Here is a 57,671-nt window from a genome sequence, read left to right as displayed (position 1 = left end):
TGACTCAACCTGCTCATCATAACGTGTTTGCGGTGAATGCAATGTTGGAGTTTTCGGTAGGATTTCGCTAGGTAATAACGAACAGGTGATATGCTCGCCTGGGTACAAGATCGTTAATCGCTCGATTAGGTTCTTTAGTTCCCTGATGTTTCCAGGCCAAGCATACTGCTGTAATGCTACCATCACTTCCGGAGTCATAATCACTGGCTGACAGCTTTCATTTTTAGCCATGAGGCTTGAGAAATGCTCAACAAGGATAGGAATATCTGCGGCGCGCTCTTGCAGCGCTGGAATTTCAACAGGCACTACATTTAGTCGATAAAAAAGGTCTTGTCGAAAACGACCTTCTGATACTTGTATAGCAAGGTTTTGATTCGTTGCTGCAATGATGACCGCATTGGACTTACGCTCTTTTCCAGCCCCAACAGGGCGAAAGGTTCTTTGTTCTAAGAACGTCAGTAATTTTGCTTGAATATTAAGCGGCATTTCGCCAATTTCATCCAAAAATAATGTACCACCATCCGCCAGCGCAATTAGGCCATCTCGCGTAGACGTTGCCCCGGTATAAGCGCCTTTTTCAGCGCCAAAAAGCTCCGCTTCAATTAAGTGTTCGGGTAAGGCCGCGCAATTGACTTCGATAAAGGGCGCATTGCTGAAGCGTTGGTTGTGAATGCTCTTGGCCACCATGCTTTTTCCGGTGCCAGAGGGCCCTTGGATTAGGATGGTTCGGGCTGCACTGTTCGCCACTTGAGTGATCATTTTCTTCAGCAGGTTAGTTTTCGTCGACTGGCCAATGATCTGATTGTTAACCCCATCTTTATTTCTAAGAAAGGCGAGTTCTTTGGTGGCTCTTTGCTGCTCGGCGGTTCTTAGCATTAGCAGTTCAAGCTCATCGACGTCAAATGGCTTAGTAATGTAATCAATAGCGCCTTCTTTGACAGCTTTAACCGCTGTTCTGGTGTCCCCATGTGCAGAGATCATGATCACTGGTGTTGTTGGAGAAAGCTGTCTTAAATGGCTTAATACCTCAAGCCCAGACATATCTGGTAAGCCCAAATCGAGCAGAATTAAGTCGGGGTTTAATTGCTCAAACGCGGTGATCCCTTCTTGCCCTGTAAAAGCGGCTGTGAGTTCAATATCCTGATTATTCAAAGAGAACTTAATACTGCGTACTAAATTCTGTTCATCATCAATGACCAAAACACTTAGGTTACTCATAGGTGTCGTCTAATTTTGCTTGTATCGGAAATTTTAAAAATACAGTAGTGCCTTCACTGTCAGAGTGAATCTCTATCCGTCCATGGTTGGCTTGAATAAGAGCCTGACAAATGGCTAAACCAAGACCTGTGCCGGTGGATTTCGTGGTGTAAAAGGGTTCGAAAATCCGCTCTAGGTGTGTCGAGTCTATACCGGGACCATTATCAATAACGGTGATGATTAACTCTTCAGGCTCACGTTTAACATTAATGGTCACGTCTCCGCCCTGACCATTAAAAGACTGGATAGCGTTTAAGACAAGGTTTATTAATACCTGATGCAAGTGAGTAGGGTCAGCAAACAGTTCTAAGGTTTCTTCACACTCAATGTGTAAGCTTACTTTATGCTTATGTAACGTGGCATTAAGAAGGTTGGCTACCAGATTTAGCTCTTTGATAAGAACAACGTTTTCTTGCTTAGGAGGCGCTGGTCGAGCGAAGTTTAATAGGTTGTCAATCACTCGATTTACTCGTCCAAGTTCATCCGTAACCATAGAGAGCATTTCTTTTTTTTCATCACTAAACTCTCTTTTTAATAAAGCTTTGGTGGTAATGCCAACGATATTAAGCGGGTTGCGGATATCATGGGCCAGCCCTGCAGCTAAATTCCCGAGAGAGGCTCTTCGCTCCATCTCAACATTTGTTTGGATGACTTGATTGAGTTGCGAACGCATTTTCTCTATTGCAATGGTAAGACGTTCGACTTCAGTGCCTGGCTGTGGCGGAACGGGAGATTTAAGGTCGCCAGAAGCCACTCGTTCGATACCTGCAATTAATGTATCAACTTGGCGGTTTAGGCGTTTTGAAATGAACCAGTGGACGACTAAGAGGCAAGCGGCCGTCAACATGACTAAGCCAATCAACCAATATCTAAGGGTTGCGCTAGGCGGTGCAGCAAGCACTTCGTTTTGTCTAAGCTTGATTGACCAGCCTGGAAACAAGTCAAACGTTTGATCGTATTGGTCTATGCTCTGAGCTGGCTGACCTACGATGTCAAAGATGCGGTCACCTGGCACGCCTAAATAAGGAGTAAAAATTCCATCCGTGCCCAACGATTTTGGGATTGCAGCTAACGAGTTGAAACGCAGAATCAGTCCTAAATAGGGCGCTTTGTGATTGCCAGATAAACCGATAATTGGTTTTACAAGTAAGACTGAACTTGGTCGATCAAAGGTAAACTCTTCTGGTCCAAAAATATCCGCCTGTTCAAACTGTGTTTTGTAAGGCTGAACTGCGTGATATCTAGCTGAGGAATAGGCGTACTCTGGGAAACTCCAAAGAAACTGCTTTTCAGCATCAAAAAAGGCAATACCGTAAACATTATTAAGATCGGTCTGTAACCGCAAAAGCGCTTCCAGTTCCTCTGGAAGATTTTGTTTACCATCTTTTTGAAAAATTTCGGGAGAATCAAGCTCATCCGCAAGTACATCTAATTGGTACAAGCGCTCTCTTAGGTGCACGCGAAACTCATTTTGCACCGCGGCAACTTGAGTGTTAATCCTTCCGTCCGTGATTTTTGAAACCAACTGATCAAAGTAACGATCATAAAGACCAGCAAATATAAATAATGGAACTAAGGCCACGGCTAGAGACAAAAGTAAGTATCGGCTCGATAAGCGTTTGTGTTGAGTTTTAGAAGGCACTATTGGTTCCGTAATGTCAGGAAATCCATATTTGCATGTCGCTTTGGTTAGATGGGCAAGTACTAACGGATCTGATTAATTTATTATCAAACTGAAATTAAGAAAACAAAATATAACATTTACGAACCCCTTCGCATATTTCTAGCACGACGTAATTATTAGAATTATCAATGCTCTTACATTAGATTAAGTTTTCGTATTGACTGATGATATTAAATCAAATGCTAGGCGATTTTGATCTGAGGAATTTCTGTTCGGAAACAGGCTTCTTGTTATATGAAGGTCTGTTCCCAATGATTATGAGGATATGGTTATTTGTCAGGCTGCCCCAAATGATTGATGTATTGTCCATGATGCACTCTAAAAAAAACATTGCATTGGGTTAGATAAGGACCATCTTCATCTTGGTCAAAATAGGGGTTAAGCTCCAACACAACGCCAGTGGCGGCCGCTTCGCCATTCAGCACAGATTTAATATCGTTGTATGCTGTGATACGGCTGTTTAGTTTCTCTTTTTGGTCAGTCCATGGCATACGAGCAATAATGTTTGCTTGGCAGTTTGGCGCTCTGACCGGAAATGAATCTTTTTTAATCAAAATTTCAAATTGCCCACCATCAGCAATTAATTGCTCTGTTGGGATTGGTTCAGCATCAACCATGTTATCAGCGGTGAGTGTGTAGGGCACATGAAAGTACTCTTTACCCTTGTATTGATATGTTGAGTAGGGGGGCGTTTGCGCGCACGCGCTGAGTGAGAGTAAGACAACTAAACTTGCAGTAAAATGTAAGTAATGCATTTGAGCTTCTCCAACAGCATTTATCATTCTTTGGCTGTCTCTAAAGTTAGCGACACAAACTAACATTGTTCTTCTTATAAAACTGTCAGCAAAGTTTAAGGAAATAGGCTTTGCTCATGTGATGTTTAAGGTTGAATGCCATTTATTTCTTATTAGGCTTAACAGTATCAAAGCGATTGAGCCAATGCGTAGTGAGTTTGTGGCGTTGAAAAGACAAAACCCTTCGCAAATTCCTCCTACAAAGGTTAAGCTTCGCGCCTTTGTATCCTCCAATTGAGAACCCTAATGAATTTTGAATCCCTAGGATTAGACGCGCGCATTTTGAAAGCCTTAGCTGAGAAGGGTTATACCTCTCCTAGCCCAATCCAACAGCAGGCGATTCCTGTGGTGTTGTCTGGTCAGGATTTGATGGCGGCGGCGCAAACAGGGACGGGTAAAACAGCCGGTTTTACCTTGCCGATGCTGCAAAATTTATTAGCGGGACAGGGGGCGCGAAATAACCAAGTGCGTGCGTTGGTGTTAACTCCGACTCGTGAGTTGGCGCAGCAAGTGGCAGATAATGTGGCGTTGTACAGTAAGCATTTGCCGTTAAAAAGCGCGGTGGTCTATGGCGGTGTCAAGATTAACCCGCAAATGCAGAAGCTTCGTGGTGGCGCGGATGTATTAGTGGCGACCCCAGGTCGTTTGTTGGACCTGTACCAGCAAAATGCCTTGAAACTGGATCGTTTGGAAATCTTAGTGTTGGATGAAGCTGACCGTATGTTGGATATGGGCTTTATTCATGATTTGAAAAAGATCGTGGCGTTGATTCCGAAAAAGCGTCAAACCTTGCTGTTCTCAGCAACGTTCTCGGATCCGATCAAAGAGCTCGCAGAGCGCTTTGTTAATGATCCAGAAGAAGTTTCTGTGTCACCTGCTAATACAAAAGCCGCAACGATCAGTCATACTGTTTTTGAAGTGGATAAGCCGAATAAGACTAAACTTTTGATTCACCTTGTGAAGCAAGAAGGCTGGCGTCAGGTTTTAGTATTCTCTAAAACAAAACACGGCGCTAACCGCATTGCGCGTATGTTGAATGCGAAAGACATTACTGCGGCAGCGATTCATGGTGACAAGAGTCAAAATGCTCGTACCAAAGCTTTGGCCGACTTTAAATCGGGCGCGGTACAAGTGTTGGTGGCGACGGATATCGCAGCCCGTGGCATTGATATTAGCCAGCTGCCTTATGTGGTGAATTTTGATTTACCAAAAGTGCCGGAAGATTATGTTCACCGCATCGGTCGAACAGGTCGAGCTGGAGAAACAGGTCACGCGGTATCGTTTGTGACGGAAGAAGATATCAAAGAGTTGTTTGCTATTGAGCGTGTGATCGGTGAGTTAATCGAGCGTCAAGTCGATGCAGAGTTCCCACCAACGAATCGCTTACAAGAGTCGAAGCTAGATACTCGCCCAGTTAAGCCTAAGAAACCGAAAAAGCCTAAGAAGCCGAAAACGGATCAAGCTCAACAGTCAGCAGCGCAAGCAAAAGATGGTAATGCTAAGCCGCGTTCAAATAAACCTGCTCAGCGTAAGCCTAATCCACAAAGATCTCGTGGAGGTGAGGCTAAATCATCAAGTCATTCTAGTGGGTCTTCTCAGCGGTCAGAAGATAAAAAAGCGTCGTCAAACCGAACGCCACGTAAAAGAACCCGATCTAGTGATAATAAACAAGCATAAAAATAATGGGCCGTTAAGGCCCATTATTTTATTCGTACAGCGCTAACTGGCTTCTTTCAATGGATGATCTGCAGGGAGCATTTTATCCATCCAAATGGCGAGCTTATGTTTCATACCTGGTAAGTCTTCTTTGTCAGGCGGCAGTGCGACCACCAGTTTATCTAGCACTAGCAGTCGGTATAAAGACTCCACTTTTTGATTGGCTGAGGTCTGTGCCGAAAAAGCCGCGTAACCACGATTCTTGGCATAAGATTCACCTACTTGAATGGCTTTTTTTACTAACTGCGCTTCATTCTTCAGTTTTTTCATAAGCACCTCCGCGATGATGGTCTTTTCAGTCTAAAACAAACCTTTATCACATCACACTATTTAATCCGTTTTAAAACGTATACACCACAGAAAATGTACCGGCCCAGAAGCTTGATTTGTCTACGATTGGACTATCGCTAATGTTATTTCCCAAACTGGTACGCTGAATGTTTGTAATGGTTTTCCAATGATCAGAGATGGGAAAAATGTGTGTGATGCCCATTTGACCAATTACACCACCTTCACCTTCATAAGTTTCGAATCCAGACAGAGCAGACTCGCTAGCACTGATACCATGGTAATAGTTGACCAGATCTTTTGATTGGTAGGCTAAGCCGAGGGAAGGGATGAACAACCCCGCTTGCGTTTTATAAGGTTTGGACGCTTTGATTTTCGCTTCGTAGCCATTGTGCTTGTCACTGATGTCCGCTGCCAACGAGGAGGTGATATCAATAGATTGAAGCTTGGTTGACCAGCCTAGAGCTAATTCCGTGGCATCTTTGCGCTCATTTAGACCAGTGAGTTGACTGTTATCATCAATATCTAGGGGAGACCTTCTTAGAGTGACAAGTAAACTAATCTTATCTTTGTCGTTTATGGTGTGCTCTAATCCGATGCCCCGCGGAGAAGCTTTAAACATGCCATAGGACAGATTGACGTATGGAAAAGGGTCGCCGACGTTATCTTCGCCTATGATGTAAGACTCGGCCCAGATACCTGTAATACCGATACTAGAAGTTAGTTCATCGGCATAAGTGGTTGCAGCGAATGGCAAGACGATCAATGGTACGTACTTGTAAGCTTTCATGTTTCATCCTCGGATACATAGATAGAGTGATGAAAACTATGGTACGTGCTAAATGACTTAGAAAGGTGATAAAAATAAGGTCATTAGAACCCATTGATGTCATCAATGGGTTCTGGAGTTCGTCAATTTTTATAGCGGCTTCTTACCACGGACGACATGAAGTACTGCAGAAATAATCATCAATATTAGGAATACAAAGAACAGTACTTTTGCGATCCCCATACTTGCGCCTGCAATGCCAGTAAAACCTAGTGCGCCTGCTAGCAACGCTACAATCAAAAATAGAAAAGTCCAACCCAACATAATACGTTCTCCTTAATCGTTAATTTTCTAAATGACATAATCAGATTAGACAAGTTAGGCATGAAATAAGCGCAAGAAACGTGCGGTGAATAGGGAGTTATCGTCATCAATGTAAAGAATATGTATGTGGGCAAACCTTTGCAGAAAAGGGCGCTTCTTGTGTCAGTAGCTTGTCATGAAAAAGCAGAGAGATGCTCAGTGTTGTTGTAATCGGTTCGCCCATTTACCTTCGTGGTTTCTAAAGCATGCTTCCTCATTATCGAGGAATACGTGTGTCTTCGGAGTAGAAAGGCGTATATCTAACTGTTTAAATCGATTCGCAATATCAGAGATAAGGTTGCCAAAACCAGAGCTATTAGCGAATAGCTCTTGGGCTTCGTCCGTCTCAAAAATAACGATGACTTTTAGGCTTTGCGGAAAGGCATTGTAATCGACGGTGTGCGTTAGCCATGCAAAGCCTAAGTTCTGTTTCAAAAGTCCATCGCAGACTTCTGTCAGTGTCTGGCGAATCAGGTTGTCTCTTTTTTTATCGGTTTTACGCATGGTATTCCTTTAAACCGTTGTAGGGTCAAATTCATCCGAATGTTTCGTTTTTGCAAAATATATGAGAACCAGAGCTAAAGAGCCCAGTATGCTAAAACCCATTACCACAGGAATTAACGAATTATTGTACAGCTGACCAATCAAAGTGCCGATGCCCATCGATAAGATGGAAGAGACTGAACCGATCACCGCAGAAGCAATGCCGGCTACATGTCCCATAGGCTCCATAGCCAAAGCGTTGACGTTACCGAACAGTAAACCAAAACAAAAGAACAGCACAGCGGCATATACCAAAAACATCCATAGGGAAATGGTGACAAATGAATGCAGTGCCCAGAACACAATAGAGGTGATTACCACAGTAGTGATGGCGCACAGGGCGATGGGGCGCATGCCAAACGCTTCAACAATACGTGCATTCAGTAACGAAGAAAAACCAAGTACGAGTGCTAAGGCGCCAAAATACAAACTGAATAGGGTGCCTGTATTGAATTGCACTTGGAAAATTTGCTGTGAAGAATTTAGATAGCCAATAAAACTACCAAAGAAAAGCCCCATACAGAGCATATAGCACAGTGTCTGACGATTGCTGAGAACTTCTTTGAAACCATTCTTAAAGCCCTCAAAAGTAAAAGGAATACGGTCAGCCTTTGCCAACGTTTCCTTCAGACGCGTCGATATCCATATCAGCAAAATGACTGCGTACAAAAAGTACATAATAAAAATGCTGTGCCAGTCAGATAGCAGCATGATGGCTTGCCCTAGTGAAGGCGCGATGGCTGGTACTAATACAAATATCATCATTACAAATGACATGGTACGAGCCATTTTAGCGCCACTGAATTTATCTCGTACCAATGCAATAGCTGCAATATAAGGTCCCGAAACGCCTAAGCCTTGGATAAATCGGCCAATCATCAGTTCTGACAACGTGGGGGCAAAAAAACAAAATACAGTGCCAGCTAGATATAAGGCAAAGCCTGCAAAGAGAATGGGTTTTCGGCCTAGGGCATCAGAGAGTGGCCCAGCAATGAGTTGCCCAATGGCCATCCCTAAAAAAAGAAGGCTTATTAATAGCTGAGGCTGGTTTGAGTCCGTTGCTTTAAAATCATGGCCAATGAGCCCAAGAGCAGGTAGTAGGGCATCGATTGAGATAGCGACAATCGACATCAACAGAGCAACCAGAACGGTGAATTCTTTTACCCCCATATCAGATTGAGGAATATGTGAGGGCATACTGGTGATTCCTGAACAAAAGGTTAAATAAAGACGGATTATAGGGTTTTGTTCTCTTTAATGCGCACATGGAAATGTGCACTAAATAGGAAAGGAAGAATTTTGCTATTAAGACGAATTACAATATTTGAACTAATCTAATTAAGAAGTCGTTAAAACTTCGGTTGAGGTAGTTATGACAGTTGTTACTGAAGGTCAACGAAGCGAGCACGAAAAAATACGCCTTGAACATGAAGCGGCGAAGTTGTTCATGCGTTGCTATGAATCAAATACAAATAAGCCTATTAGACATATTTGGCACAATCAACCTATGAGGCCAGATGTTTCCTGTACTTTAGAAGGAGAAAAATTAGACCTAGAGATAGCCCATTTGTATGGTTCTGAAGCCGAAGCAATGGCCATTTTAGGGCGTGAATTATCCGAGCAAACGCAAGCTGAATTGCACTCATTGGATCAAGAGGCCGATGAGCGCTTGTTGAAAGCCCTTAATAGAATCCTTTTAAATAAAGCCGGAAAACGTTACCACACCAACAAAGTGTGGTTAGTGATTCGTAATACCCACCCTCAGTGGAGCAAAGACGAGATTAAAAAGCTATTTGGTCATATTACTGTGCCTGAAGGTCACCCGTTTGAAAAAATCTGGATGGTCGCAGATATGGAAGCAAAGACCGGAATAGTGCGTTTGTATCCTTCGTAACAAGCCACTAAGCCACTGATATATTGTACAGCATTACCAAACAACACAGTGTCAAAACTGCACAAAGCCCTTGCCAGAATTTCAATGGATTCCTAGCAATTAAAGGTGGTTTTGATTTTTTGAGAAATGCTTTATTAGGGTGTCGTAAATCGTGTGCAAACTCGTCTGCCTCTTGATAGCGTTTTTCCGGAGATATGTGAATCGCTTTTAAAATGGCTTCGTTGGCCCATTGCGGTACATTAGTACGTTTTTCAAATTGATTAATCGAAATGGCATTCAACCGAGCCTGCTGTTTTTCTGTTCGAGTTTTAATTACATCTAAGCCATACGGTAATTTACCGGTTAGCATTTCGTAGGCTATCACGCCAAGGGAGTATACATCTGCCGCAGCATTTGGGCTTTGTCCTAAGAAATACTCGGGGGCAGTGTATTGAGCCGTTCCTAAAATATGGAAGTGTTCAATAGCATTTTCAATCTCAGATAACCCCGCCACACTAACAGAGCCAAAATCGATGATTTTTACCGTACCGTTTACATCAATCATAATGTTTTCAGGCTTTAAATCTTGATGCAGCATCTCATGTCGGTGAAATGCTCGTAGGCCACGAGATACTTGCTCGACGATGTTGCGGACTTCATCAAGGCTTGGATGGGGGTGATCCTCCATCCACTGTTTTAAGGTAATTCCGTCGACAAACTCCATTGCTGTATAAATGAAATTTGGGCGTCGCGCTTGGGCCAAGGGTTTCAATACATGTGCACTATTGATTCTTCTCGCTATCCATTCTTCTAAAAGAAATCGCTCTAAATAGCTGGGGTTATCACGAAGATCCATAGATGGCGTTTTAAGAACAACCGTTTGTGCTGTGACTTGATCCTCAGCGATAAAAATGTGGCTGCGTGGACTAACGTGAATCTTACGGATAATTTTATACCCATCGAACTCCATACGTGCTTCCAGTTCCGGTGGAAAAGGCAAAGAGGTTAATTGGCCTAATACTTCCTGATCATCCATTTTAGGGAGTTCGATAACCTTGACGAGTTGAATGGTGAGATTGTCTTGGCTCCCTTTTTCCATGGCCAACTCGACTAAGCCTTTGGCGGCAAGGTCTAAGTTCTGTTCATGTTTTGACAGCGCATTTAACACATCTCGATGATTTATAAATTCATAGACACCATCGGTTGCTAGAAGAAATACATCTCCAACATGAAGGGCAAAGCTGCGATAGTCGAACTCTAAATGTTCCTCCATCCCCAAAGCTCTCGTAAGGTAACTTTTTTGTGAGTTCACTTGAAATCGATGATCTTTTGTCAGAGCTTCCATATGATCAGAGTAAAGTTTGTATATACGAGTATCACCCGTATGGAAAATATGGCCAGTGACTGACTTCATGACCATCGCGCTGAATGTACAGACATAGCCGCGATTCATATTCCCAGAAAAGTGGCTATGAAGGGTTTGGGAGTACAACCAAGCATTCAATGCTGTAAGGACGCGTTGAGCAGAGGTCTTTACAGACCATGCTTCTGATGTGCTGTAATAATCGGATAGAAAACCTTGAACGGCGGCAGCGCTGGCAAATTGACTAACATCACTTGAGCTGATGCCATCAGCAATCGCTAAGGCAACCCCCTTGCTATGTAATACCGTGTCATTCGGAACTTTGAATCCATGAAAATCTTGATTAAAAGGTTTCTTGCCAGCACATGAAAATTGACCAATCTGTACACAGAGAGAAGTACTCATGAATGATGAATCCTATATAAAAAAAGGTGCTCATAAATGAGCACCAAATGCTGGAAAACCAGTAGGAGTGTAAACAAAAAAGATTAGAACGACGTTTTTACTTCAGCGGCAATATCCGCTTTTGCCGCCACTTTGCGTGTAGCACTTTGTTTTACATGTGTGTAGTAAAGAGGCAATGCGACAAATAAGAACCCGCCAGCAAGGTTGCCTAGAGCCGTTGGTAGTTCATTCCAGATGATGTAATCCATAACCGTGAAATCACCACCCATGATCATAGAGAATGGGAATAGGAACATGTTAACAATAGAGTGCTCGAAGCCCATAAAGAAGAACAGCATGATTGGCATCCACATCGCAGCCATTTTGCCTGTTGCCGAGGTAGAGATCATCGCACCTACCACACCCATAGACACCATCCAGTTACATAGCATGCCGCGAATGAAAATGGTCAGCCAACCATCGACACCATGAGCAGCGTAACCAACCGTACGTGATTCACCAATGGTAGAGACTTTCTCTGCAATGACACCGCCATCTGTGTTGTAGCCATAAGTCAAAATAAAGGAAATCATAAATGCTACTGTCAGGGCACCCGTAAGGTTGCCAATGAAGACTAGCCCCCAGTTACGCATCAGTTGGCTCATATCACAGCCGGGACGTTTATCTATGATCGCCAATGGAACCAAAGTAAATACCCCCGTAAGCAAATCAAATTTCATCAAATACAGCATGATGAAACCGACAGGGAATAGGCAAGCCCCTAAAATAGGTGAGCCACTCTTAACCGCAACAGTGATCGCAAACACTGCTGCTAGCGCTAGAATGGCGCCAGCCATGATTGCTCGAATTAAGGTGTCCTTAGTCGACATGTAGATCTTTTCTTCACCGGCGTCGACCATTTTTGTAACAAACTCAGAAGGCATTAGGTATGACATACTTTTCTCCTCAATGGGGATAAGGCTTAAAGACGGTCTTTCATGCTTATTTTTATTAAAGAAAGTCACATCTTGAGCAAAAAAAAAGCGCCCACAGATCGACAAAAAAGTTGTCATCTGTGGACGCCATTGTCCAAATCATCGGCAAAGCCGACTTTAGCTTTACTTGATTAGAATATAAGCAAAGCGCATGCCAGTATTCTAAAGCCTAAATTTCATAGCTGATACAAGGATAAAGTTGTTTTTACTGCATGGATGGGTTTCTGTTGGTGCGACATACACTTTTTTTGCACTATTTTTGAGCAAGTTATTGAGAGTTCAGCATCTCAGAAACACTGAGAATGTTCTCTGCGATATCAATGATTCGTTTGTTTCCTTTCATCGCCGCTTCTCTTAACTGTTTGTATGCTTCTTCTTCTGAGGCATTTTGAGTCTTCATCAAAATGCCTTTTGCTTTCTCAATAATCTTACGCTCATTTAACGTTTGCTTGACGGCGGCTAGCTCATCACTCACTTTGCGTAAATGTTCTGCTTGGCGCTGTACGAGTTCGTGAATTGAATGGGCGAGATTGACAGAGAGACCATTTCTTATTTCAACATTGTGAATAGCATTGCTGTTATCCATTGCCGTCAAAGGTGACATTGGAGGTGCTTCATAGTTAGCAAGCTCGACCAATTTCTCCTCATGAAGACGGAGTTCTTCGTTTGCCTGGGTAACTTTATCATTGCAAAGACAGGTGAGCTCATTCGTAATTTGCTCAGCTATCTTTTGCATCTCGTCAATTCGTGCTGTTGCGGCTTGATACCAAACTTCGCCAATAGAAGTTGGCAATGTGTCTCCTATTTGAAAACGTGAAATAAGTTGCCTCATTCGTTCAAGTTCTTGGGCGGCATTCGCCTGTTCTAACTGTCGCCACAGGGCAGTTGAGGTTGCTGAACCAAAATCGTTAAAGATATCAAAGCAACCAAACTGTGCGTCTTTTAAAGCCCTGATTTGATCTTTGGTTTGTTTACTAAAAGTTCCCTTTGTAAAACCAATGACTCCCCAAGCACGTTCTTGACCAGCGTATTCTTTGCCTTGCAAGAAATTAAACAAACCAATGAGTACTCTGGTGATATCCGGATCATTGGAAACGTCAGCAGCCTCAAAAATAACAGCCAAAAGTCCTGCAATTAAATGGTTAAAAAATTTGGTGTTATCAACCGGAGATACGGTTTTTTCATTAATTTTTTTGCGAAAAACAGGAAGTTCTTCTAGTGAGTGAAGAACGTAAGCGAGACTATTGTATAAGCGAATAGTAGAGCTGCCTCGACGTTCTAAGTCCAGATTGACAAGTGATTCGCAGAAGGTCTGCTGCACACCTGAAATATATCGAATCTCATTATTGCGCTCTTGGCTTAGTCGCTCGCCATCCGATACTAGGTAAGAGTTAGATAAGCCTCGTTCTTTTTGTAATTCATGAATTAAATCAGAGACTTTCACGACTAACGAACTGTTGATCATGAGTTGAGTCAGTGCGTTGATTTCAGATTGCTTTGCGGCGCGGAGAAAGTCTTCAGTGCTAGGAATGATATTCATATATTTGGATACTGCTCTCAATTTATCTAACGAAAAAACTCAAGCAAGCTTTATTCCACATCCTAAGATCAGGCTTATATGGTAATCAAATTTCCAACCAAAACTTTCAGTGATGTGGAGATGATACTTTTTTGTTTAAAAAACAAACACTTTAAAACTATAAATTGTAGTGATACTGTAATAATTCGTTTTTTAATTGAACGTTTAATATAAAAAGGGACAGTATGAATACGATTAAGAAAGCATTAGTTGCTGGTGGTCTATGTGTTGCATCATATAGTGCCGTCGCCGCAGAAGTGAAAAACGTCATACTTATGATTGGGGATGGTATGGGGCCTCAGCAAGTTGGTATGCTGGAAACCTATGCTCAAAAAGCACCAAATTCGATTTATCATGGAAAACCGACAGCCTTGCATCGTTTCGCGCAGGAAGGTGTTGTAGGCTCTTCACTGACTTACCCAACCGACGCAATAGTGGTAGATTCTGCCTGCTCAGCAACACAGCTAGCGACGGGTGTAGCGACGGGTTCTGAGGTTATTGGTATTGACGCAGACGGTAATGTCGTGGAAACGGTATTGGAGAAAGCCAAACGTTTGGGTAAAGCAACTGGCTTAGTGTCTGATACGCGTTTAACACACGCTACTCCCGCTGCATTTGCAGCCCATCAGCCACATCGTTCTTATGAAAATGAAATAGCCGTTGACATGCTGAACACGGGTCCAGATGTTATGCTGTCGGGAGGCTTACGCTATTGGATACCTGAATCTACTAATGAAAAGGGTGAAGTATATCAGCAGCTTACAGAGCTTACGGGCGGCGATGTTTACTTAAAATCAAAGCGTAAGGACGAGCGTAATTTATTGCTTGAAGCGCAAGAGAAAGGTTACGGCCTGGCATTCAACAAAGATCAACTTGAAGCGTCTGATTCAGGCAAACTACTTGGTTTATTTGCTTACTCAGGCATGATGGATGGTATCCGCTACAGCCAATCAAAGTCTGACGAATCGCGCACTCAGCCATCGTTGAAGGAAATGACTTTAAAGGCACTGTCCGTGCTAGAAAAAGATGAAGATGGATTCTTCTTGATGATCGAAGGTGGCCAGATCGACTGGGCCGCTCATTCAAATGATGCAGGTACTATGTTGCATGAACTGTTGAAGTTTGATGAAGCAATTCAGGTGGTCTATGACTGGGCGAAAGATCGAGACGATACGATTGTTGTCGTCACAGCTGACCATGAAACAGGCTCATTTGGATTTAGTTACTCTTCTAATGATCTCCCTGCACCACAAAAGAAAGATGGTGTAGCGTTCCAAGCAGCGGATTATGCGCCAAAGTTCAATTTCGGCAGCTTTGATATTCTTGATGGTTTGTACAACCAGAAGAAGAGCTATTACGATATCTTAGCGGAGTTCGAAGCGTTACCTGAATCAGAGCATACGGCTGCTAACTTGCAAAAAGTCGTCAATCAGAATTCTGAGTTTGATATCACGTTGGCACAAGCTGAGGAAGTGTTACAGGATAAGCCTAATCCTTATCACACGCATGACCATAGCTATTTAAGTGCTGAAACAATTCCTGCTATTCATGACTTTGATGCTTTCTTCCCATACAACGACCGAGGTAATTTATTGGGTCGTGTTCAGGCGACAGCGCAAAATACAGTGTGGGGAACGGGGACTCATACCAGTACGCCTGTGAATGTATTTGCTTGGGGGCCAGCGGCACAGATTCTGCCAGTGTCTTCTATCCAGCACCATTCAAAAATTGGCCAATTCTTGATGGACGCTGTTCAATAGCAGTAAGTCAGATCAGGGCCTGATATCCGCTCTATCAGGCCCTTTTAAAGCTTAAGCGTCTCTTTGATGGACACATTGCCCCATCGCATAGGTGGCTTGAATGGCTCGATCATCGGCCAGAATCATCAAGGCAAATAGGGTATCTTTGATGTCTTTGGCACGCTCTAAGCGTTTACTGAGTAATGGCGTGGCATGTTTATCTATTATGACGAAATCAGCTTCACTGCCTATAGCTAAGTTACCCACTTTGCCATCCAATCTAAGTGCCTTCGCACCACCTAATGTCGCTAAGTAAAAGGACTTAATCGGATCAAGATTTTGTCCCTGCATTTGGATCACTTTATAGGCTTCGTTCAGTGTGTTAAACATCGAAAAGCTGGTACCGCCTCCGACATCTGTTCCCATACCCACGTTCACTTTATGCAATTCGGCTTTTTCTAAGTTGAAAAGCCCACTGCCAAGGAAGAGGTTTGAAGTGGGGCAAAAGGCGATGGCAGAGCCCGTTTCGCTAAGGCGGTTGTATTCTTGATCGCACAGATGAATACCATGGGCGAAAACCGATCGTTCACTTAGTAACTGGTGTTGGTCGTAAACATCTAAATAGTTTTTAGAATCAGGAAACAACTCTTGTACCCAGCTACACTCTTGTCGGTTTTCGGAAAGGTGTGTGTGCATATAAAGGTCATCGTACTCAGATAACAGCTTGCCGGCGGCAGCAAGTTGCTCTGATGTAGATGTAGGCGCAAAACGCGGTGTCACCGCATAGTGTAAGCGACCGTGATTATGCCAACGTTCGATCAGCTCTTTAGAGTCTTCGTAAGCGGTTTCCGGTGTGTCGGTTAAATAGTCAGGGGCATGGCGATCCATCATGACTTTACCGCAGATCATACGTAGGTTAAGAGGGAGTGCCGCTTCAAAGAATGCGTCAACCGATTGCTTATGAACCGTACCAAAGACTAGGGCTGTAGTCGTACCGTTGCGTAACAATTCGGCTAGAAAACGTTCAGCAACATCACTTGCGTATTGTTTGTCGGCAAATTTACTTTCTTCAGGGAAAGTGTAGTTATTCAGCCAATCTAACAATTGTTCGCCATAAGAGGCGATCATGTCGCTTTGTGGATAGTGAATGTGGGTGTCTACAAAGCCTGGAACAATCAGTGCTTCAGGGTGGTGTTCAACTTCGATCGTCGAGTCCAAAAGGGTAATCTGCTCTTCCGCATTACCTAACGCTTGAATGATACCGTCTTTTTCCACGAGCAATCCGTCTTCGAAATATTCAAAGGCTTGATCAGTGCCGACTTCGGCTGGGTTTGCGGTGCAATGCAGGATGGCGGAGCGCCATGCTTTAATCGTTGCCATGTTGTCTCACTAGTTGAAATAAAGGGAAAAAATTCGTCGGGCAAAGACTTTGATCGATTGTTTAGTTTTAGTCAATGAGCGAGCATCTTTTTGCTCGCTCGTTTGGAGGTAATTAGGTTGGCAGTGTGTCAATAAATATTGCCCGGAAGTCATTCACATTAGTCATCGTGGGGCCTGTCACGACGGATTGACCAATCTTTTCAAAAAATGTGTGGGCGTCATTATTCATAAGAAAAGCGCTAGCATCTAAACCTTTCTTATCAGCGTCGTTTAAGGAGTGCTCTGTGATGATCGCACCTGCAATGTCAGCGGCTCCGTCCACACCGTCGGTATCACAAGCAATAGCAGAGATGCCGCTTTGACCTTGGAGCTGTATGGCCAGAGAAAGTAGGAACTCGACATTTCGACCACCGACTCCGTCGCCCGATAGGGTAACAGTGGTCTCACCACCGGATAAGAGTAAGCAAGGTGGCTTAATGGGTTGACTAAAGGTTCTAACTTGACGGGTGATACCGGCCATCACTTTTGCGACTTCTTTAGCCTCGCCTTCAATACTATCCCCTAAAATCAGGCTATTAATACCAAGCTCTTGAGCCCTTTTTGCCGCGGCTTCTAATGCCATTTGTGGTGTGGCTATCAGCTTGGTTGTTGCCAAAGCAAGGCGTTCATCATTCGGCTTAACGCTTTCATAAGCGCCTTTTAGTAATTGCTCACGAATACGATCGTTTATGGCTATCTGGTATTTATCTAAAATAGCCAAAGCGTCCAAACAAGTTGTGCTATCAGCGATGGTCGGACCGGATGCTATGGCAGACAGATCGTCGCCCGGAACATCTGAAATCAAAAGCGTGGTGACTTTTGCCGGGTAACATGCAGCCGCTAGACGCCCCCCTTTGATTTTAGAGAGGTGTCTGCGCACAGTATTGATTTCAACAATGTTCGCTCCGCATCTTAGCAATGCATTATTAACGTCTTGCTTTTCCTTTAATGTCATATCTTCATAGGGAAGAGGCAGTAATGCGGAACCACCGCCCGAAATTAACACGACCACTTGGTCTTGATCGGTCAGGTTGCTGACTAAATCAAGCATGGCTTGTGCTGCGTTTAGGCCATTTTCATCAGGGATTGGGTGAGCTGCTTCGACGATGTTAATTTGCTCACAAGTGACTGCGTATCCGTATCGTGTGACCACGAGACCGCTAAGTTCACCTTTCCAGTTTCGCTCAAAGGATTGAGCCATGGCAGCAGACGCTTTTCCTGCGCCGATAACGATGGTTCTACCCGAGACGGGGCTAGGCATATGTTTTGGAACGCATCGATTAGGTTGGGCCACATCCAATGCGGCTTCGAACAACGAGTGCAATAGTTGGGTATGCGCTGTAGTTGAGCTGGTCATCCTGATACTCCCTAATTATTGTTAGGTGGGTTTAACACGAATCATCGTGTTAAACCCTATGCAGTATCTGTACCACGCTTTTTAAAGAAAGTGAGTGTTAGATGTAAGAAGCAGGCAATGGATACACCGACTGTATTCGCAATGAAGTCTTTCCAATCTGCAATTCTATTGACATAAGGTTGAATTAACTCAATCATCCCGCCGCATATCACAATCAGGCAAGCGAAGGCATAAAAGCGTTTAGACGGCCCCCATGCACAAAGCCCAGCCCAAAAAGAAAAGCCCAAAATATGATGTAGCTTGTCCGAGCCAGGTGGTGAACCAAGAGAAGAGGCAGGCATTAATGTCCCCAACAGAACAATCAGGGCGCCCAATGCGAACCCAAGCCATTGGGTTCGCGAATCAAACAACCAAGACCACTTCATCATGCTTAGCGCAGCACACGAGATTTGATGGTGCGGCCCTTAATCTTCTTGGTAGCAAGGGCTTTGACGACTTGGCGTGCTTGTTGTTTTTCAATTGCGACATAGGCTTGGAAGTCGAAAATATCAATTTTACCTACTGCACTTTTTTCAAGACCAAGTCCTGCAGTTAGCGCACCAAGAATATCCCCAGCTCGCAGCTTATTCTTCTTACCAGCATCAAAGGCAATGGTAGCGACATCTGGCTGTAGTGAAAAATTGCCTGGGCAGATGCCCATTTGCAGGAATTCTGGCTCAATATCAAAGCGCGCGGCAATGTCTGCCAATTTGTAGTCTTCACGCTCAGTAATGAAGCTAACAGCAATACCTTGTGCACCAGCACGGCCAGTTCGGCCAATTCGGTGCGTGTGCACATCGATGTCTCGTGTAGTGTCGTAGTTTATGACGAGGTCAATTTCTTTCACATCGATACCACGAGCTGCCACGTCCGTCGCCACTAGTACTGAACAGCTTCGGTTTGAGAAACGCACCAACACTTGATCACGTTGTTTCTGCTCAAAATCACCATGTATCGCAAGGGAACTAATATCGTGGTCGGTCAACCAAGCTGCGACGTCATCACATTCCGCCTTGGTGTTACAGAAAACAATGACCTGAGATGGCTCAAAGTGCGCCAACGTATCCAGCAAACGATTTGGTTTGTCGCTGTTGTTAGCTCTCACAAAATATTGATCAATATTGGGCTTTGAACTTTCCTCTGCTTCAATCTTGATAAAGCGCGGTTGGCGAAGGAATTCATCTCGGATGCTGGCAATGTTGTCGCTGTAAGTGGCTGAGAACAATAAGGTCTGTCGGCTTTTAGGTGTTAGAGCAACGATGTCGCGAATGCTATCAATAAAGCCCATGTCCAGCATACGGTCCGCTTCATCTAAAACAAGTGTGCTAATGCCAGAGATGTCTAAATTGCCTTTACGCAAATGCTCCATGATACGACCAGGAGTGCCCACAACAACGTGAGCACCGTGTTCAAGGGACGCAATTTGAAGACCAAATGGCATGCCACCACAAAGAGTTAGTACTTTGATGTTTTCTAAGTAGCGTGCAACTTTACGAATCTCTTTAGCGACTTGATCAGCGAGCTCACGAGTAGGGCAAAGCACCAAACTTTGGCAACCAAAGTAGCGTGGGTTAAGTCGTAAAATTAAGCCAATGGCAAACGCCAGTGTTTTACCACTACCTGTTTGTGCTTGTGCCATGACATCTTTGCCATCAATGACGTCTGGTAAAGCTTGCTGTTGGATCGGAGTGAAATCTTGGATGCCCATGTCTGCAAGCAGTTTTGTTAGCTTTGCAGGCAGGATGCCCGCAGGCGAAATATTGGTCGGAGCGTTCAAATGCGTACCTAAATGATAAAAATTTTTCGCAGTCTAGCAAATTTTGCGAAGCGTCACTATTTATAGCAGGTAAGACAGACTGAAATTTATGGTTAAACATTGTGAACTACATTGCGCATTTACACATCGCTAAAGTGACCAGCACTTCTTATGCGGGCAATTTGCTCGGCGATTTCCCTTGGTTACCGAATAATGAACAACAGGATTTGGTCACCGGGTGGCGCTTACATCAAGCTGTTGACACGTTTGTGGATGCGCATCCGCAGTCACTAGCGTTTAAAAGCCTGCCACGTGAAGGGCGCAGACGATTTGCTGGCATTGTTCAGGATGTGGTCATGGATTATTGGTTGGTTCGTTCATGGGGGAACTTTGAGCAAGTGTCTTTTGAACGGTTTGCAGACACAGCGGTTTCAGCTTTAAGGGAAGATAAAGGGAATTGCCCTCAAAGATTACAGGCCATGATCAGCTCACTCGAACAAAGAAATTGGCTATCTGATTTAGGGACACAGCAGGGGGTTGAAAGAGCGTTACGCTCTATTCAGCGCAGGTGGACTTTGGGGCATTATTTAGAGCCTTTTATTCAAGAGCTGCCATTGTTGTTAGACCAGAGCCGAAAGCCCTTTGAAATTCTTTACCCAGACGTTTTGGATTATGTGCAGACCTTGGATTTCTTTGAGGGAGTGGACCAAACAAAAGAAAGGCCGCAGTGATGGCGTCACTACGGCCAAAGGGGCGATAGCCCGATCGAGAGAACACCCAGAGAGAGCGTTAAGTGGTTGAACACCTAAGGTTTCTGGATGTTTGGCAGTATAGGCAGGAGGGCTTTTTTCTGCGTTGACACATGTCAGTTTATAGTGGTTCCTGCATTTATCCGTCGTTTTTGATCTAAGATCCGCTAAATCACAGTCTATTTGTGCAACAACGCAGAGTTTTTACGTAGGTGAACTAAACTTTGTGGTAGACTGCGCGCCAATTTTTTTGAATCAAACTGAGAGGTGTAATCGTGAGCGTTCAATGGTTCCCTGGGCACATGAATAAAGCTCGACGTGAAATCGAGAAAGTCATGACCCAAGTCGATTTGGTCATTGAGGTGTTGGATGCCCGTATTCCGGACTCAAGTCAAAACCCTATGCTGACCACTTTGCGTGGAGATGTGCCTGTATTACGCCTGCTCAATAAAAAAGATCTAGCGGACCGTGAGCGTGTCAATCGCTGGTTAGAGCATTGGCGTGACGCTGACGATATCACTGCTTACCCTTTTAGTACGACTGATAAGGCGGATTTAGCAAAACTGTCAAATTGGGTACAAGCTCTTGTCCCGCATCGAGGTACTGCAGAGAAGCCTATCCGAGCGATGATTGCTGGTATCCCAAATGTGGGCAAATCAAGTTTGATGAATGCTTTGTTAGGTAAACGTGTGGCTAAAGTGGGCAATGAGCCAGCAGTCACCAAAGCACAGCAAAAGCTGCGCGTACACGATGGTTTTCAACTGTTGGATACGCCTGGGATTCTATGGCCCAAAATCGAGAACCCTGATGCCAGTTATCGTTTGGCAGTGACTGGTGCGGTGCGAGATACCGCCATTGATTATGAAGATGTCGCCTTAGTTGGCTTGAGCTTTTTCTTAGCGGATTACAATGATGCGCTCGTTACCCGCTACAAGTTAAAAGCGATTCCGACAGATGCTGCTGAAACGTTAAAGATTATTGGTTCTAAGCGCGGGGCGTTACGCGCTGGCGGAAAAGTCGACATGCACAAAGCCGCTGAAGTTTTCTTATCAGATGTACGTAGTGGTGCCATTGGTCCCTACGTGATGGAAACCCCAGAGATGGTGGCAGATGAGTGGGTCAAAGTAGAGCAAGTTAAAGCTGCCAAGGAAGCCGCTCGACAAGCGCGACTTGCTGCAGCTGTGCCCCAACGTCAGCAGCAACAGAATGTGGCATATCGCCAAGAAAATAGTGATAGCCCTGTTAGTGATACCCTTGATAGTGATAGTAAAGAGTGAGGTTCTGCTCTATGGATTATGAAATAGCATTTGATCAAGAAGAAGGCTCATACCGAGTATTTGCGGACATTGAGTTTTCAGCCATTGCGGAATGGGTTAGTGAGCACCTAACCAACAAAGAAACGGTTCAGCGTGTTTGGCAAGCTGTATCATTGGCGGAAAAAGAAGACGAAACAACCGAATTCCAGCACGGAATTTTTCAAGTCGTGATCAGCCCTGAAGGCGTTGTGGTAAAACGTCGCGTAGACATGAGCCAAGCAGAAGACGAGATTAAAGCCATGTTTGACACTCAAAGTAACTTTTTTCAAGCCTCTAATGATGGCATTGAATCGGAGTGCGGCTTAGATGATCTTATTGATTTGATTGAAAATTGGCACGAATTTCAGCAATAAGTTGTTCCTAGGTTAGCCAAGGTTTACACTAACCCTGTTTTTAATGATGTCCTTTAGGAGCCAGTATGCTCATCGAATTGGAAAAAGCCCGAACACGTAAGAATGTAGTACGTATCTTCCGTGAGGAAATTGACGGACCAGATAATTGGACAGATGGCTTTATCATCGCGGCAAATGAAGAAATGGTGCTCATGCAGCTCATTGATGATGGTGTTCATCTAAATGGCTATCAGATCCTGTTTCTAGAAGATATTAGCGACTTTATGCACCCCGCGCCGTTTAATGATTTCCAAAAGCGTGTGCTTGAAATCCGTGGAGAAGACATTGAAGATCCAGAAGTGGACTTGGATGATCTTGCGGTACTTCTAATGGACATTAGTGAAGAGTTTGGTTTAGTGACCATCCACCGTGAAGAGGTGGATTCTGATGGTTGTGAAATCGGTCGTGTGCTTCGAGCAGATGCCACCACTTTTGAACTGGAAGAAATCGGTTCAGATGCCCGCTGGTTTGATGAAACATACGAATACGACCTATATGACATTACTCGTATTGAGTTTGGTAGTGCGTATGAAGATGCATTGCTACTTGCTAACGAAGACATGGGCGAAGATGCTTACGAACTTGTTGAGTTTGATGAAGACGAAGACAATCGTTAAGTCCAACACGTATCATCTTAAAAGGGGAAAGTTTACTTTCCCCTTTTTTATTGCTCATTGAACTGTTTTAAATGTTGTAACGTATAAGTAACAAACGAATCCTAGGACGAACATATGAAATCGATTTCTCGCTGGTTGGGTATTTTTGCCCTATTAGCCATTTCTGGGTGTGCTGTATATGCCACTCAAAATCTGGATGAAGCTTACGGAAAAGCCAACAGCGCGAATCGGTTGCCTCAAGAAGAGAAGTTGCCCGTTAACTTCTACCAAGACCAAGTTAAGCCCATTTTAGAAAACCGCTGTATCAACTGTCATGCCTGCTACGACGCCCCTTGCCAAATTAAACTCACTGCCGCAGATGGTATTGAACGTGGCGGTAGTAAGGATAAAGTCTATGAGGGTGATCGTTTGCTGGCCGTGGAGCCAACTCGATTATTTGAAGATGCCCGAACAGCCCAAGAATGGCGTGATAAGGGTTTTTACCCCATTTTAAACGAACGATCGCAAAGTCCAGCGGCAAATCTGCAAGGTAGTGTCTTATATCGAGCCATTGCCCTGCGTCGAGAACAAGGCGAGTTCCAACATACTGTACTGCCATCGGACGATTACGATTTTTCATTGGACCGTGATCAAGAGTGTCCAGCAGTGGAAGAATATTCTAATTTCGAAGCCTCCCACCCGACTTGGGGGATGCCGTACGGTTTACCTGAACTAACGGATCAAGAGTATGACATTTTGACTCGATGGTTGGTAAAAGGGGCGCCTATGTCTGCGCCAGTGAATGTTCCGCCTGAAATAACTGAGCAGGTGTCGAAATGGGAAGCGGTGTTTAATGGAGATGATCTCAAGTCCCGATTGATCAATCGCTATGTTTACGAGCATATCTACCTTTACAGCTTGTATTTCGATGACGATGCTCAGTTCACTTATAAATTAGTCAGATCAAGCACGCCACCGGGTGAGCCAATTCAGCGTATTAGTACTCGTCGTCCATATGATGCGCCAGGGGTTGAGCGCGTCTTTTATCGACTATGGTTAGACCCTGAGAGCCGTGTCCAGAAGACTTTCATCCCTATGAAAATGGATGAAGAACGATTGCAGCGCTGGAGCGCTTGGTTATACGACTTGTCGTTTGATGTCACAGAGTTACCAAGTTATGCACCAGAAGTGGCCAGTAACCCATTTCAGTCTTTTGCACAGCTGCCGGCAAACAGCCGCTACCGCTTCTTACTTGATCACGCGCAAAATACCATCATGGCGTTTATAAAAGGTCCGGTGTGTCGTGGCCAGGTTGCCGTAAACGTGATCAATGAGCAGTTTTGGGTGTACTTTGTTAACCCAGATTTAGAGATACATAATATCGGTAGTTCATTCCTAAAAGAAAATGCTTCTTCATTGGCGTTACCTGCATCACAAAGTAGTAATGCTCTGCCTTTAACGTCATGGGTATCGTATTCAGAGAAGCAAAAGAGTTACTTATCATCCAAAGCCAAATTGATTGAAAAACTTGGTACTAAAGGCCTTACCATGTCTACTAATATGATTTGGGATGGTGAAGGTCGTAATGAAAACGCAGCCCTAACAGTGATGCGTCACTTCGACAACGCTACGGTTGAAAAGGGCATGATAGGTCCTTCTCCCAAAACAGCTTGGGTAATCGATTACCCATTATTAGAACGCATTCATTACTTGCTTGTTGCAGGTTTTGATGTGTTTGGTAACGTTGGTCACCAGCTAGTAACACGTTTATATATGGACTTCTTGCGTATGGAAGGTGAGATGAACTTCTTACTGTTGCTGCCAAAAGATCAACGGCAGACGGTCAGAGAGTACTGGTATCGCAATACAGATCAGACTATTAAAGATTATATCTTCAGTGATCTCCTCAAAGTGAATATTGAGTCGAGCATTGACTATAAGACCGATGATCCAAAAGAAGAGCTGTTTGATCACATTCGTCAGCATATTGCGAAGGTGTTGAACCATGATCATGAGCTTTCACAAAGCTCATTAGCGGTGAAGACTCAAGATGCCTTGTTGTCATTGCAAGCACTTCAAGGACAAGCTGTTGCGCCATTTCCTGAAGTGTCTTTGATATTGATCGAGCAATCGAATGGTGATGCTGAGTTGGTCACCTTGGTGCATAACCGAGGACATTACAATATCACCAGTCTGCTGGATGAAGAGTCAACCGTGGCCCCTAACGAAGATTCTTTTGTTGTCGCCTATGGTGTCGTCGGGGATTACCCTAATGTCTTAATAAAAGTCTCTGAAGATGAAGTAGAGACATTTGTTGAAACCGTTAGCGGTATCCGTGATGACCGTGGCTATACCGCTTTGCTAGATCAGTATGGTGTAAGGCGAACCAGCCCTGAGTTTTGGCCGACCAGCGATAAAATTGCGCGTATGAACCAATCTATGAAGCCACTGAGCAGCGGCATCTTAGATTACAATCGACTACAAAACCGCTAGTTAAGCACCATAGCCTTGCAGTAAGGCTTGCCATGCGGCATCACTGAATTGGAACTGGGCAAGTTTGCCCTGTTCCTTCAGGAAGGAGCGTTTTAAACGTTCTAAATTCTCTTTCTTCCAGCTTTTCTGGTCGCTACGAATGGAGCACTTGTCGAAATCTATTACCCAAACCTGAAACGACGTATCGATCATGATGTTATGGCAGTTTAAGTCGCTGTGATACACATTATGTTGGTGGAATTCTGCAATAGTGCGTCCAATACGATGCCAAACAGCATCTTCTAGAGACGTTTGTTGGAGGCATTCGTAGAGGTCTTTGGCATTGGGGATTACTTGTGTCATCAACCAAGCCTGATAAAACAAACCATTGCGACGAATCATACCGGCTACAGGTTTCGGGGCTGGCAGACCTAGCTGTTGCAATCTTTCAAGTAATGCCAGTTCTTTGTAAGCACGCGTTTGCTCGATAGGTTGAGTGAAAAAGTGAAACGTATTGAACTTTGCGATGAATCCGCCACGTCGGTAACGGCGAAGTACAGTTTGACCCACTGGGGTGTCTAGAAACCAGACAGTACCTCTCCCCACAGCAGTATGGGTTAGCCTGTCTTGAGATTGCCAATATTCAGGGGTAAACCATTCCTTGGTGACTCCCGGGTTGCCTGGGCTGATGAATAGAATGTCGCTACTTGCGGTTGGATGAATGCTTGGCATGTAAATAATCTAAAAAAATGAATGAGATGGCAGGTTTTACGGGCCATTTTAACGGCGCGTATTTTATAATAGTTGATCTATTTAAACAGCCCCAGGGGAGCAAATGGATCAGACTATTCAACGTATTGCCGTGATTCGCTTATCGGCTATTGGCGATGTGTGCCATGCCATGGCGGTTATTAGTGCAATACAAAAGAAGTACCCCAACGCAGAAATAACATGGATTACAGGACCACTCGAAGCGCAATTGGTTCGTTTGCTACCAAATATTAGCGTCAAAGTGTTTGATAAGCGCACAGGGGTAAAAGGGATGCTGGCACTGCGAAAACAGCTGTCTGGCAGTTCCTTTGATGTGTTGCTTCACTTGCAGTGGTCAATGCGTGCTAGTTTATTAAGTAGGGTGGTGCGGGCCAAAAGACGTATTGGTTTTAATAAAGCCTTCTCACGTGAAAAGCAGCATTGGTTTGTAAACGAGTATGGCGCGACGCCTAAGTCGGAACACGTTCTAGATTCCTTTCTTTCTATTAGTTCGGTGTTGGGTATTACAGAGGTTGAGTTACCACTAACTTTGTCCTTGCCTAAAAAGCCTGCAACGCTCCCTAACGATTATGTTGTGATTAATCCATGTGCCTCAAAAGCTGAGCGTAATTGGACCGTTTCAGGATACAAGGCGGTGATTCAATGGTGTTCTGAGCAGGGCAAAACCGTCGTTCTAACCGGTGGCCCAAGTTCTTTGGAGCGGGAAATAGCACAACAACTTGAGTCAGATGGCGTGATCAATTTAGTAGGGCAAACCAGTCTGCCGCAAATGCTCTCGGTGCTGGCGGGGGCTAAGTGGGTGTTGAGTCCTGATACCGGACCTGCACACATGGCGACACTGGTCGGAACACCTGTGATTGGTTTATATGCACACTCTAATCCAAGGCGTACAGGGCCTTATGTGGACTTAGATCGTGTGGTCAGTGTTTATGATGAATGTGCTAAGAAAGAGTACGGCAAGCCAGTAGCAGAACTGCCTTGGGCAGCTCGAGTACATGACCCTAAGGCCATGGAGCATATTGCAACCGAGCAAGTGATTGCTCAGCTGCAGGCGATGGCTAGTTGATATTTTGTTCAGCAAGCTTTAGATCAAGGGTTGCTTTTAAAAGCTTGTAGAGGTTGATCGAAGCGTCAATTTCTTCTTTGCGGTTAGTTAAGCTCTCAATATTTAGACCAAGAGGAATGCCCAAAGGCAGAGCAATCTCAATAATCTGCTCCAAAGCAGAGCGACAAATCTTAATGGACTCATCAAGTGGCGACTCGGCATCAAGAATACGGTGCTTAGTCGCATCAGGCACAGAAATGCCTAACCATTCCATAAAGCTCAATGTTTTTTCACTGCCACAAGGAGTGAAAGTCAAAATCACACGCTTAGGTGCTTCTCCCTTGTCGCGACAAGAGCGAGCGTATTGGCTCAGCATGTCGACAGTCGCTTGTGGGTTGTAAACGGCTTGCGAAACAAAGAAATCACAGCCTGCGATGGATTTGTTCATTAAACGTAAGTGCTCATCACCTTTCACTGCATGGCGTTCGGCGATGGTTACGCCACCCAAGTTAAAGTCATGGGCATTCTTTTGTAGTGTTTCATAAGCTTGGTTTAGTGGTAGAACAATTTGTCCCTCAGAAGAAGGCGCACCTACCAAGACGATGTCGCGTACACCATAGTCTTCCCAAGCAGAGTTCAGCCATTTATCGAATTCTTGTGCACTGCGTGAAGAGACGCTTTTGTAGGTGATCACAGGTTTGATTGCCAACGTGTTCAGGCGTTTTGACCATTCTAATGGGTCATGAGTCTCCATGTATGGGAATGGACGCGGTTTCGAAATACGGCTACTTTCGTCTTGTATATCGTAAACAATTAGGCCGTCGACTTCGATTTGGCCTAGTCGGTCAAGTAATTTTTGACCAATGTCATTTAGCTTTTGGTCATCGTCGATCGTGTTTTTCGGCGGTGTTGTGCCGATAAAATAGACCCCACGATTTGGGTCGGCAAATTTACGTGCTAATTCAGTAGTCATTTGGGGGCTCGTTTTATAATCTCTATGGAAGCTTAGCTTCTTGTAATCATCTTATGCTGCATAGTTTAACAGTGAATCGAATTCAAGATCTGCTATCAGCGTGTGAATAATTTTGAAGTTAAATTGAATGGCGCTAATTTGCTGTATGAGGAAAGCCCATGCCGAGTATTAATTTAGACCCCATCACCCTAGAGGAAGGTTACCCGCCTGTGGAACGTTGGCACCCTGATTTTTGTGGCGATATGGATTTACTCATCAAAGCGAATGGTGAATGGATTCATGAAGGAAGTGCGATTAAGCGTGAAAAAATGGTGACGCTGTTTAGTCGCATTCTTTGGCGTGAAGGGAATGAGTACTTTTTGGTAACGCCTGCTGAAAAGGTGCGCATACAAGTGGAGGATGTGCCATTTCAAATTGTCCGAGCAGAGCAGATAGCCAATACTGCAGGTGAATTCGTTTGGCGCTTTTATACGAAAACAAATGATGTCCTGACGCTGGGGGAAGATTGCCATATAGAATTGAGAGCATATCAAGGTGATTGGCTGCCTTATGTTTCAGTACGCCATGATATGTGGGCAAACTTTCATCGTAATGTTTACTATCAGTTAGTTGAAGAAGCTGAGCAGGTGGAACATGCTCAAGGTATTACTTTGCGGCTGAAGAGTGCAGGGCAATTCCATACGATTGGAACTTTTCACGAAATATAAACGATTTCTGTGTTCGTCGTTTGATGGGCTACGTTATAATGAGCCTTTGAAATATATCTTTGTAAGGTGAAGCGATTGTTATTTTCTGAGTTTGATTTAGATAGCCGATTAATGAAGTCTTTTGGTCACTTTGGCTACGAGCACGCAACGGAAATTCAGGAGCGTGCGATACCTGAAGCGATGGCTGGTAAAGATTTATTGGCGTCTTCCAAGACAGGCTCAGGGAAAACGTTGGCGTATTTGTTGCCAGCCGTTCACCGTTTATACACTCGCAAAGCTTTAGCTAAACGTGACCCTCGCGTTCTGATATTAGTACCGACGCGCGAGTTGGCAAAACAAGTGTACGCTACTCTTAGAACGCTAATTGCGGGGACACGTTTCAGCTCGATTTTGGTGCTGGGCGGAGAGAACTTTAACGATCAGCATAAAAACTTCCAAAAAGACCCACATTTTGTCGTCGCAACACCGGGTCGTATGGCGGATCACCTAAAACAGCGCAACGTGTTTTTAGAAGGCCTAGAAATGTTGATCCTAGATGAAGCGGATCGCATGCTAGATTTAGGCTTTGCAGCGGATTTACGCGCTATCAATAACGCTGCGAATCACCGCCGTCGTCAAACGTTATTTTTCTCTGCGACACTTGATAACACCGATGTGAATGAAATTGCGCAAGAGCTACTGCATGAGCCAGTGCGAGTGGCAATTGGTCACAGCCAAGATGAACACCAAGATATCAAACAATATGTTTACTTATGTGATCACTTGGATCATAAGCAGGCACTACTAGAGCACTTCATTCGTTCCCTCACAATTAAGCAAGCAATTATCTTCACGGCGACCAAAAGTGATACAGTGCGTTTGGCGGAACTTATTGGCAGTTGGGATGTGCGAACGGGGAGTTTGAATGGCGATATGAGCCAAAGCGCCCGTAGTAAAGTGATGGATGACTTTGCGCGTGGCAAATTTGACGTGTTGGTAAGTACTGATCTGGCATCACGTGGACTAGATATTGCAAGTGTTTCTCATGTGTTTAACTTCGATATTCCAAAGCCTGCAGAGGAGTTCGTACACCGTACCGGTCGTACGGGCCGAGCTGGGTTTAAAGGCGAAGCTATTTCATTGGTAGGGCCTAAAGATTGGTTTAATTTTAAGGACGTTGAAGAGTTTTTAAAACGCACCTTTGTGCTATCGAAAGTAGAAGGCTTGGAGCCAACGTTTACCGGTATCGCGAGTAAGCGAGCGCCACAGAAACAAGCGAAACCAAAAAACAAGCCAAAACCAAAGGCCAATAAAGTCCAAAAGAAACCTGTCGCTCGTAAGAAGGTTGTCTTTCAAGATCAAACACAACAAGGGTTCGAGCCATTTCGTTTGCCTAAGAAAAAAACACAACAGGATGTATAGTGGTTTTTGGATCACTATACTGCAAAGCCTCGCAAGAGGCTGCTTGACTCGGAGAGCACATTATTAATAGATTGCCGCCTTTAAATTCGTTGAAGTGTTTTGAATCGGCCGCTCGTCATGGCAGCTTTAACAAAGCTGCTCAAGAGCTTAACGTGACCCCTTCAGCGATTAGCCATCAGATCAAAGGGCTGGAAAGCTTTTTAGGGATTGAGCTATTTCGTCGCACGAAAAGAAAAGTTGTGTTGACCGAGGCAGGTGAGACGTACTTAAAACCGATCAAGCAAATTTTCCAAAAGTTAGAGCAAGCGACCGCCGATCTTAAGAGCGCTCAGCATGCAGGATCTTTGCGGCTTGCAGTCGCTCCTTCGTTCTTAACTCGCTGGTTGATGCCTCGCATGGAGCGTTTCCAAAGTCGTTATCCTGACATCGAGATCGAAATCCGATCATCGATGGGCTTTATTGACTTCTCTCTGGGGGAGATCGATATGGCGGTATACTTCGGTAACGGTGAATGGAGTGATGTTGAAGCTCATTATCTAAGGCCCATTCGTCTTGCGCCGGTATGTTCTCCCAGAATGATCAAGCCTGATCAACCGATTAAACAGCCCGAAGACATGCGTTTTTATCCGTTATTACACGTTAGTAAACGTAATGATGAATGGAACGATTGGTTAGTGCAGAATGACCTGGACCCAAAGGTCTTTCGACGTGGTCTGATGTTCTCAAGTGGTTCTCTTACCGCTGGGGCCGCCGCTCAAGGGCTAGGCATTGCGCTGGCTGATATTAGCTTAGTTTCCCCAGAGATCGATTCAGGTCAATTGCAAGTTCTATTTGATAAACAACTGGATACCAATCGCTCGTTCTATTTGGTATTTGAGAAAAAACGTGCGCTGACGCCAGCTATGGCAGCGTTCAAAGAATGGATTATTGAAGAAATGAACGACAGCTAATTTATAGCTGTTTTATGTTGGCTAGATAACTGGCCGTGTTTGACCACAGTGAGTGTTTTATGTCTCTACAAGTAAATAGTTATTTTGATGACGCCGTTAAATCCATTGCCCTAAACAATGCAGAGGGGACGTCTACCGTAGGTGTAATGAACATCGGTGATTACGAGTTCGGTACTTCTCAGCGCGAATACATGACGGTTGTTTCGGGTTCTTTGACGGTTCTATTGCCTGGCGAATCTGAGTGGAAAACATTTGTTAAAGGTGAAACCTTTATCGTTGAAGCAAATCAAAAATTCGGCGTAAAAGTGTCAGAAACAACAGCTTACCTTTGCCGCTACGAATAAGTTCTATTTTTCTCGATAAATAGAATTTAGAAATCAAAAAAAGAGGCGTTCCCATGTGAGAGCGCCTCTTTTTTTATCGGGTGAAAGTGCTAACCACCGACTACATTCACAAGCAGTGTAACTTTGTCGCCAGGTTGGACATACTTTTGGCTACCCACTTTTGGGTTCCATTTACGGATATCACTGACGCGGACATTAAACTTATTCGCAACAACCGCTAATGAATCGCCGGAACGAATGGTATATACCACTCGTTTAACAACGGATCGAGAACTGCTTTTTGAGCTACTTGTTTCTGGTTTCATCCATACTACAAGCTTTTTGCCTGGGAACAACGGATCTGCTAATCCCATACTGTTCCAGCGCGCTAGCGTTTTCGTGTCAGTGTTGTATTTCTTAGCGATGCTCCACAAGCTGTCACCACTTTCTACTGTGTAATTTACTTTTACTCGACTGCTACTTGGAGAGCGAGATTGTTTCGCTAATAATCGTTGATGAGAACTAAGTGTGTAGTTAGCAGCACTTTGACCTGCAACAGGGATCATGAGTTGCTGACCAACGCGTATTAAACTGGAGGAAATCTTATTGATATCCTGCAAGACAGCCACAGTAGTATTATGGTCGCGTGCAACGGCTCCTAAATTGTCGCCTGCTTGAACCGTATATCTAATCCATGTAACACGTTCTTTAGGGGGCAATGTTGCAAGTTTCGTTCTAAATGTATCAGCCGAATCAATAGGAACTAGCAGTTTGTGAGGGCCATCAGGAGAAGTCGCCCATTGATTAAACGCTGGATTCAATAAATAGATTTCATCAATACTCACTTCTGCCATATCCGCGGCTTGAGCGAGATCCATTTGACCACCAATGTTTACTTCTTCGAAATATGGTTGATTGGCAATAAAATGCGTTTCATAGTTGTAGCGCTCAGGGTTTTTCATGATGGTGGCCAGAGCCATTAGCTTAGGTACATAAGCTCGAGTTTCTGCTGGCAGGTCTAAAGACCAAAAATCTGTAGGTTTCCCTGCTTTCTTGTTCTTGCGAATGGCACGCATAACGGTGCCCTCACCAGAGTTGTAGGATGCGAGTGCATGAAGCCAATCTCCATCAAACATGTTATGCAGGCGTTTCAGGTAAGCGATGGCGGCTTGAGTTGATAACTGGATATCTCGTCGACCATCGATCCACCACGTTTGCTCTAGGCCGTAGATATGTCCCGTAGAAGGGATAAACTGCCATGGTCCTGAGGCACGACCATGACTGTAGCCAAATGGGTCAAAACCACTTTCAACAATAGGAAGAAGCGCAATTTCTAATGGCAGGCCTTCTTTCTCTAACTCTTCAACAATGTAATATAAATAGCGTTCACCGCGTTTTGACACTCTGTCCAGATAAGACAAATGAGTGCTAAACCAGCGAATTTGCGATTTCAAACGCGGCTGGTCAACATCTAAATTGAATTGGTAGCCAGCACGAATACGATCCCATAGGTCTTCTGGTGGAAGGTCCGCAGGGTCAATGTCTTGTTTTACCTTGGCAATTACTTTTGCGTCATCAGGGCGAACAGGCTTGACTGTATCAATAAAGTCGACCTCGTTTGCGTCGGCTTCAGGGGCGCCAATGGCTTCATTCTCAGCGTCAATTTCGGCAATATCTGCTGGCTTTTGTGTCATGGACTGACACCCGGTCAGGATACTGCCCGCTAATAGGGCGATGAGTAAGTTTTTTGTCATTCTGCTCACATTAAGTTTTCATTTTGCCAGCATTCTAAGGATTGCTTTGGTTAGGTCAACTAAAAGCCATCTTTTGCTCTTCGGATTTGTGCAAAGCTATTAATTGTGTCCATTGCCATTGGTTCATTTAATAGCGCAGCAGCTCCCGCTACAACCTCTTCACGATCAAAACGCATAAACGGGTTAGTTTGCTGCTCTAAAGCGATGGTTGAAGGCAGAGTCGGGGTTTCGTTGTCACGTAACGCAGTTGCCGTTTTATCAGCCTCTATTAGAGCTGAGTTGTTAGGGTCAATTGCTAGGGCAAAACGATAATTAGATAGGGTGTATTCATGTGTTCCATAAACCAATGTTTCTGGCGGTAATGAGCGTAACTTCATCATAGACGACAACATTTGAGCTGGACTTCCTTCAAACAATCGACCACAACCACCGCGGAAAAGCGTGTCACCACAAAGCAAAAGCTGCTTTGAAGTGGAAGGCTCTGCAAAATAACACAAGTGGTCCAATGTGTGCCCTGGTGTTTCTAGAACTAAAAACGCTGTTCCATGAACCAATATTTCTTCGCCTTGTCTGATTGGTTTTGACACCAGGTGTGGAGCAAGTGACTCTGGTCCATAAACTGGGCATTCAAAATGTTGCACAAGTTCCTGGATGCCGCCTGTGTGATCCTTGTGGTGATGGGTAACTAGTATCCCTTCAAGTGTAACCTTTTGGGAGTGGCAGTAATCTAGTACAACCTTTGCATCACCTGGGTCGACTGCCCATATGCTTTTTTTCGCTGTATCGAGAGTGATCCAAATGTAATTGTCATTGAATGCGGCTAAGGGAAAAAATGTCATACGCCCAACGTTATGTTTTAATAATGAAAGAAAGACCCCATGATAAATCCATGACTGTCTGACCGTTTAAGAAGAGAGCATTGTATGTTGGATAACCAATCAAGACAATTATTCCAAGATTGGTACGAAACCGAGCTAGGCCAGCGTTTACTTAATGAAGAGCATGATTTTGTTGAGCAAGCTCTTGATAACATGGTGGGCTACTATCTAGTTCAACAGTCTCCATTACGTCATTTGACGTTTCATAATCATCGTATACGTGAAACGATATCCCTTTCTCCAGTGTTGGAATTGGGGGCCAGTCAACGAACGGTTGTCGCTCGAATGAGTGAATTGCCTCTTGAATCTGATGGAATTGATGCAGTGGTATTGCACCACACTTTAGATTTGTCAGAGAACCCACATAGAGACTTGCATGAAGTCGCACGAACATTACTACCCAGTGGAAAACTGATTATTATCGGTTTTAATCCAATCGGCTATTGGGGCGTTAGACGATATTTCAGTAAGCGAGTAAGGGCACCTTGGGCTGCACGTTTTATTTCTCATCGAAGATTAGATGATTGGTTAAAAGTCGCAGGATTAACGCTCGAAAACATTGAGTTTATTGATTACGATATGCCGCTTAAATCCAATAACTGGCGTCAGCGTTTGGACTGGATCGGTCGTTCGACCAGAGCACTTAAACTTCCTTTAGGTGGAGTGTATATCATGACTGCAACCAAGCAGACTCGTCGATACATTCCACTGAAGCCTCGCTGGAAAACGGCCAAGGTTCGTGTTCCGCCTCTGACAAAGCCAACGATAAAAGAGATCAAGTAGTCACATGAAAGAAGTAACGCTATACACCGACGGTGCTTGCAAAGGTAATCCTGGCATAGGCGGTTGGGGCGCGTGGTTAACATTTGGTCAACATGAAAAGCGATTGTGTGGTGGAGAACACGACACAACCAATAATCGCATGGAGTTGTTGGGAGCAATTGAAGGTTTAAAGGCATTGCGAGAGCCCTGTAAAGTGGATCTATATACAGACTCTTCTTATGTTCAGAAAGGGATCACTGAGTGGTTAGCTGGATGGAAGCGCAAGGGCTGGAAAACCGCTTCAAAGCAGCCGGTTAAGAATCAGGATCTATGGCAGCAGTTGGATGAGATGTGCCAAAAGCATCAGGTAGAATGGCATTGGGTGAAAGGGCATGCCGGCATTGAGGGTAATGAAATTGCCGACCAATTAGCTAACCAAGGTATTGAAGAGTTGAGAGCGCGCACATGAGACAAGTTGTACTTGATACGGAAACAACTGGTATTGACCCGAAACAAGGCCACCGAATCATCGAGATTGGTTGTGTTGAGATGGTGGGGCGTAAGCTCACTAATCGACATTTTCACGTTTACATCAACCCTGAACGTGAAGTGGAAGAAGAAGCTTTCAATGTCCACGGCATCAGTAACGAGTTCTTGGCAGACAAACCTAAGTTTGCTGACGTAGCAAAAGAGTTTCTAGAGTTTATCGAGGGTGCGGAGTTAATTATCCATAATGCGCCCTTCGATGTGGGCTTCATTGATCATGAATTCTCTATGCTGGGTGGCTTTCCAAATGTGGCCGATGTCTGCAAGGTGTTTGATAGCTTAGTGTACGCACGTCGAAAACACCCCGGGCAGAAGAATAACCTAGATGCTTTGTGTCGCCGTTATGGTATTGATAACTCACATCGTGAACTGCATGGCGCTTTGCTTGACTCTGAGATCTTAGCAGATGTGTATTTGCTCATGACAGGTGGGCAAATAAGTATGGGGGGATTCGGCGGTGATGGTGATGAAGGTGACGAAGATCGTTATGCTATTAGAAGGCTTTCTTCAGACAGACCGCGATTAAACGTGCTTAAGGCAAGTGATTCGGAATTAGAAGCCCATAATGAGCGTCTCGATTTGATTGATAAAAAGTCAGGTCTCTCTTTATGGCGAAAATTAGAAAACCCTGAACTGAGCCAAAACGAACCCTAAGTTCTACTGCTTTATAAAAACGGCAAGCTTTTTAGCTTGCCGTTTTTTTTTGTATTCCAAAATGTTAGGAAGTGCCTAATAGACTCACACACACACCACCAACAATGGATAAGACAATAGTGTAGGGCAATGCCATCCAAACCATTTTGCCATAAGAAAGGCGCAGCAAAGGGGCAATGGCTGATGTCAGTAGAAACAAAAACGCAGCCTGTCCATTGGGCGTGGCCACACTTGGTAAGTTGGTCCCTGTATTCACTGCAATAGCGAGTAAGTCAAAGTGATCTCGATCTATGATACCTGCATCAAAAGCCGCCTTGATTTCACCTATGTAAACTGTAGCAACAAATACGTTATCACTGATGGCTGACAGTAAACCGTTAGCAATAAAGAACATAATGGGTTGTATGTCATGAGGCAAATGCAGAACCATATCAATAAATGGTTGAAATAGATGCTGAGCATGAATGACTGAAACAACACTGAAAAAAACCACTAAGAGTGCAGTAAAAGGTAGTGCCTCTTCAAATGCGTGACCTATTCGATGTTCTTCCGTAATGCCGTTAAATGACGTTAATAAGACAATAATCATGAGGCCTACTAGACCAACTTCGGCAACGTGAAATGCAAGAGAAAGTACCAAAATGATCGCAACTAGTCCTTGAACAATCAGTTGTGCTCGATGTTTTGCTGTACTCTTTGCGGACTCTTCATCGGCGAAGTTCTTTAAAATATTTCGAACGTTTTCCGGCAGTTTAGCGCCGTAATCAAACCATTGAGTTTTTTCTAACACGATGACCGTTACCAAACCTGCTGCTAGTACTGGCATGGAAACCGGCGCAACACGAATGAAAAACTCGATGAAATCCCAGCCAACGACATGTGCGATTAATAAGTTTTGCGGTTCACCCACAAGAGTACACACACCACCTAATGCTGTGCCGACAGCACCGTGCATTAAAAGACTGCGAAGAAACGCGCGAAACTTGCCTAAATCTTCTTGATTCACCGGCAATATTAAATCATCACCACTGTGATCATGTGAGGTATTGCTGGATTGGTCAGAAGCCACTTTGTGGTAGACCGAGTAGAAACCGACACTAACACTTATTAAAACGGCTGTTACCGTTAACGCATCTAAAAAAGCAGAAAGAACGGCAGCAGCGAAGCTGAAAACTAATGAAATAAGTACTTTAGAGCGAATTTTTATCAGCAGCCGATTGAAGATAAAGAGCAACATATCCTTCATGAAGTAGATGCCCGCTACCATGAACATCAACAACAGAATGACCTCAATATTTCCTTCTACCTCATGGTAAACACCTTCACTGCTGGTGAGGCCAAGCAAAATAGCTTCAATGGCAAGTAAACCTCCAGGCTGAAGGGGGTAGCACTTGAGGGCCATGGCTAACGTAAAAATAAATTCAACGATTAAAAGCCAACCGGTTATAAATGGCCCCAAAGACATTAAGACAATCGGGTTTAAAATTAAAAATGCGATAATGGCCTGTTTATACCAAAGCGGGGAAGACCCTAAAAAGTTATTGCCAAAAGCTTGGGATAGCGTGGCTTTCATCCAAGTGTGCTCCTTTATTTTTGTCGTTAGCGTGTTTCACTGTGGAAATATTAAGCAAATGTAATGGAAAGAGCGATAGGAAAAATCAACGAAGAGGTAATTATCTATTGTGATATGAGGAACTGACTCTATTATGTTTCCTGAAAAGTAAGAACAATACACAAAGTTAGGAGTTTAACTTGGAGTTTTTAGCAGATTATGCTGGTTTTTTGATTCGTTTATTGAGCATTGCATTGATCATTTTGCTGATCTTATCAGTGGTTGCCAGTGGTAAAAATAAACAGCGTAAAGGTGGCAGTCTTTCGGTTAGCAAATTAAATGAAGGCTATCAGGCCATGAAGACAGAGCTTAGCAAACAGCTGTTTGATAAGAAGGCTCTTAAGCAACAACAAAAAATCCTTAAAAAGCAAAAGAAAGACGAGAAGAAAGTCGATCAGGCAGAGAAAAAGCGTGTTTACGTTATAGACTTTGATGGTGATATGAAAGCTTCCGCTGTTCATTCCATGCGTGAGGAAATTACTGCAATTTTAAGTGTCGCGACTGCTAAGGATGAGGTGGTTGTGCGCCTAGAAAGTCCTGGTGGTGTGGTGCATGGTTATGGTTTGGCTGCTTCGCAATTACAACGTATTAAGGATAAAGGTATCCCACTGACGGTCACAGTGGACAAAGTCGCAGCCAGCGGCGGTTACATGATGGCTTGTGTGGCGGACAAGATCGTGGCTGCTCCGTTTGCGATCTTGGGCTCTATTGGTGTGGTCGCACAAGTCCCGAACATTCACCGTTTATTGGAGCGTAATACCATCGATGTTGAGCTTCATACAGCAGGTAAGTACAAGCGCACATTGACTATGCTTGGCGAAAATACCGATGAAGGGCGAGAAAAGTTTAAACAAGATCTGGAAGATACTCATGAGTTGTTTAAGCGCTTTGTTTCAACAAATCGTCCAGTGTTAGACATCGAGTCCATTGCCACGGGGGAAACATGGTATGGATCAGAGGCTATTGAAAACAAGCTTGCTGATTCAGTGATGACCAGTGACGCGTACCTAGAACAGTTCTATGCAGATTATGACGTGTTACAGGTGTCATACAGGGAAACAAAAGGGCTAACCGAGAGAATTGGCTTAGGTGTGTTCTCCGCGTTAGAGCAGAAAGCAACAGGTTGGATTTCCAACATAATGAATCATAGAGGCTTCTAAAAAAATGCCCAGCATCAGCTGGGCATTTTTTTAACGAACAACGTTTAGAGCTATTTTGTTTTCTTTATTTCACCGCTCTTAAGACGAGCGTTGTAAGAAATCAATTCGCGCTTAACGATAGGCATCAAGAAGTACAGACCGATGATGTTAACAACAGCCATAGCGAAGATCGCTGCATCAGAGAAGTCGATAACTGGACCTAAGTTAGCCGCTGCACCAATAACAACAAATACACAGAACAGCAGTTTAAATGCTAGTTCAGTATTTTTGCCTTCCCCGAATAAGTAAGTCCAAGCTTTAAGACCGTAGTAAGACCAGCTCAACATGGTTGAGAAAGCGAACAGTACCACAGCGATCACTAGCAGGTATGGGAACCAACCTACAGCGGAGCCAAATGCTGCTGAGGTCAAGGCAACGCCAGATGCATCACCGATCGTTTGAATATGGCCATTATCGCCTACTAGGTATACGCCTTGTTGTGCATCAAACATAAGTTGATTCGTGATGATGATAACAAGGGCCGTCATTGTACAAATGACAACGGTATCAATGAACGGTTCAAGTAAAGAAACAAAACCTTCCGTGATTGGCTCTTTTGTTTGCACTGCAGAGTGGGCAATCGCCGCAGAACCGACACCTGCCTCGTTAGAGAACGCGGCACGTTTAAAGCCTTGGATCAATGCGCCAACCATACCGCCGGCAACACCTAGACCTGTGAATGCACCTTCGAAGATTTGGCCAAATGCCCAGCCAATTTTGTCTGCATTCAGCGCTAGGATGACGATAGCTGTACCAACGTAAAGTACAGCCATGAAAGGCACCACTTTTTCGGTAACGTTTGCAATAGATTTAATGCCACCTACGATTACAGCGAATACAATACCAGCAAAAATAAGACCTGTTACCCAGCCTGGGTAGTCACCAAACACGCCAGAAAGTTGAGCATGTGCTTGGTTTGCTTGGAACATGTTGCCGCCACCTAGAGCGCCTAGAATACAGAATACAGCAAATAGGGCTGCTAGAATTTTGCCTCCAGGGATGCCGCGCTCAGCGAAGCCTTTGGTGATGTAGTACATCGGACCACCCGATACACTGCCATCTTTGTATTCATTACGGTATTTTACTGCAAGGGTACACTCGGTAAACTTAGATGCCATACCTAGAAGACCCGCAAGGATCATCCAGAAGATTGCACCTGGACCACCAATACCAATCGCTACAGCAACACCTGCGATGTTACCAAGACCAACCGTACCAGAAAGGGCCGTGGTTAAAGCTTGGAAATGACTCACCTCACCCGCGTCATTAGGGTTGGAGTAATCACCTTTCACTAGTGAAATAGAGTGGCCAATTGATCGGAATTGAACAAAGCCGAAGTACAGCGTAAATACACTGGCACCAACAACTAGCCAAAGAACAATCCAAGGGAAAGAGGTTCCTGGAATTGGAGCGAAGATTAGGCTAACAAACCAGCCTGTAGACGAAGCAAAAATTGCGTTAACGGTTTGGTCTAAGCCTTCGCTTGCAAATAAAGCGGAGCTGCCAAGGGTAAGCAGCGCAAACAAAGCCGCTTGAATATAATTCTTAAACATTAGAGAAAACCTTTTATTAGCTTACAACTGTCACTGGGACATTCGCACTCATCACAAGTTGAGCGGTTACACTACCGAATACGCGAGCGCTCAAACCGTGATCAGCAGAGCGAGCAACAAAAATCTGCTCTGCATTTGCTTCAACGGCAGCGTTATTTAAGGCTGTTGCAGCTTTACCGTGAACTACTTTACCTTCAGCGGTAAGACCTTCGGCAGCTAATTCTTTCAAAAGAGGCTCAATCACACGTTCTGTGGCGATTTTGATTTCCTCTTGTTTTTGCTTGTTTCGGCGAGCGTTTTCTTCGTGTGTCTGGAACTTGTAGGGGGACCATTCCACTACACATACAAGTAGTAGGGCACAGCCATCACCTACTAGTGAAGCTTGGCGTTTCGCGAAGGCAAGAGCACGATGACTCGCATCGCTACCATCAACACCAACAACATAAGTCGCTGTCATAGGAGGTTCCTTATTATAGTTAGTAAAAATTGTGGATATAGGGAGGCCAAATCTAGCATAAATTTTAGAGTTAGTTACCACTTTTTGAAAAAATATGTCGTATTTATATAAACAATAAAAATGTATCCAATATATTCGTCTGGTATCTGTTTAAAAAGCAGTCGATTTGACTATTTTGCTTTGGGCGATATTAGGATTCAGGTTTTTTGACTTAATGGTTCGTATCTCTTTAACTGAAATGAAAATACTCGCTTAAGTTCACGCTGATATCGTTAGGGTATTCATCATGACCATTACTTGATTATTGCTATGAAGTTAGACATGTGAATCAGTGATTGAAGGTATTAATCGAGTGCTGCGGTAAGTATTTCGCTTTGCAGTTGAGCTGTTACTTGTTTGGCGGGTATAGGCTTGCTAAAAAAGAACCCCTGCATAATCGTACAGCCCATTTCTTTTAACTCATCCGCATGTTCTTGTGTTTCAACACCTTCGGCGACAAGCTTTAAGTTAAGGCCATTTGCCATTTGAATAATGGCAGCAATAATCGTTTGATCGGTTTTGCTTCGTAACATGTTGCGAACAAAACTCTGATCAATCTTCAGTACATCCAGTGGGAAGCCGTTGATATAGGCGAGACTCGAATACCCAGTACCGAAGTCATCAAGCGCTACTTTAATACCTAGATCACGAATTCTCTCAATCAATGCTCGGGCATAATTGATATCTTTTGCCAGAACGCTTTCGGTAAGCTCAAGCTCTAACATGTTTGGAGATATTCCTGATGTTTCGAGGATGCGCACGAGTGAATTTAGAAACTGAGGGTCTTCAAATTGTATGATAGATACATTTACAGCCATGACGATTTCTATTCCCATTTCGCGCCATAAAACAGCTTGTTCACAGGACTTCGTTAGAACGTATTCGCCAAGCGGGATGATCAATCCAGACTCTTCACAAAGCGGTATAAAATCACTGGGGGGAATTAATTCACCATCGCTATTACGCCAACGAACAAGTGCTTCGACGCCAATAATGTGACCAGTATGGATGTTGATTTTAGGTTGATAGTGCACTTCAAATTGCTGGTGGTCAGTGTCCGAATGGAGTGATTGCTCAAGCTGCTGTTTCAAAATAAGCTTTTTTTCCAACTTCTGATTGTAAAACTTAAATTGATTCTTACCGGCTGCCTTTGCTGAAAAAAGTGCGGATTCCGAGTGCCGATAGAGTTCATCAAGGTCTAGACTGTCCTCAGGGTACACTGAGACGCCAACACTTACGGTAATTTTGAAGGTTTTGCCATGAGCTTCCCATTTGCTTTGGAAAATCGACATAAGCTTGTTGATAAACCGTGTCACTTGAATACTGCTGGATAAATTGGAAAGTAAAATAAGAAACTCATCCCCACCTGGGCGAAATAGGTTGCCTTCTAGTTTTAATTTCTTCTTCAATTCGTAAGCCACTTGTTGCAGCACCATATCCCCAACTTCATGGCCGACCACTTCGTTGACCGCTTTAAAGTCATCCAAATCTACCATCACCATTGCTAGTTTCTGATTTGTCGTCTCATGTAGTTTGATAGATTGCTGTGCTCGGTCTCGCAGTAGCAAACGGTTGGGTAAGTTAGTTAATGAGTCGTGTTGTGCTAAATGCGTCATTTTAATTGCCATAGCACGAGCTTCACTGACATCATGGAAAACAATAATGGCCCCTGATATTTGTCCATCATGACTTAGGATTGGCGCAGCTGAGTCTTCAACTGCGATTGCATTGGATACCGTTGTACCTAGGGCGCAGTTAAGAGCCATACCAACGACTCGTTCTTCTGCGAGTGCGACTCGAATAGGGTTCTGCATACATTCCCCCGATTCGCTATCGATCAATGGCATCACGGTTTCGATCGGCTCTCCTATCGCTTTATCCAAGCTCCATCCGGTCATATTTTCAGCGATCGGATTTAGAAAAGTGATGATGCCATGGGTGTCCGTGGCAATGACGGCATCGCCTATTGAGTTAAGAGTGATGCGAATACGCTCTTTTTCATCAATCAAAGACTGTTCGGCTTTTTTGCGACTGGTAATGTCATGAATTAACATCAGGTAGCCGTTTTCAAGTGTGCCCTCTGTATGAGGAACAATTTTAAGTTGTCCAAAACGAGAGAACTCATCATCACGACAGACGATATCGATAGATTGTTCTTCAGCTTGAGTAGAGCCTGATATGAGTTGACTTGCTTCTTCAAAGGCAGGACCTGGCAACACTGCAGAGAGATGTTTTCCAATCATTTGCGCGGCAGGTACGCCAAACCACAAACCCTCTACATCATTACAAAAGACGTTGCGTCCATGAACGTCCCAGTAAGCAACAAATGCAGGTAGTGACTTGATCAGAAGGGCCATTTCATGGTTATTTTTTTTGATGTGTAAGTGTTGCTGTCGAAGAGTTAGCTGATTTTTTACTCGAGCACGGGTAACCGCTATATTGATCGGCTTTTGTATGTAATCTACGCCGCCTAGTTCAAGTGTTTTAAGTTCGTGCTCTTGCCCGTCATGACCCGTAACAAATAGGATAGAAACATCTTGTAATTCAGGTATGGCTTTGATCGTTCGAAATACCTCATATCCATCAAGGTCTGGCATTTCGATATCTAATAGGATGACATCCGGTACTTTGGTTTTCGCCACAGAAATCGCATCTTTACCATTGGTTGCAAAAAATACGTCTCCTAAATCCTTGGTAGCCTCATGCAGCAATTTCAGAATGGCTGGAGAGTCATCAACGATCAGTAAAGAGGGTGTTTTTTTAGCGTTACCAAACATACAGCCTTCCTTGAAAATGAGCGAATCTAAAAAAGCAGTCCTTAGGAACCCATCATACAAGTCAGTGTTGCGATAAGAAAAACGACCTTAGTCACTGTTCTTACATGGGGCTCATTTGAGCTGCCAAGTGCTTAATGTTTTCACTATCTAAATTTTTAGACTACATTTTAAATTTGTCCATGCTAACCATAAGAAAGTTAACAAATTTTACAAATACATAGGGAATGCGGTTCATGAAGATTTACCATAAGTGGTTTTTGGTTTCTTTAATAGTGATCCTATTTATCTGTATCAGTACTTATTGGATGTACTCGCTACAATATTCGCGTTTAATTTCGCAAAGAGATCAGGCACTGCAGGCGGATCTAATTGAACAAAACCAGATTTTCAGTACAGAAATTAATGAGTTAGTGAATGACCTTCAATTTATGTTATCGGTTCCGCCCATTCAGGGAATCATTAGAGCTGGTGAGAATGCGGGTATTGACCCAAAGGATCAAAGTTCGGACGTAATTTGGAAGCAGCGTTTAGGGGATATATTTAAAAGTTATGCTGCATCCCATGAGCATGTTTACCAAATTCGTTATATAGGCTTGGCAAATAATGGCCTTGAGTTAGTTCGGGTTGATAAATCGGCGTCAGGCATTTTTAAGACCCCTGAAACAAAGCTCCAAGAAAAAGGGGATAGAGATTATTACCACGATATAACCAATCCAAGTTTCAGTGGGATTTACATTTCCAGCATCACATTAAACCGTGAATTTGGCGAGATACAAGTTCCCCATATTCCCACTATGAGGGTAGCCATTCAGGTTTATTCTGATTCCGGAGAGCTATTTGGTTTTATTATTGTCAATGCTGATGTGAGTTCAATATTTGAACGTATGCGTTATGCCGTAGGTTTAGGTTCTGAGTTATTCATTACCAATGAAGATGATCAATTTATTTCACATCCGGATCCGACTAAAACATTTTTATTTGAGCAAGACTTAAACAGTGCTTGGGCAGTTGAATCAAGTGAGAGTGTTGGTGGCTTTAATGTTGTGCAGATTATGACGCCACAAGGTATGAAAATGGGCCTTCTTGAAAATGAAGAAATTCCATTAGTTAAAGGTAAGAATTCGATTACAGTCCGGCTTTTTCATCCTATTGATAGCCTCAAAATAGAAGCAGCGTTGAATACTGTCTATTCTTTAATGATGTTTCTCATAGGAGCATTGATATTTGTATTGTTCTTTCTTGGTTATCGAAAAAACGTTCAGAATCAAAATGCACTCAATATAGAAAAAGCCCAAACCAGTGCCATCGTCGATGGCAGTCAAGATGCTATTTTAACTATCTCTATGGACGGTCGTATTAAGGAGTGGAATCCTAGCGCAAGCAAGATGTTCGGTTATACAAAAGAAGAGGTCGTTGGAGAATATACTCATGATGTGTTTAGAAATGATTCGACCAAAGCGGAAGAGGAGCAAATCCGGCAAGATTTGTTACTAGGTAAAAAAGTCAATATCTTGGAAACCGTTCGTAGAACTAGGTCTGGGGTGGATTTATCGGTTTCAATTTCGGCTTCACCTATTAGGAATGAAGAAAATCAGATAGTTGGTGTTTCCAAGAATATTCGGGATATTACAGAGCAGAAAGCCTTAGAGCACCAGCTTGAGGAATTCAATCACCAGTTAGAGCAACAAATTGAAGAGCGTACAAAAGAACTACAAAACACCTATGCTCTTCAGGCCGGTATCTTAAATAATGCAGCTCATGCTGTGATTGCGACGGACCCTGATGGGGTCATTACAGTGTTTAATCCTGCCGCTGAGAAAATGCTGGGATATTCCGCTTCAGAAATGATTGGTAAGTTAACACCAAAAGAGTTTCATCTTGAATCAGAGGTGGCTGAAAGGGCCAAGCTTTTTGCAAATGAGTTGGGTGAAGTGATTGAACCAGGCTTTGACGTTTTTGTTATCAAATCACTCAGAGGCATGAAAAATGAGCATCAATGGACGTATGTTACCAAGTCTGGAGAGCCGGTATCGGTATATTTATCGGTGACGGCCATGTACGACGAGCAACACTCGTTAGTGGGGTTCCTTGGTATGGCGACGGATATTTCTGAACTGGTGGCAAGTCGGCAAAAACTTGAAGCACTGAAAGAGCAACTATCCCTCGCATCAGACATTGCTGATATTGGTATTTGGAGCTGGGAGCCAAGCAGTGGAGAAATAACTTGGAATGACAAAATGTACGATGTGTATGATTTGCCTTCTGGTTCTACAGTTGATTTCTCGCAATGGTTAGCAATGTTAGTAGAAGACGATCGTGACAGGGCAGCAGAGCACTTTGAAAGATTTGCTCAAGAGGGCGGTGATCCAGAAATAACCTTTAAGATCATCTCTGGAAAGGGAACTCGGAAGTCGATTCAAGCCACTGCTACCATTGAAAAAAGTGCGCATAATAATGCCATTAAGTTGATTGGTATTAATAGAGATATTAGTGAGCAAGTCCGTTATGAGCAGGCTTTAAAAGACGCCAAGAATGCGTCTGATCTAGCGAATAAAACCAAGTCAGAGTTTGTGGCAAACATGAGCCATGAAATTCGCACCCCGATGAATGCGATAATTGGCCTATTAGAACTGCTTAAGAAAACTCCACTTAATGAGAAGCAAACAGATTATGTATTGAAGTCAGATGGGGCAGCGAAGTCTTTACTGCATATTTTGAATGATATTTTGGACTTTTCAAAAGTGGAAGCTGGGAAGTTAGATATTGATCCTCATCCCTTTAGTGTTCACGATCTGGCAGAAAATGTATCAACCGTCTTGATGGCGAATATTGGTTCAAAACCACTAGAGTTAATCATAGACATTGATCCCCAATTGCCTGCCTTCATCAGTTTAGATTCTCTACGACTACAGCAAATCATTGTTAACTTAGCTGGAAATGCCATTAAATTTACTTATGAAGGAATGGTTCAAGTGAAATTTACGGCATTAAAAGATGAGCAATGTCTTCGTGTGGATGTTCTCGATACTGGCATAGGCATCGCTAAAGAAAACCAAGGCAAAATCCTAGAAGCTTTCAGTCAAGCTGAGATGTCCACGGTAAGAGAGTTTGGCGGCACGGGGCTAGGGCTGATTATCTCTAAAAAGCTTGTTGAGTTGATGAACGGTCAATTCTTCTTTGAAAGTGTAGAGGGGCAAGGCTCAACTTTTTCTGTTGTGATTCCCTATCAAACCAGTTTTGATGAGAAGGTGTTTTTACCTGAGACTCAAAGTTTAAATGTCTTAATAGTAGATGATTTACCTGAAGCACGAGAAGCTAGCCAGCATATGATAGAGGGATTACATTGGCATGCAGAAACGGCTCAAAGCGGATTTGAGGCATTAGATCTACTGGCTGAAAGAGCAAAACAAAATCTCTATTTCGATGTGATATTAATGGATTGGGATATGCCTAGCATGAGAGGGCATGAGACAGCAGTTAAGATTCGCTCACTTGGTTCAAATATCTTTACTGGGAAGTTGTTTATTGTGACAGCCTACGGTAATGATCGGGATATAAGAGCCTTATGTTCTGATAAAGGGATTATTGACGATGTCATACAAAAGCCGCTGACGGCTTCAATGTTGGTGGATAGAATCACCGAGCATAAACTCATTTCTTTAAAAGAAAGTTTAAATATCACTTCTAGCATGTCTCGATTAACGGGCTTAAAACTTTTGTTGGTAGAAGACAATGCTATCAACCAACTGGTTGCTCGTGAAATTTTAGAAGCCGAAGGTGCTTCAGTTGATCTTGCGGTCAATGGGCAAGAAGCGATTCGTGTCATAGATGAAAAAAATGGCAGCTATGACCTTGTTTTGATGGATATACAAATGCCTGTACTTGATGGTTACGAAGCGACTCGTCAAATTCGTCAGAGATATGATGTTTGCCAGTTGCCTATTATTGCAATGACCGCTAATGCCATGGCATCTGACCGTAAAGAGGCACTAACGTCAGGAATGAATGACCATGTTGCAAAACCATTCAATAGTACAAACCTCATTCGAACTATCTTGAAATATACATCAAGCAAGGAGCAAGACAGCTTGGATGCTCAATTGCTATTTACTGATACTCAGGCCTCAGAAGAGGGAATAAGAAGTTGTGCTCCCGCAGAAGCTGAAGTGCTTGACTCGGAGCAAGCGTTAGCGCGTTTAGGTAATATTCCTGATATCTATTGCGCGGCATTAGAGGCGTTTTTACAAGAATCTGAAAATTTATTAGATGGCTTTAAGAGCTCTGTAGACCATGAAACGTTAAAGCAAATGACGGTTCAGGCGCATACATTGAAAGGTGCGAGCGCTACAGTCGGTGCTGATCATTTGTCTGAAATCGCTAAAGCGTTAGAGACACAATTAAAACAAGGTATATTAGAAAATTATGAAGAATTACTAACGGCACTAAAAGCTTGCCACCCTGAGACGGTTCGCCAGATCAATGAATATTTGAATCAACATTCTCAACAGTCAAACAAGGTTTCACAAGATAATACGGCACGCACTGTAACAAAGGCTGAGCTAATACAATTAAAAGATTGGCTTGAACATTCGAATATGAAGGCATTAGCGCTCTATGAGGAGCTTTATGGTTTACATGATCCCCTGAGTAAAGAGAACCTATCAGGTATGAAACACTATATCGATGCTCTAGCGTTTAAAGAAGCTGGGGTATGGTTAAACAGGTACATTGCTCAAAGAGACGAAGATTAATGCATGGTTCTATGAGCTCTTGAAGTCTTCAAGTCGTAGCCCTTTTTCCGCCATAGCATTAAGAATTTCTTGTGCTTTGTCTGCTCTACCGTTCATTTTTTCAAGGATTTGACTGGTCAATTCTAACAACGCTGTTTTTTCTAATTGTGTTAAAAGGCTGCAGTGTTTTTGTACTTCATTGATATTGAGTTTGTTGGATTGGATTCGGTCTAATACCGTTAACAAAGTGTTTTCAATAGGTAGTTTCTTACCTTCTAAATCATACCCCGAACTACGGTGCTTTTTGACTGCTTTGTTTAACTTCTCAAGAGGTGCTTTGAGGTCATGTCGACAAGCAAATGCTTCAACAATGCGGTTTGATACCGGTACTACCGTCAAACAATAAGAGAGATTTTTAATTTGGTTTGAAAGTTCGTTCATTGGCGAGTCAAAGGTTGGGTGGCAATTTATTTGGAAAGCAACATTCTAACTTTATTTCACGGTGCTTACCGCCTTTTTTTCATTCTTTGATCATAGCTTAATTTAAGTGAAATTATTAGGTCTCGATTTTTGTAAGTAAGTGGCAGCTTAACCTTCCATTCATCAGCTGGTTTGCTTTAAGAGTTTTAAACTTTGCACACTTTCTATACCTGTCCTAGACTTTCTGATTAAATTTCAGTCAAAGGATTTGATGATGCGTATTCATTCCATTCGTGTGAAAGTCATGCTGCCAATCATTAGCCTTGCGGCCATATTGGTTGGTCTATTTGTATTTATGCTGTTAATGAGTGCTCTGCAAACCAATGCAATGCGGACACAGGCTGAGCATTATTTCGAAGCCATCTCAGAGGTGCTTAATGCTGATAGGGATATTTATCAAGCTCGTTTAGCGCAAGAAAAATTGCTCACAGGTGAAGGGAATCGCGAGAAAAACCTGCAAGATTTTTCTGAGAATGCCCAACAAGTATCAGATCGCTTTCAGCTGTATCGCCGTTATCTCGCCGGTGAACCAAAAGAATTAGTAGAGCCTTTTAATGAGTTTGATAACTTATTTGATAAATGGGTTAGTCAAAGTGAGCAACTACAGACTAATAGTGATGCTCAACAAAAGCGCTCTGTTTATGAAATTCAGTTGGATAATCAGTTTAATGAGATTCGAGCGATGCTCGATCAAGCCGGTGAAAGCCTACGAGAAAAAACTAGAAAGTTACATGGTGACGTCTCTCCAGCCAAACTAGAACGTCATTTAGAGGCGATAAGTGCTGTTTTAAATGCTGACAGAGATCTGTACCAGGCACGCTTGGCCGTTCAACACATTAAAAATGGTTTAGAGGTAAAGTCGAATGCACGGCAGTCGTTTGACGAAAATGCAGCTCAAGTTTTAGAGCATTTTAATGAATACCGTATTTACTTGAAAAACGAGCCTCAATGGCTGGAAGCTTATCAAGGTTTCGACGTGAAATTTAATGAATGGTTACAAGAAAACCACTCTTACATAGACTCGTTTTCATCTGAAAGTGTTATCTCTATCCCTGACGAGTTTCTGCTGGTTGAACAGACTTTCAAGGAAATCCGTGAAATGCTTGATAAAGCGGGTGAGTCAGTACAGTCCTACGCGCGCTCAATGGAGCAGAGAACAACACAGCAGATTCAGACCTACCAATCCATTGCCATTGCTCTTATTGGTATTGCTTTTGTAAGCGCACTGATTTTTGGTTATAGAGTGCCATTAACACTCACAAGGAATATTGAGAGTATCTCTGGTCGTATAAAGGAAATAGCAGAGGGTGATGGCGACTTAACACTTCGCATAAATTCAGATGCAAAAGATGAGTTAGGTGACTTGGCAAAAGAGTTTGATGGCTTTGTTGAAACTCTCAGGGAAATGGTTGCCGGTATCAGTGAACAATCCACAAAACTTGGCAGTGTGACAGACTCACTTAACAAGGCATCCGTGCAGACACAAGAAATTACCGTGTCCCTTGCAAGCTCTTCTGAATTTATCGTGAGCGCTGGGCATGAGATGAATATGTCTAATCAGGAGATGGCTTCTGTCGCAGAGAATACCGCTAAAGAGGCGGCTGACTCCAATCACTTGACTGAACAAGGCATTCAATCGGTCAATATCTCACGTCAGGCTGTGTCATCATTGGTTGCTGAAATTGAAAAGGCTGAAGAGCATTCGAAAGCTTTAGAAAGTCGCTCTGAAGCGATAGCCTCTGTGTTAGAAGTTATTCGCAATATTGCAGAGCAGACCAACTTATTGGCGCTCAACGCAGCAATAGAAGCTGCGCGGGCAGGAGAGCAGGGGCGAGGTTTTGCGGTGGTCGCAGATGAAGTTAGAACTTTAGCAACCCGCACACAAGACAGTACAAATGAGATTGAGACGATGATTGATCAGCTTAATGAGAGTGTCAAAGCATCCTCAAGCTCTACTAAGGCGAGCCGTATGAACGCCGTGAAAACGGCTGAAAATTTTGAAAGCGTGACAGAAATGTTTCATTCTCTGCATCAATCCTTCGCCAAGGTACAAGGTATGGCGGCGCAGACAGCGCAAGCCACTGGAGAACAATCGAAAGTGGCCAATGAAATCAATGAAAACCTCGTTCATTTAAACGCCCAAACTGAAGCTGCAAAGCAGGTTGCACAAAATATAAATCATGAGTCAAGTAAGGTATCAGAATTGTACAAAGCACTTGAAGAACATGTGGGGAGTTTTAAAGTGATCTGATCATTATTGATCAGATCACTAATGATCATAAGCTTTGCTTGAAGTGGTTGACCGCATCGACGACTTCTTGAGCGCCAATTTGAATGTCATTGATAACGACGCCAGCATCACTGGTAAGTTTGTGTGCTTGGTCTACTTTCTCAAGGCTGCCTTTAATAAGGCTAACGGCCTGTTCTGTAAGTTTCTTGTTTTCTGAAACAACCTCAATGATTTGCTCGGTTGCAGCACTGGTTCGTGAAGCTAATTGACGTACTTCGTCTGCTACCACGGCAAAACCGCGACCTTGCTCTCCTGCACGAGCAGCTTCTATTGCTGCGTTGAGTGCTAATAAGTTGGTTTGATCTGCAATGCCACGAATACTCTCGACAAGTTCCGCCACTTTTAAAGACTGAGTGTCTAATTCCGTAATGCCGGTACTGGCTTTGCCCATTCTCGAAGAAAGCTCATCCATGGTTTTAATGGTTGCATTGATGACATCAATACCCTTTGCGGCATTGTCATCTGTACGTTGCGACACATTGTAAGCAACTTCTGAAGCTTCAGAAATGGCTTGCTCGCGGTTTACTTGTTCTGTGATCACTGAGGCAAATTTTGCAACTTTGTATAAATCGCCATGCTCATCATGTATTGGATTGTAAGTCGCTTCCAGCCAAACGTCATTGCCTCTACTGTCAATACGTTTAAACCTACCGGAAAAAAACTCTCCTGAAGCAAGTTTATTCCAAAATTGCTGATATTCAGGTGAACTGGTTTCCTCGTTATCACAGAAAATTCTGTGGTGCTTACCCAGTATATCGCTTTTTTTATAGCCCATTTGGGTAAGGAAATTTTGGTTCGCCTCTAAAATAATACCATCTAAGCTGAATTCGATAACTGCTTGTGAGCGGTCCAAAGCCGCTAACATATCTTCTTTTTGACGAGATTGAGTAATGGTTCGCGTGAGTTCCGCACAGTATGCGTCCATTCTTTGCCCGTTTTTATCGCCCGCCGGCGTAGTAATCACCCGATACCAACATTCATTACCTTCGATATCGGTTAACTGCATGGCGCCATGCCAATGCTTTCCTTGGTTTACAGCGCTAAGTAGGTTTCGTGAGTGATCTTTATTTATGGCTTTAGTGGAAATTCGGTCTGATAAACGCCCAAGTTGGTCCAGCGTGAAACCACAAGACTTTAGAAAAGCCGAGTTCGCCTCTAAAAATTTGCCGTCTTTGTCCACGACAAAGTACAGCATCTCTTCTTTTAGATCCTTTTGAATACTCAGAAATTTCGCTAACTCATTTTGCATTTCAGCAATTTTTAACTGTAACTTCTTGTTCTGGAAAAACATTTGGACTCCTCGGATGGTGTGAGGCAGTGGACATCCTGTCACAATAATTTCGGCATCAACTCATTACAATGAAACATAACTTTTTGTAACAAAATAATATGAATGAGTATAACTTAGCGTTTTTAGAGGAAGTTACAAGCTCATTAGATACAAAAAGATACATAAGAGCATTAAATTTACAATTCATTTTAATTTTTATTTGTGTTTCGCACACCATCCTTGACGAGTGCCTCCATCATAAGGCCGAGCATGTCCAGAGTGAATGAGTGCTTCAGAAAGAGAAATACCGTCGACGTAGACATCGGCTAATAGTCGGAAATACTTTCCCCTCTGAATATTACGAAGTTCAATGATTCTCCCGTTCTGTAGCATTGTTTTCGTATAGTCTCTAGCTGCTCTTGCTAACTCTTTCTCAATGGTGCATTTCCCTCTTATTTCAGCTGCATCAACGCCGTTTACACGGATAGGAATATTCTTTCCTACAATGTCTGGCCAACCAGAAATGTCGACACGGAAAGTGTCGGCATCGTATACGGATTGGACTTTTTCAACCGTAACATTGATGTTGGCATAAGCTGGTGATGTGACAAATAAGAATACGAGCAAAGAGATGAAACGGAACATAATGACCTCGAATATCAAACGTATCCACGGCCTTGTGGTAGAGCATTCCCTTTATAAGTAAAAATAATAATAGGTGGTGTTGTAATCTGGAAGCTTTGTATGCGTTTTTGAGGGTTTTTAAGTATCCCTTGAACGTCTTTCATTCACTGAATTAAGGGCATGTGGTAGAGTACGCGCCGCTAAAGGTTGAGATGTTTTACAGCATATGTAATCCACCTGTATTAAAAGGGAAGCTGATGGAAATTCAGCACTGCCCCCGCAACGGTAATTAAAGTAATGCTTGTTCAATAGGCCACTGTGTTTGCATGGGAAGGCGTTCAAGCTGGGTTGCCCCACTTTATGAGTCCGGAGACCTGCCTTTGGTTAGGTGCCAACAATGGTTGGCAAATAATGAATGACTGTGCGGGCGTGCTCAGTCTCAATATAGAAGACACTATGAAAACTATCTGTTCCTTTCCTAATACTTTGATTGCGCTTGGCTTGATGGCGCATTCATCCAGTTCATTGGCTGAAGATGACACGACGATTGAGCCAACATCATTAACGCAACTTGTCGTTACTGCAACCACTACAGAGCAGAGCGCTGCAAAATCGCTTACATCCGTCACGGTCATTGATAAAGAGACTCTTCAAAACCAGCAGCCTCAAGAGCTTTCAGAAATACTGGCTGGTCAGCCTGGTATCGATATTGTGACTAATGGTGGATACGGTAAAAGTACGAGCGTATTTACCCGAGGGGCAAATAGTACTGGCACAAAATTGCTTATTGATGGCGTCCCTATTCAATCTCATTCTCTTGGTTCAGCGTCTTGGCAATATTTGCCTATGAGTCAAATCGAGCGTGTGGAAATTGTTCGCGGACCCAAGTCTTCTTTGTATGGCTCGAGTGCATCAGGCGGTGTTGTTCAGGTTTTCTTACCTGAGGCTAAGGACGACACAAAAGCTGATATAGCGATGGGGGCTGGCTCTTTTGGCACAAAACAGGCTGATGTTTCAGTGTCAGGGTATGAAGGCGATGCAAGCTATGTAATCTCAGCTGGCACATTCCAAACAGATGGCGCGCCGGTAAAATCAGAGGGTACGGATATGCCGTATTCGAATGATCATTTTATGGCACGATTAGGTTATGACTTTGATAACGATGCTTACGTTAAGGCATTCATCATGCGTGCATCTGGTGAATCCGACTATGAGTCATATGGCAGCTTACGAACCAATGATTATGTAAATCAGGTGATTGCCTTAACAACCGGTGTCGATATCAACGACTCATGGCAGTCGGAAGTACAGATACGTGAAGCACGAGATGAGTACGCTGTTCTGGATAGTAATGGCACAGCCACAGGCTCTTTCTTTGATAGTCAGTCACAGGCGGTACGTTGGAACAATACACTTTGGCTAGATAATCATGAGTTTGTCTTAGGGGCGGAAAGGGTAGAAGACGAGTTCGATGGCTCATATTCAAAAGGTCGACAAAGCAACAGTGCATTTGCTCAAAGCTTATCTGAAATCGGGCGAGCAAGTGTGCAGTTAAATATCAGAGCCGATCATTACAATGAATACGATACGCAAACGACGGGAGGTATTGCCTTAGGCTATCAATTAGATGAAAGGCATACAGTGCGACTTAGTGGTCGTTCCTCCTTTACGGCTCCGACATTCAATTCAATGAATGCTGAGAATTGGGGTTATACATTAACTAATGAGATTCGTCCGGAAACTTCACAAACTATAGAAGTGGGTGTTCGTGGAGACTATGAGCTGTTGTACTGGGATACAGCACTTTATCAGGCTGATTATAAAGATCTCATTGCCTGGACCTACCCAACGGTTGGCAACATCGATTCGGCGAGAGTGCAAGGTCTTGAGTTAGCTTCTGGTTTGAGCTTTAACCAATGGTCATTAGCTCTCGCGGCAACTTATATGGATACTGAGAACCGAAGCGAGGGCGCTAATCACGGTAAAGAACTGGCACGTAGAGCTAAACAAAGTACTCGAATAGAACTCGATAGACATTTTGAGAAAGGTTTATTAGGTATGACTTTAGTCGGCTATGGGCAACGTTATGATGACGCTGAAAATGAAACGCTGTTACCAGGTTTTGGGCTGCTGCACTTACGTGCTCGTTATGACATCGCACCAAAGTGGCAAGCTAATTTAAGCATTAAAAATGCATTAGATAAGTCTTATCAAACAGCTGAAGGTTATAGCAATCCTGGTCGTGGTCTTTTCTTAACGGTTAAATACTCAGCTCTTTAAGAGGATGCTGCCTTATGTTCTTAAAGATCGCTTTGACAACGGCTTTTACCGCTATGTTATGTCTGGCAAATGTGTGGGGGCAGTGTGTCGTAGATGACAAAGAGCATGAGGTGTGTTTGGAACGCTCCGCAACCCGAATTGCGGCCCTGTCCCCCGGTGCGACAGAGCTAGCGTTTGCTGCAGGAGCTGGGGAGCGAGTTGTCGCTGTGGTGTCTTTCAGTGATTACCCTAGTGCAGCGCAAGAAATAGAGTCAGTCGGTAGCCCCAGTCGCTTGGACCTCGAGCGGTTGGTAGCACTGAAGCCAGACTTAGTTCTAGCATGGGGTACAGGTAACCCAAGTGAGCAGATTTCAGTCTTGGCTCGCTTAGGGTTGCCTATCTATTATGTTGAGCCTCACTCTTTTTCAGATATTGCTGGGGATATTCGTGATATTGCCCTCTTAGCTGGCACTGAGACACAGGGTGATCGTGCCGCGCAAACCTTTTTGAATGGGATTGCTGAATTAAGATCTCAATATTCAAATAAGCCTCGGGTAGCGACTTTCTATCAAGTGTGGGATGAGCCGCTGATGACAATGAATGATGAGCATTATATTAATCAGGTTGTTGAGTTATGTGGTGGTATTAATGTATTTGCTGACTCTTCTCGGCTTATCCCACGGCTTAATAATGAGGCAGTTTTAATTAAAAACCCTGAAGCGATTATCGCAGGCGGAATGGGGGAGCGAAACGCACACTGGCTTGAGGCTTGGCGCACCTTTCCGAATCTGTTGGCGACACAGCGTGATAATTTGTTTTTCGTTCCGCCTTCTTTGATACAGAGGCCAACGCCAAGGCTACTGGAAGGGGCAAAGATCATGTGTCAACGTCTTGATTTGGCTAGGCAGAGGAGGAACTGAGGTTATGCTGCATCGGTCCCCCAGTATGCCATTGATCCTTTTGGTATTTGTGTCTTGTGCTACTTTGTTATTTTCAATTACTCAGGGCAGTGTTTCCCTTTCTATTACTGATGTGAGTTCTGCTTTACGTTCGCAAGGTTCTCAATTGTATCAAACCCTTGTATGGGAATTACGTATTCCAAGAGTGGCCGCAGCCTTTGCAACGGGCGCTTTGTTATCAATGGCGGGCGCCTTGATGCAAATATTGTTACGCAATCCTTTAGCGGATCCTTATGTTTTGGGGATTTCAGGTGGTGCTTCGGTTATGGTTCTTGGTGCCATACTGGTTGGAGCCTCAGGCATTATTTTATCTGGCGCTGCTTTTTTAGGTGCGACGCTATCAAGCTTATTGGTTTTTGGTTTATCGCAACGTTCTGGTCAAACTACGCCTATGCGGCTATTACTTACGGGAGTCGTTATTGCTGCGGGGTGGGGGGCATGTATTACTCTCATATTGGCCATAGCGCCGCCTCAAAAGATACCGGGAATGCTATTTTGGCTAATGGGGGATCTTGCATATGCTCATTCGCCTTGGTTGGCTTGGGTGGTTTTAGCTATGGTCAGTATGCTTGTTATGCCTTTTGCTAAAAGCCTGAATGTCTTAGCCAGAGGGCCATTACAAGCGGCGGCTTTAGGCGTTAATGTGGTATTTCTGGAGCGGTTCGTATTTATATTGGCGAGCCTTATGACTGCGATTGCTGTGACTACGGCAGGCAGTGTGGGATTTGTTGGCTTAGTTATTCCTCATATGATGCGGCTAATACTTGGCAACGACCAACGGCTCATATTACCCGCGTCAGCGCTTTCGGGTGGTTGTCTCGTAACCTTTGCAGATACCATTGCGCGAACTGTTATTGCTCCAGAGCAATTGCCTGTTGGTGTAATAACGGCGTTGATAGGTGTGCCAACATTCCTATTCTTATTGAATAAGGGGCGCATGTGACTACTTTATCGGCTCGCTCTGTGGTTTTAGATCTTCCGAATTGCTCACCTTTGCCCATGTCTTTTGAAATGAAGTCAGGAGAAGTGTGGGGGCTTTTGGGGCCAAACGGAGTTGGTAAAACGACGCTTCTGCATACCTTAGCGAACCTTAGGAAGTGGTGTTCTGGCAACATCTATATCGATCAAATACGACTTCAAGACATTCATCGCTTGTCGCTTGCGCAGAAAGTGGGTGTATTGTTTCAAGAGCACCAAGATGGACTGCCGGCTACG

General features: G+C 43.7%; 48 protein-coding genes, 2 pseudogenes and 1 riboswitch (2 of these 51 running past the window's edge). Of the genes and pseudogenes, 23 read left to right on the top strand and 27 right to left on the bottom strand.

Going from position 1 to position 57,671, the window contains the following annotated elements; all coding sequences use genetic code 11:
- From JHD44_RS03080 to JHD44_RS03070, 3 genes are all read right to left on the bottom strand, one after another.
- Nucleotides 1–1,218: the 5' portion of a sigma-54-dependent transcriptional regulator gene (locus tag JHD44_RS03080; protein ID WP_199460972.1), read on the bottom strand. It extends 129 nt beyond the left edge of the window; only the first 1,218 of its 1,347 coding nucleotides appear in the window; its start codon is at nt 1,216–1,218; its stop codon lies beyond the left edge, outside the window.
- Nucleotides 1,211–2,899, bottom strand: a complete 1,689-nt coding sequence (locus tag JHD44_RS19035) for an ATP-binding protein (RefSeq protein WP_199460970.1) — start codon at nt 2,897–2,899, stop codon at nt 1,211–1,213. The genes JHD44_RS03080 and JHD44_RS19035 overlap by 8 nt, the downstream gene beginning before the upstream one ends.
- Nucleotides 2,900–3,210: 311 nt before the next feature.
- On the bottom strand, nt 3,211–3,696 hold the full coding sequence (locus JHD44_RS03070; RefSeq protein ID WP_199460968.1) for a hypothetical protein: 486 nt from the start codon (nt 3,694–3,696) through the stop codon (nt 3,211–3,213).
- Nucleotides 3,697–3,981: 285 nt separating this feature from the next.
- On the opposite strand from JHD44_RS03070, the gene JHD44_RS03065 reads away from it, so the two are divergent.
- Nucleotides 3,982–5,412, top strand: a complete 1,431-nt coding sequence (locus tag JHD44_RS03065; protein WP_199460967.1) for a DEAD/DEAH box helicase — start codon at nt 3,982–3,984, stop codon at nt 5,410–5,412.
- Nucleotides 5,413–5,454: 42 nt separating this feature from the next.
- On the opposite strand, the gene JHD44_RS03060 is transcribed toward JHD44_RS03065, so the two are convergent.
- From JHD44_RS03060 to JHD44_RS03040, 5 genes are all read right to left on the bottom strand, one after another.
- Nucleotides 5,455–5,721: a DUF5062 family protein gene (locus tag JHD44_RS03060; protein WP_199460965.1), complete on the bottom strand. Its 267-nt coding sequence runs from the start codon at nt 5,719–5,721 to the stop codon at nt 5,455–5,457.
- Between the two features lie 70 nt (nt 5,722–5,791).
- Nucleotides 5,792–6,529: a MipA/OmpV family protein gene (locus tag JHD44_RS03055; protein ID WP_199460963.1), complete on the bottom strand. Its 738-nt coding sequence runs from the start codon at nt 6,527–6,529 to the stop codon at nt 5,792–5,794.
- Between the two features lie 129 nt (nt 6,530–6,658).
- Complete coding sequence (locus tag JHD44_RS03050; RefSeq protein ID WP_199460961.1) at nt 6,659–6,832, bottom strand: DUF1328 domain-containing protein; 174 nt, start codon at nt 6,830–6,832, stop codon at nt 6,659–6,661.
- A 195-nt stretch (nt 6,833–7,027) separates the two neighbouring features.
- Complete coding sequence (locus JHD44_RS03045; protein WP_199460959.1) at nt 7,028–7,375, bottom strand: Fis family transcriptional regulator; 348 nt, start codon at nt 7,373–7,375, stop codon at nt 7,028–7,030.
- A 9-nt stretch (nt 7,376–7,384) separates the two neighbouring features.
- Entirely contained in the window at nt 7,385–8,611 is a 1,227-nt protein-coding gene (locus JHD44_RS03040; protein ID WP_199460957.1) for a multidrug effflux MFS transporter, read from the bottom strand.
- A gap of 175 nt (nt 8,612–8,786) precedes the next feature.
- On the opposite strand from JHD44_RS03040, the gene JHD44_RS03035 reads away from it, so the two are divergent.
- Nucleotides 8,787–9,308, top strand: a complete 522-nt coding sequence (locus tag JHD44_RS03035; RefSeq protein WP_199460955.1) for a hypothetical protein — start codon at nt 8,787–8,789, stop codon at nt 9,306–9,308.
- A gap of 7 nt (nt 9,309–9,315) precedes the next feature.
- Here the strand turns inward: JHD44_RS03035 and JHD44_RS03030 are convergent, their stop codons facing one another.
- From JHD44_RS03030 to JHD44_RS03020, 3 genes are all read right to left on the bottom strand, one after another.
- Nucleotides 9,316–11,055 carry a bifunctional protein-serine/threonine kinase/phosphatase gene (locus JHD44_RS03030; RefSeq protein ID WP_199460953.1) on the bottom strand — a complete coding sequence of 580 codons (1,740 nt, stop codon included), beginning with the start codon at nt 11,053–11,055 and terminating at the stop codon, nt 9,316–9,318.
- A gap of 83 nt (nt 11,056–11,138) precedes the next feature.
- On the bottom strand, nt 11,139–11,990 hold the full coding sequence (locus JHD44_RS03025; protein ID WP_199460951.1) for a formate/nitrite transporter family protein: 852 nt from the start codon (nt 11,988–11,990) through the stop codon (nt 11,139–11,141).
- A gap of 307 nt (nt 11,991–12,297) precedes the next feature.
- The gene (locus tag JHD44_RS03020) at nt 12,298–13,473 is read right to left on the bottom strand and encodes a nitrate- and nitrite sensing domain-containing protein (protein ID WP_199460949.1); all 1,176 of its coding nucleotides are present in this window, start codon (nt 13,471–13,473) and stop codon (nt 12,298–12,300) included.
- 320 nt (nt 13,474–13,793) lie between these two features.
- Between JHD44_RS03020 and JHD44_RS03015 the strand changes: the two genes are divergently transcribed.
- Entirely contained in the window at nt 13,794–15,368 is a 1,575-nt protein-coding gene (locus JHD44_RS03015; protein ID WP_199460947.1) for an alkaline phosphatase, read from the top strand.
- Between the two features lie 51 nt (nt 15,369–15,419).
- Here JHD44_RS03015 and guaD read toward each other — a convergent pair whose 3' ends face one another.
- The 4 genes from guaD to dbpA form a co-directional block, all read right to left on the bottom strand.
- The gene (guaD, locus tag JHD44_RS03010) at nt 15,420–16,727 is read right to left on the bottom strand and encodes a guanine deaminase (RefSeq protein WP_199460945.1); all 1,308 of its coding nucleotides are present in this window, start codon (nt 16,725–16,727) and stop codon (nt 15,420–15,422) included.
- A 112-nt stretch (nt 16,728–16,839) separates the two neighbouring features.
- Complete coding sequence (locus tag JHD44_RS03005; RefSeq protein ID WP_199460943.1) at nt 16,840–18,123, bottom strand: glycerate kinase type-2 family protein; 1,284 nt, start codon at nt 18,121–18,123, stop codon at nt 16,840–16,842.
- Nucleotides 18,124–18,179: 56 nt separating this feature from the next.
- On the bottom strand, nt 18,180–18,551 hold the full coding sequence (locus JHD44_RS03000; protein WP_233401663.1) for a hypothetical protein: 372 nt from the start codon (nt 18,549–18,551) through the stop codon (nt 18,180–18,182).
- A 2-nt stretch (nt 18,552–18,553) separates the two neighbouring features.
- A complete protein-coding gene (gene dbpA / locus JHD44_RS02995; protein ID WP_233401660.1) occupies nt 18,554–19,939 on the bottom strand; it encodes an ATP-dependent RNA helicase DbpA in 1,386 nt (461 codons plus the stop codon).
- Nucleotides 19,940–20,040: 101 nt separating this feature from the next.
- On the opposite strand from dbpA, the gene JHD44_RS02990 reads away from it, so the two are divergent.
- The 5 genes from JHD44_RS02990 (at nt 20,041) to JHD44_RS02970 (ending at nt 25,464) form a co-directional block, all read left to right on the top strand.
- Nucleotides 20,041–20,649, top strand: a complete 609-nt coding sequence (locus JHD44_RS02990; RefSeq protein WP_199460941.1) for an ACP phosphodiesterase — start codon at nt 20,041–20,043, stop codon at nt 20,647–20,649.
- Nucleotides 20,650–20,942: 293 nt separating this feature from the next.
- Complete coding sequence (ylqF, locus tag JHD44_RS02985) at nt 20,943–21,944, top strand: ribosome biogenesis GTPase YlqF (RefSeq protein WP_199460939.1); 1,002 nt, start codon at nt 20,943–20,945, stop codon at nt 21,942–21,944.
- An 11-nt stretch (nt 21,945–21,955) separates the two neighbouring features.
- On the top strand, nt 21,956–22,336 hold the full coding sequence (locus tag JHD44_RS02980; RefSeq protein ID WP_133560094.1) for a YacL family protein: 381 nt from the start codon (nt 21,956–21,958) through the stop codon (nt 22,334–22,336).
- Between the two features lie 65 nt (nt 22,337–22,401).
- On the top strand, nt 22,402–22,992 hold the full coding sequence (locus JHD44_RS02975) for a hypothetical protein (protein WP_199460937.1): 591 nt from the start codon (nt 22,402–22,404) through the stop codon (nt 22,990–22,992).
- A gap of 114 nt (nt 22,993–23,106) precedes the next feature.
- Nucleotides 23,107–25,464: a fatty acid cis/trans isomerase gene (locus tag JHD44_RS02970; RefSeq protein WP_233401658.1), complete on the top strand. Its 2,358-nt coding sequence runs from the start codon at nt 23,107–23,109 to the stop codon at nt 25,462–25,464.
- Here the strand turns inward: JHD44_RS02970 and JHD44_RS02965 are convergent, their stop codons facing one another.
- Nucleotides 25,465–26,175 carry a 3-deoxy-D-manno-octulosonic acid kinase gene (locus tag JHD44_RS02965; protein WP_199460935.1) on the bottom strand — a complete coding sequence of 237 codons (711 nt, stop codon included), beginning with the start codon at nt 26,173–26,175 and terminating at the stop codon, nt 25,465–25,467.
- A 103-nt stretch (nt 26,176–26,278) separates the two neighbouring features.
- On the opposite strand from JHD44_RS02965, the gene JHD44_RS02960 reads away from it, so the two are divergent.
- Nucleotides 26,279–27,280, top strand: coding sequence for a glycosyltransferase family 9 protein (locus tag JHD44_RS02960; RefSeq protein WP_199460933.1), 1,002 nt, complete (start codon nt 26,279–26,281; stop codon nt 27,278–27,280).
- Here JHD44_RS02960 and JHD44_RS02955 read toward each other — a convergent pair.
- Nucleotides 27,273–28,232, bottom strand: coding sequence for a methylenetetrahydrofolate reductase (locus JHD44_RS02955; protein WP_199460930.1), 960 nt, complete (start codon nt 28,230–28,232; stop codon nt 27,273–27,275). The two genes, JHD44_RS02960 and JHD44_RS02955, sit on opposite strands and share 8 nt — an antisense overlap.
- A 158-nt stretch (nt 28,233–28,390) precedes the next feature.
- On the opposite strand from JHD44_RS02955, the gene JHD44_RS02950 reads away from it, so the two are divergent.
- From JHD44_RS02950 to JHD44_RS02935, 4 genes are all read left to right on the top strand, one after another.
- Nucleotides 28,391–28,939, top strand: coding sequence for a DUF1285 domain-containing protein (locus JHD44_RS02950; RefSeq protein ID WP_199460928.1), 549 nt, complete (start codon nt 28,391–28,393; stop codon nt 28,937–28,939).
- A 66-nt stretch (nt 28,940–29,005) separates the two neighbouring features.
- Complete coding sequence (locus JHD44_RS02945; RefSeq protein WP_325097036.1) at nt 29,006–30,340, top strand: DEAD/DEAH box helicase; 1,335 nt, start codon at nt 29,006–29,008, stop codon at nt 30,338–30,340.
- Nucleotides 30,341–30,411: 71 nt separating this feature from the next.
- On the top strand, nt 30,412–31,290 hold the full coding sequence (gcvA, locus tag JHD44_RS02940; protein WP_233401656.1) for a transcriptional regulator GcvA: 879 nt from the start codon (nt 30,412–30,414) through the stop codon (nt 31,288–31,290).
- A gap of 59 nt (nt 31,291–31,349) precedes the next feature.
- Nucleotides 31,350–31,634: a pyrimidine/purine nucleoside phosphorylase gene (locus JHD44_RS02935; RefSeq protein WP_199460924.1), complete on the top strand. Its 285-nt coding sequence runs from the start codon at nt 31,350–31,352 to the stop codon at nt 31,632–31,634.
- Nucleotides 31,635–31,723: 89 nt separating this feature from the next.
- Here JHD44_RS02935 and JHD44_RS02930 read toward each other — a convergent pair whose 3' ends face one another.
- Both JHD44_RS02930 and gloB read right to left on the bottom strand, forming a co-directional pair.
- Nucleotides 31,724–33,367, bottom strand: coding sequence for a LysM peptidoglycan-binding domain-containing protein (locus JHD44_RS02930; protein ID WP_199460922.1), 1,644 nt, complete (start codon nt 33,365–33,367; stop codon nt 31,724–31,726).
- Nucleotides 33,368–33,426: 59 nt separating this feature from the next.
- The gene (gloB, locus tag JHD44_RS02925) at nt 33,427–34,206 is read right to left on the bottom strand and encodes a hydroxyacylglutathione hydrolase (RefSeq protein ID WP_199460920.1); all 780 of its coding nucleotides are present in this window, start codon (nt 34,204–34,206) and stop codon (nt 33,427–33,429) included.
- A gap of 84 nt (nt 34,207–34,290) precedes the next feature.
- Between gloB and JHD44_RS02920 the strand changes: the two genes are divergently transcribed.
- The 3 genes from JHD44_RS02920 to dnaQ are packed head-to-tail and all read left to right on the top strand — an operon-like array spanning nt 34,291 to nt 36,207.
- Nucleotides 34,291–35,028 carry a class I SAM-dependent methyltransferase gene (locus JHD44_RS02920; RefSeq protein WP_199460918.1) on the top strand — a complete coding sequence of 246 codons (738 nt, stop codon included), beginning with the start codon at nt 34,291–34,293 and terminating at the stop codon, nt 35,026–35,028.
- Nucleotides 35,029–35,032: 4 nt separating this feature from the next.
- Complete coding sequence (gene rnhA, locus JHD44_RS02915) at nt 35,033–35,476, top strand: ribonuclease HI (RefSeq protein WP_199460916.1); 444 nt, start codon at nt 35,033–35,035, stop codon at nt 35,474–35,476.
- Nucleotides 35,473–36,207 (top strand): DNA polymerase III subunit epsilon, encoded by a 735-nt coding sequence (gene dnaQ / locus JHD44_RS02910; RefSeq protein WP_199460914.1) that lies wholly within the window; start codon nt 35,473–35,475, stop codon nt 36,205–36,207. The genes rnhA and dnaQ overlap by 4 nt, the downstream gene beginning before the upstream one ends.
- A 64-nt stretch (nt 36,208–36,271) precedes the next feature.
- On the opposite strand, the gene nhaB is transcribed toward dnaQ, so the two are convergent.
- A complete protein-coding gene (nhaB, locus tag JHD44_RS02905; RefSeq protein ID WP_199460912.1) occupies nt 36,272–37,780 on the bottom strand; it encodes a sodium/proton antiporter NhaB in 1,509 nt (502 codons plus the stop codon).
- Between the two features lie 179 nt (nt 37,781–37,959).
- Here nhaB and sohB point away from each other — a divergent pair, with 179 nt between their 5' ends.
- Complete coding sequence (gene sohB / locus JHD44_RS02900; RefSeq protein ID WP_199460909.1) at nt 37,960–38,979, top strand: protease SohB; 1,020 nt, start codon at nt 37,960–37,962, stop codon at nt 38,977–38,979.
- A 50-nt stretch (nt 38,980–39,029) separates the two neighbouring features.
- Here sohB and JHD44_RS02895 read toward each other — a convergent pair whose 3' ends face one another.
- The 3 genes from JHD44_RS02895 to JHD44_RS02885 form a co-directional block, all read right to left on the bottom strand.
- Entirely contained in the window at nt 39,030–40,571 is a 1,542-nt protein-coding gene (locus JHD44_RS02895; RefSeq protein ID WP_199460908.1) for an alanine/glycine:cation symporter family protein, read from the bottom strand.
- Nucleotides 40,572–40,587: 16 nt separating this feature from the next.
- Nucleotides 40,588–41,028, bottom strand: a complete 441-nt coding sequence (locus JHD44_RS02890; protein ID WP_199460906.1) for a universal stress protein — start codon at nt 41,026–41,028, stop codon at nt 40,588–40,590.
- A 344-nt stretch (nt 41,029–41,372) separates the two neighbouring features.
- The gene (locus JHD44_RS02885) at nt 41,373–43,844 is read right to left on the bottom strand and encodes an EAL domain-containing protein (protein WP_199460904.1); all 2,472 of its coding nucleotides are present in this window, start codon (nt 43,842–43,844) and stop codon (nt 41,373–41,375) included.
- Between the two features lie 233 nt (nt 43,845–44,077).
- Here JHD44_RS02885 and JHD44_RS02880 point away from each other — a divergent pair, with 233 nt between their 5' ends.
- On the top strand, nt 44,078–48,595 hold the full coding sequence (locus JHD44_RS02880; protein WP_199460902.1) for a response regulator: 4,518 nt from the start codon (nt 44,078–44,080) through the stop codon (nt 48,593–48,595).
- Between the two features lie 9 nt (nt 48,596–48,604).
- Here JHD44_RS02880 and JHD44_RS02875 read toward each other — a convergent pair whose 3' ends face one another.
- Nucleotides 48,605–49,015, bottom strand: a complete 411-nt coding sequence (locus JHD44_RS02875) for a hypothetical protein (protein WP_199460900.1) — start codon at nt 49,013–49,015, stop codon at nt 48,605–48,607.
- Nucleotides 49,016–49,268: 253 nt separating this feature from the next.
- On the opposite strand from JHD44_RS02875, the gene JHD44_RS02870 reads away from it, so the two are divergent.
- Nucleotides 49,269–51,305 (top strand): methyl-accepting chemotaxis protein, encoded by a 2,037-nt coding sequence (locus JHD44_RS02870; protein WP_199460898.1) that lies wholly within the window; start codon nt 49,269–49,271, stop codon nt 51,303–51,305.
- Nucleotides 51,306–51,330: 25 nt separating this feature from the next.
- Here the strand turns inward: JHD44_RS02870 and JHD44_RS19195 are convergent.
- The 3 genes and pseudogenes from JHD44_RS19195 to JHD44_RS02860 all read right to left on the bottom strand — a co-directional run.
- Nucleotides 51,331–51,762, bottom strand: a pseudogene (locus JHD44_RS19195) (methyl-accepting chemotaxis protein); the annotation flags it as partial.
- Between the two features lie 102 nt (nt 51,763–51,864).
- A pseudogene (locus JHD44_RS19190) lies at nt 51,865–52,539 on the bottom strand (PAS domain-containing protein); the annotation flags it as partial.
- Between the two features lie 291 nt (nt 52,540–52,830).
- Nucleotides 52,831–53,259 (bottom strand): thermonuclease family protein, encoded by a 429-nt coding sequence (locus JHD44_RS02860; RefSeq protein WP_199460893.1) that lies wholly within the window; start codon nt 53,257–53,259, stop codon nt 52,831–52,833.
- Nucleotides 53,260–53,425: 166 nt separating this feature from the next.
- Nucleotides 53,426–53,635: riboswitch (cobalamin riboswitch) on the top strand.
- Between JHD44_RS02860 and JHD44_RS02855 the strand changes: the two genes are divergently transcribed.
- The 4 genes from JHD44_RS02855 to JHD44_RS02840 all read left to right on the top strand — a co-directional run.
- Nucleotides 53,599–55,518 carry a TonB-dependent receptor domain-containing protein gene (locus JHD44_RS02855; RefSeq protein WP_199460891.1) on the top strand — a complete coding sequence of 640 codons (1,920 nt, stop codon included), beginning with the start codon at nt 53,599–53,601 and terminating at the stop codon, nt 55,516–55,518. It overlaps the preceding riboswitch by 37 nt.
- Before the next feature lie 14 nt (nt 55,519–55,532).
- Nucleotides 55,533–56,417, top strand: coding sequence for a cobalamin-binding protein (locus JHD44_RS02850; protein ID WP_199460889.1), 885 nt, complete (start codon nt 55,533–55,535; stop codon nt 56,415–56,417).
- A 4-nt stretch (nt 56,418–56,421) separates the two neighbouring features.
- The gene (locus JHD44_RS02845; RefSeq protein ID WP_199460887.1) at nt 56,422–57,399 is read left to right on the top strand and encodes a FecCD family ABC transporter permease; all 978 of its coding nucleotides are present in this window, start codon (nt 56,422–56,424) and stop codon (nt 57,397–57,399) included.
- Nucleotides 57,396–57,671: the 5' portion of an ABC transporter ATP-binding protein gene (locus tag JHD44_RS02840; RefSeq protein WP_199460885.1), read on the top strand. It continues 492 nt past the right edge of the window; only the first 276 of its 768 coding nucleotides appear in the window; it begins with the start codon at nt 57,396–57,398; its stop codon lies beyond the right edge, outside the window. Before JHD44_RS02845 ends, JHD44_RS02840 begins: the two co-directional genes overlap by 4 nt.

Source organism: Marinomonas ostreistagni (assembly GCF_016461785.1).
GTDB lineage: Bacteria > Pseudomonadota > Gammaproteobacteria > Pseudomonadales > Marinomonadaceae > Marinomonas > Marinomonas ostreistagni_A.
Note: the sequence above shows the minus strand (reverse complement) of the source record. Positions and strands in the feature narration are given on the sequence as shown.

What these genes read in the sequence shown, in the direction of transcription:
- JHD44_RS03070 (WP_199460968.1), bottom strand. Translation starts at nt 3,696, where the DNA reads ATGCATTACTTACATTTTACTGCAAGTTTAGTTGTCTTACTCTCACTC.
- JHD44_RS03065 (WP_199460967.1), top strand. Translation starts at nt 3,982, where the DNA reads ATGAATTTTGAATCCCTAGGATTAGACGCGCGCATTTTGAAAGCCTTA.
- JHD44_RS03060 (WP_199460965.1), bottom strand. Translation starts at nt 5,721, where the DNA reads ATGAAAAAACTGAAGAATGAAGCGCAGTTAGTAAAAAAAGCCATTCAA.
- JHD44_RS03055 (WP_199460963.1), bottom strand. Translation starts at nt 6,529, where the DNA reads ATGAAAGCTTACAAGTACGTACCATTGATCGTCTTGCCATTCGCTGCA.
- JHD44_RS03050 (WP_199460961.1), bottom strand. Translation starts at nt 6,832, where the DNA reads ATGTTGGGTTGGACTTTTCTATTTTTGATTGTAGCGTTGCTAGCAGGC.
- JHD44_RS03045 (WP_199460959.1), bottom strand. Translation starts at nt 7,375, where the DNA reads ATGCGTAAAACCGATAAAAAAAGAGACAACCTGATTCGCCAGACACTG.
- JHD44_RS03040 (WP_199460957.1), bottom strand. Translation starts at nt 8,611, where the DNA reads ATGCCCTCACATATTCCTCAATCTGATATGGGGGTAAAAGAATTCACC.
- JHD44_RS03035 (WP_199460955.1), top strand. Translation starts at nt 8,787, where the DNA reads ATGACAGTTGTTACTGAAGGTCAACGAAGCGAGCACGAAAAAATACGC.
- JHD44_RS03030 (WP_199460953.1), bottom strand. Translation starts at nt 11,055, where the DNA reads ATGAGTACTTCTCTCTGTGTACAGATTGGTCAATTTTCATGTGCTGGC.
- JHD44_RS03025 (WP_199460951.1), bottom strand. Translation starts at nt 11,990, where the DNA reads ATGTCATACCTAATGCCTTCTGAGTTTGTTACAAAAATGGTCGACGCC.
- JHD44_RS03015 (WP_199460947.1), top strand. Translation starts at nt 13,794, where the DNA reads ATGAATACGATTAAGAAAGCATTAGTTGCTGGTGGTCTATGTGTTGCA.
- guaD (WP_199460945.1), bottom strand. Translation starts at nt 16,727, where the DNA reads ATGGCAACGATTAAAGCATGGCGCTCCGCCATCCTGCATTGCACCGCA.
- JHD44_RS03005 (WP_199460943.1), bottom strand. Translation starts at nt 18,123, where the DNA reads ATGACCAGCTCAACTACAGCGCATACCCAACTATTGCACTCGTTGTTC.
- JHD44_RS03000 (WP_233401663.1), bottom strand. Translation starts at nt 18,551, where the DNA reads ATGATGAAGTGGTCTTGGTTGTTTGATTCGCGAACCCAATGGCTTGGG.
- JHD44_RS02980 (WP_133560094.1), top strand. Translation starts at nt 21,956, where the DNA reads ATGGATTATGAAATAGCATTTGATCAAGAAGAAGGCTCATACCGAGTA.
- JHD44_RS02975 (WP_199460937.1), top strand. Translation starts at nt 22,402, where the DNA reads ATGCTCATCGAATTGGAAAAAGCCCGAACACGTAAGAATGTAGTACGT.
- JHD44_RS02970 (WP_233401658.1), top strand. Translation starts at nt 23,107, where the DNA reads ATGAAATCGATTTCTCGCTGGTTGGGTATTTTTGCCCTATTAGCCATT.
- JHD44_RS02965 (WP_199460935.1), bottom strand. Translation starts at nt 26,175, where the DNA reads ATGCCAAGCATTCATCCAACCGCAAGTAGCGACATTCTATTCATCAGC.
- JHD44_RS02960 (WP_199460933.1), top strand. Translation starts at nt 26,279, where the DNA reads ATGGATCAGACTATTCAACGTATTGCCGTGATTCGCTTATCGGCTATT.
- JHD44_RS02955 (WP_199460930.1), bottom strand. Translation starts at nt 28,232, where the DNA reads ATGACTACTGAATTAGCACGTAAATTTGCCGACCCAAATCGTGGGGTC.
- JHD44_RS02950 (WP_199460928.1), top strand. Translation starts at nt 28,391, where the DNA reads ATGCCGAGTATTAATTTAGACCCCATCACCCTAGAGGAAGGTTACCCG.
- JHD44_RS02935 (WP_199460924.1), top strand. Translation starts at nt 31,350, where the DNA reads ATGTCTCTACAAGTAAATAGTTATTTTGATGACGCCGTTAAATCCATT.
- JHD44_RS02930 (WP_199460922.1), bottom strand. Translation starts at nt 33,367, where the DNA reads ATGACAAAAAACTTACTCATCGCCCTATTAGCGGGCAGTATCCTGACC.
- gloB (WP_199460920.1), bottom strand. Translation starts at nt 34,206, where the DNA reads ATGACATTTTTTCCCTTAGCCGCATTCAATGACAATTACATTTGGATC.
- JHD44_RS02920 (WP_199460918.1), top strand. Translation starts at nt 34,291, where the DNA reads ATGTTGGATAACCAATCAAGACAATTATTCCAAGATTGGTACGAAACC.
- rnhA (WP_199460916.1), top strand. Translation starts at nt 35,033, where the DNA reads ATGAAAGAAGTAACGCTATACACCGACGGTGCTTGCAAAGGTAATCCT.
- dnaQ (WP_199460914.1), top strand. Translation starts at nt 35,473, where the DNA reads ATGAGACAAGTTGTACTTGATACGGAAACAACTGGTATTGACCCGAAA.
- nhaB (WP_199460912.1), bottom strand. Translation starts at nt 37,780, where the DNA reads ATGAAAGCCACGCTATCCCAAGCTTTTGGCAATAACTTTTTAGGGTCT.
- JHD44_RS02895 (WP_199460908.1), bottom strand. Translation starts at nt 40,571, where the DNA reads ATGTTTAAGAATTATATTCAAGCGGCTTTGTTTGCGCTGCTTACCCTT.
- JHD44_RS02890 (WP_199460906.1), bottom strand. Translation starts at nt 41,028, where the DNA reads ATGACAGCGACTTATGTTGTTGGTGTTGATGGTAGCGATGCGAGTCAT.
- JHD44_RS02885 (WP_199460904.1), bottom strand. Translation starts at nt 43,844, where the DNA reads ATGTTTGGTAACGCTAAAAAAACACCCTCTTTACTGATCGTTGATGAC.
- JHD44_RS02880 (WP_199460902.1), top strand. Translation starts at nt 44,078, where the DNA reads ATGAAGATTTACCATAAGTGGTTTTTGGTTTCTTTAATAGTGATCCTA.
- JHD44_RS02875 (WP_199460900.1), bottom strand. Translation starts at nt 49,015, where the DNA reads ATGAACGAACTTTCAAACCAAATTAAAAATCTCTCTTATTGTTTGACG.
- JHD44_RS02870 (WP_199460898.1), top strand. Translation starts at nt 49,269, where the DNA reads ATGCGTATTCATTCCATTCGTGTGAAAGTCATGCTGCCAATCATTAGC.
- JHD44_RS02860 (WP_199460893.1), bottom strand. Translation starts at nt 53,259, where the DNA reads ATGTTCCGTTTCATCTCTTTGCTCGTATTCTTATTTGTCACATCACCA.
- JHD44_RS02855 (WP_199460891.1), top strand. Translation starts at nt 53,599, where the DNA reads ATGAGTCCGGAGACCTGCCTTTGGTTAGGTGCCAACAATGGTTGGCAA.
- JHD44_RS02850 (WP_199460889.1), top strand. Translation starts at nt 55,533, where the DNA reads ATGTTCTTAAAGATCGCTTTGACAACGGCTTTTACCGCTATGTTATGT.
- JHD44_RS02845 (WP_199460887.1), top strand. Translation starts at nt 56,422, where the DNA reads ATGCTGCATCGGTCCCCCAGTATGCCATTGATCCTTTTGGTATTTGTG.